This window comes from Mycobacterium sherrisii (assembly GCF_002102355.1).
Lineage (GTDB): Bacteria > Actinomycetota > Actinomycetes > Mycobacteriales > Mycobacteriaceae > Mycobacterium > Mycobacterium sherrisii.
In genome coordinates this window covers 56611-114281 of record NZ_LQPT01000051.1, presented here as the reverse complement: position 1 = coordinate 114281, position 57671 = coordinate 56611, and the positions used below count along the sequence as shown (strand labels likewise).

At 68.4% G+C, this 57671-nt stretch carries 52 protein-coding genes (2 of these 52 only partly in view); 22 read left to right on the top strand and 30 right to left on the bottom strand.

Going from position 1 to position 57671, the window contains the following annotated elements; all coding sequences use genetic code 11:
- From htrA to sigE, 3 genes are all read right to left on the bottom strand, one after another.
- Positions 1-841, bottom strand: partial view of a serine protease HtrA gene (htrA, locus tag AWC25_RS09190; RefSeq protein ID WP_069399224.1) — the 5' portion only. 686 nt of this gene lie to the left of the window's left edge; the window shows 841 of its 1527 coding nt (coding positions 1-841); it begins with the start codon at positions 839-841; its stop codon lies beyond the left edge, outside the window.
- 157 nt (positions 842-998) lie between these two features.
- Positions 999-1397, bottom strand: a complete 399-nt coding sequence (gene rseA / locus AWC25_RS09185; protein ID WP_069399307.1) for an anti-sigma E factor RseA — start codon at positions 1395-1397, stop codon at positions 999-1001.
- Between the two features lie 118 nt (positions 1398-1515).
- Positions 1516-2283, bottom strand: a complete 768-nt coding sequence (gene sigE, locus AWC25_RS09180) for an RNA polymerase sigma factor SigE (protein WP_069399223.1) — start codon at positions 2281-2283, stop codon at positions 1516-1518.
- A 189-nt stretch (positions 2284-2472) separates the two neighbouring features.
- Here sigE and AWC25_RS09175 point away from each other — a divergent pair, with 189 nt between their 5' ends.
- The 5 genes from AWC25_RS09175 (at position 2473) to AWC25_RS09155 (ending at position 7085) form a co-directional block, all read left to right on the top strand.
- Entirely contained in the window at positions 2473-3141 is a 669-nt protein-coding gene (locus AWC25_RS09175) for an O-methyltransferase (protein ID WP_085166670.1), read from the top strand.
- A 93-nt stretch (positions 3142-3234) separates the two neighbouring features.
- Entirely contained in the window at positions 3235-3873 is a 639-nt protein-coding gene (locus AWC25_RS09170; RefSeq protein WP_085166667.1) for a TetR/AcrR family transcriptional regulator, read from the top strand.
- Positions 3863-4783 carry an ABC transporter ATP-binding protein gene (locus tag AWC25_RS09165; protein ID WP_085166666.1) on the top strand — a complete coding sequence of 307 codons (921 nt, stop codon included), beginning with the start codon at positions 3863-3865 and terminating at the stop codon, positions 4781-4783. The genes AWC25_RS09170 and AWC25_RS09165 overlap by 11 nt, the downstream gene beginning before the upstream one ends.
- Positions 4783-6414: an ABC transporter permease gene (locus AWC25_RS09160; RefSeq protein WP_211281032.1), complete on the top strand. Its 1632-nt coding sequence runs from the start codon at positions 4783-4785 to the stop codon at positions 6412-6414. The genes AWC25_RS09165 and AWC25_RS09160 overlap by 1 nt, the downstream gene beginning before the upstream one ends.
- Positions 6411-7085, top strand: coding sequence for a methyltransferase family protein (locus AWC25_RS09155; protein WP_069399219.1), 675 nt, complete (start codon positions 6411-6413; stop codon positions 7083-7085). Before AWC25_RS09160 ends, AWC25_RS09155 begins: the two co-directional genes overlap by 4 nt.
- Before the next feature lie 6 nt (positions 7086-7091).
- On the opposite strand, the gene glgC is transcribed toward AWC25_RS09155, so the two are convergent.
- Positions 7092-8306, bottom strand: coding sequence for a glucose-1-phosphate adenylyltransferase (gene glgC / locus AWC25_RS09150; protein WP_069399218.1), 1215 nt, complete (start codon positions 8304-8306; stop codon positions 7092-7094).
- Between the two features lie 219 nt (positions 8307-8525).
- On the opposite strand from glgC, the gene glgA reads away from it, so the two are divergent.
- A complete protein-coding gene (gene glgA, locus AWC25_RS09145; RefSeq protein WP_069399217.1) occupies positions 8526-9689 on the top strand; it encodes a glycogen synthase in 1164 nt (387 codons plus the stop codon).
- A 24-nt stretch (positions 9690-9713) separates the two neighbouring features.
- Here glgA and AWC25_RS09140 read toward each other — a convergent pair whose 3' ends face one another.
- The 7 genes from AWC25_RS09140 to AWC25_RS09110 form a co-directional block, all read right to left on the bottom strand.
- Positions 9714-9881, bottom strand: coding sequence for a DUF3117 domain-containing protein (locus tag AWC25_RS09140; protein WP_003406247.1), 168 nt, complete (start codon positions 9879-9881; stop codon positions 9714-9716).
- Positions 9882-10093: 212 nt separating this feature from the next.
- Positions 10094-10672 carry a DNA-3-methyladenine glycosylase I gene (locus tag AWC25_RS09135; RefSeq protein WP_069399216.1) on the bottom strand — a complete coding sequence of 193 codons (579 nt, stop codon included), beginning with the start codon at positions 10670-10672 and terminating at the stop codon, positions 10094-10096.
- Complete coding sequence (locus AWC25_RS09130; RefSeq protein WP_085166664.1) at positions 10669-11022, bottom strand: DivIVA domain-containing protein; 354 nt, start codon at positions 11020-11022, stop codon at positions 10669-10671. The genes AWC25_RS09135 and AWC25_RS09130 overlap by 4 nt, the downstream gene beginning before the upstream one ends.
- Before the next feature lie 50 nt (positions 11023-11072).
- Positions 11073-12068 (bottom strand): glucosyl-3-phosphoglycerate synthase, encoded by a 996-nt coding sequence (locus AWC25_RS09125; RefSeq protein WP_069399214.1) that lies wholly within the window; start codon positions 12066-12068, stop codon positions 11073-11075.
- The gene (folP, locus tag AWC25_RS09120; protein WP_142278754.1) at positions 12065-12889 is read right to left on the bottom strand and encodes a dihydropteroate synthase; all 825 of its coding nucleotides are present in this window, start codon (positions 12887-12889) and stop codon (positions 12065-12067) included. Before folP ends, AWC25_RS09125 begins: the two co-directional genes overlap by 4 nt.
- A gap of 185 nt (positions 12890-13074) precedes the next feature.
- Positions 13075-14859, bottom strand: a complete 1785-nt coding sequence (fadD6, locus tag AWC25_RS09115) for a long-chain-acyl-CoA synthetase FadD6 (RefSeq protein ID WP_085166663.1) — start codon at positions 14857-14859, stop codon at positions 13075-13077.
- Between the two features lie 33 nt (positions 14860-14892).
- Positions 14893-15456 (bottom strand): TIGR00730 family Rossman fold protein, encoded by a 564-nt coding sequence (locus tag AWC25_RS09110; RefSeq protein ID WP_069399212.1) that lies wholly within the window; start codon positions 15454-15456, stop codon positions 14893-14895.
- A gap of 99 nt (positions 15457-15555) precedes the next feature.
- Here AWC25_RS09110 and AWC25_RS09105 point away from each other — a divergent pair, with 99 nt between their 5' ends.
- Positions 15556-17697, top strand: a complete 2142-nt coding sequence (locus AWC25_RS09105) for an AAA family ATPase (RefSeq protein WP_085166662.1) — start codon at positions 15556-15558, stop codon at positions 17695-17697.
- Here the strand turns inward: AWC25_RS09105 and dapE are convergent.
- Positions 17682-18758, bottom strand: coding sequence for a succinyl-diaminopimelate desuccinylase (gene dapE, locus AWC25_RS09100; RefSeq protein ID WP_069399210.1), 1077 nt, complete (start codon positions 18756-18758; stop codon positions 17682-17684). The two genes, AWC25_RS09105 and dapE, sit on opposite strands and share 16 nt — an antisense overlap.
- Before the next feature lie 38 nt (positions 18759-18796).
- On the opposite strand from dapE, the gene dapD reads away from it, so the two are divergent.
- Entirely contained in the window at positions 18797-19750 is a 954-nt protein-coding gene (gene dapD, locus AWC25_RS09095; protein WP_142278751.1) for a 2,3,4,5-tetrahydropyridine-2,6-dicarboxylate N-succinyltransferase, read from the top strand.
- Between the two features lies 1 nt (position 19751).
- On the opposite strand, the gene AWC25_RS09090 is transcribed toward dapD, so the two are convergent.
- The 4 genes from AWC25_RS09090 to AWC25_RS09075 form a co-directional block, all read right to left on the bottom strand.
- Positions 19752-21008, bottom strand: a complete 1257-nt coding sequence (locus AWC25_RS09090) for an MFS transporter (RefSeq protein WP_069399304.1) — start codon at positions 21006-21008, stop codon at positions 19752-19754.
- 226 nt (positions 21009-21234) lie between these two features.
- Entirely contained in the window at positions 21235-22665 is a 1431-nt protein-coding gene (locus AWC25_RS09085) for an acyl-CoA synthetase (protein ID WP_069399303.1), read from the bottom strand.
- Positions 22666-22702: 37 nt separating this feature from the next.
- Positions 22703-23611, bottom strand: a complete 909-nt coding sequence (locus AWC25_RS09080) for an alpha/beta fold hydrolase (protein WP_085166661.1) — start codon at positions 23609-23611, stop codon at positions 22703-22705.
- Positions 23612-23821: 210 nt separating this feature from the next.
- The gene (locus tag AWC25_RS09075) at positions 23822-25291 is read right to left on the bottom strand and encodes an aldehyde dehydrogenase family protein (protein WP_085166660.1); all 1470 of its coding nucleotides are present in this window, start codon (positions 25289-25291) and stop codon (positions 23822-23824) included.
- A 221-nt stretch (positions 25292-25512) separates the two neighbouring features.
- On the opposite strand from AWC25_RS09075, the gene AWC25_RS09070 reads away from it, so the two are divergent.
- The 6 genes from AWC25_RS09070 (at position 25513) to AWC25_RS09045 (ending at position 30319) form a co-directional block, all read left to right on the top strand.
- Positions 25513-26715 (top strand): cytochrome P450, encoded by a 1203-nt coding sequence (locus tag AWC25_RS09070; protein WP_069399206.1) that lies wholly within the window; start codon positions 25513-25515, stop codon positions 26713-26715.
- A 134-nt stretch (positions 26716-26849) separates the two neighbouring features.
- Complete coding sequence (locus AWC25_RS09065; protein ID WP_069399205.1) at positions 26850-27398, top strand: FAS1-like dehydratase domain-containing protein; 549 nt, start codon at positions 26850-26852, stop codon at positions 27396-27398.
- Positions 27398-27808: a Zn-ribbon domain-containing OB-fold protein gene (locus tag AWC25_RS09060; protein ID WP_069399204.1), complete on the top strand. Its 411-nt coding sequence runs from the start codon at positions 27398-27400 to the stop codon at positions 27806-27808. Before AWC25_RS09065 ends, AWC25_RS09060 begins: the two co-directional genes overlap by 1 nt.
- Before the next feature lie 109 nt (positions 27809-27917).
- Entirely contained in the window at positions 27918-28370 is a 453-nt protein-coding gene (locus AWC25_RS09055; RefSeq protein WP_069399203.1) for a MaoC family dehydratase, read from the top strand.
- Positions 28367-29533 (top strand): lipid-transfer protein, encoded by a 1167-nt coding sequence (locus tag AWC25_RS09050; protein WP_069399202.1) that lies wholly within the window; start codon positions 28367-28369, stop codon positions 29531-29533. Before AWC25_RS09055 ends, AWC25_RS09050 begins: the two co-directional genes overlap by 4 nt.
- Before the next feature lie 174 nt (positions 29534-29707).
- Positions 29708-30319 (top strand): TetR/AcrR family transcriptional regulator, encoded by a 612-nt coding sequence (locus tag AWC25_RS09045; protein ID WP_069399201.1) that lies wholly within the window; start codon positions 29708-29710, stop codon positions 30317-30319.
- A gap of 75 nt (positions 30320-30394) precedes the next feature.
- Here the strand turns inward: AWC25_RS09045 and AWC25_RS09040 are convergent, their stop codons facing one another.
- Entirely contained in the window at positions 30395-31363 is a 969-nt protein-coding gene (locus AWC25_RS09040; RefSeq protein WP_085166659.1) for a proline dehydrogenase family protein, read from the bottom strand.
- Positions 31363-32994, bottom strand: a complete 1632-nt coding sequence (gene pruA / locus AWC25_RS09035) for an L-glutamate gamma-semialdehyde dehydrogenase (protein ID WP_069399302.1) — start codon at positions 32992-32994, stop codon at positions 31363-31365. Before pruA ends, AWC25_RS09040 begins: the two co-directional genes overlap by 1 nt.
- 84 nt (positions 32995-33078) lie before the next feature.
- Here pruA and AWC25_RS09030 point away from each other — a divergent pair, with 84 nt between their 5' ends.
- From AWC25_RS09030 to AWC25_RS09005, 6 genes are all read left to right on the top strand, one after another.
- Entirely contained in the window at positions 33079-34683 is a 1605-nt protein-coding gene (locus AWC25_RS09030) for a PucR family transcriptional regulator (protein ID WP_142278750.1), read from the top strand.
- Between the two features lie 238 nt (positions 34684-34921).
- Positions 34922-35725, top strand: coding sequence for a trehalose 2-sulfotransferase (gene stf0, locus AWC25_RS09025; protein WP_069401372.1), 804 nt, complete (start codon positions 34922-34924; stop codon positions 35723-35725).
- A gap of 48 nt (positions 35726-35773) precedes the next feature.
- On the top strand, positions 35774-36688 hold the full coding sequence (gene cysD, locus AWC25_RS09020) for a sulfate adenylyltransferase subunit CysD (RefSeq protein WP_069401371.1): 915 nt from the start codon (positions 35774-35776) through the stop codon (positions 36686-36688).
- Positions 36688-38604: an adenylyl-sulfate kinase gene (cysC, locus tag AWC25_RS09015; RefSeq protein WP_085166658.1), complete on the top strand. Its 1917-nt coding sequence runs from the start codon at positions 36688-36690 to the stop codon at positions 38602-38604. Before cysD ends, cysC begins: the two co-directional genes overlap by 1 nt.
- Positions 38605-38780: 176 nt before the next feature.
- On the top strand, positions 38781-39899 hold the full coding sequence (locus AWC25_RS09010) for a YeiH family protein (protein ID WP_069401369.1): 1119 nt from the start codon (positions 38781-38783) through the stop codon (positions 39897-39899).
- 55 nt (positions 39900-39954) lie between these two features.
- On the top strand, positions 39955-40653 hold the full coding sequence (locus AWC25_RS09005; RefSeq protein WP_069401368.1) for a GAP family protein: 699 nt from the start codon (positions 39955-39957) through the stop codon (positions 40651-40653).
- Between the two features lie 12 nt (positions 40654-40665).
- On the opposite strand, the gene AWC25_RS09000 is transcribed toward AWC25_RS09005, so the two are convergent.
- From AWC25_RS09000 to fdxA, 4 genes are all read right to left on the bottom strand, one after another.
- Positions 40666-41919 carry an alpha/beta hydrolase gene (locus AWC25_RS09000; RefSeq protein ID WP_244899480.1) on the bottom strand — a complete coding sequence of 418 codons (1254 nt, stop codon included), beginning with the start codon at positions 41917-41919 and terminating at the stop codon, positions 40666-40668.
- Between the two features lie 79 nt (positions 41920-41998).
- Positions 41999-44359 (bottom strand): APC family permease, encoded by a 2361-nt coding sequence (locus AWC25_RS08995; RefSeq protein WP_069401366.1) that lies wholly within the window; start codon positions 44357-44359, stop codon positions 41999-42001.
- 90 nt (positions 44360-44449) lie between these two features.
- Entirely contained in the window at positions 44450-45550 is a 1101-nt protein-coding gene (gene dapC, locus AWC25_RS08990) for a succinyldiaminopimelate transaminase (protein ID WP_069401365.1), read from the bottom strand.
- A 43-nt stretch (positions 45551-45593) separates the two neighbouring features.
- Positions 45594-45920 (bottom strand): ferredoxin, encoded by a 327-nt coding sequence (gene fdxA / locus AWC25_RS08985; RefSeq protein WP_044507554.1) that lies wholly within the window; start codon positions 45918-45920, stop codon positions 45594-45596.
- Positions 45921-46361: 441 nt separating this feature from the next.
- Between fdxA and AWC25_RS08980 the strand changes: the two genes are divergently transcribed.
- Positions 46362-46694, top strand: a complete 333-nt coding sequence (locus tag AWC25_RS08980) for a hemophore-related protein (protein WP_044512203.1) — start codon at positions 46362-46364, stop codon at positions 46692-46694.
- Positions 46695-46814: 120 nt separating this feature from the next.
- Here AWC25_RS08980 and AWC25_RS08975 read toward each other — a convergent pair whose 3' ends face one another.
- The 3 genes from AWC25_RS08975 to mshB all read right to left on the bottom strand — a co-directional run bounded on the left by AWC25_RS08975 (position 46815) and on the right by mshB (position 51035).
- Positions 46815-49469 (bottom strand): bifunctional FO biosynthesis protein CofGH, encoded by a 2655-nt coding sequence (locus AWC25_RS08975; protein WP_084229423.1) that lies wholly within the window; start codon positions 49467-49469, stop codon positions 46815-46817.
- Between the two features lie 97 nt (positions 49470-49566).
- The gene (locus AWC25_RS08970; protein ID WP_069401364.1) at positions 49567-50025 is read right to left on the bottom strand and encodes a hypothetical protein; all 459 of its coding nucleotides are present in this window, start codon (positions 50023-50025) and stop codon (positions 49567-49569) included.
- A 92-nt stretch (positions 50026-50117) separates the two neighbouring features.
- Positions 50118-51035 carry an N-acetyl-1-D-myo-inositol-2-amino-2-deoxy-alpha-D-glucopyranoside deacetylase gene (gene mshB, locus AWC25_RS08965; RefSeq protein ID WP_069401363.1) on the bottom strand — a complete coding sequence of 306 codons (918 nt, stop codon included), beginning with the start codon at positions 51033-51035 and terminating at the stop codon, positions 50118-50120.
- A 96-nt stretch (positions 51036-51131) separates the two neighbouring features.
- Here mshB and AWC25_RS08960 point away from each other — a divergent pair, with 96 nt between their 5' ends.
- Positions 51132-51758, top strand: a complete 627-nt coding sequence (locus AWC25_RS08960; protein ID WP_069401362.1) for a TetR/AcrR family transcriptional regulator — start codon at positions 51132-51134, stop codon at positions 51756-51758.
- Here AWC25_RS08960 and AWC25_RS08955 read toward each other — a convergent pair.
- The 5 genes from AWC25_RS08955 to narH form a co-directional block, all read right to left on the bottom strand.
- Entirely contained in the window at positions 51755-53656 is a 1902-nt protein-coding gene (locus AWC25_RS08955; RefSeq protein ID WP_085166656.1) for an ABC transporter family substrate-binding protein, read from the bottom strand. The genes AWC25_RS08960 and AWC25_RS08955 overlap by 4 nt on opposite strands.
- A gap of 61 nt (positions 53657-53717) precedes the next feature.
- On the bottom strand, positions 53718-55604 hold the full coding sequence (gene typA, locus AWC25_RS08950) for a translational GTPase TypA (protein WP_085166655.1): 1887 nt from the start codon (positions 55602-55604) through the stop codon (positions 53718-53720).
- Positions 55605-55673: 69 nt separating this feature from the next.
- Positions 55674-56402 (bottom strand): respiratory nitrate reductase subunit gamma, encoded by a 729-nt coding sequence (narI, locus tag AWC25_RS08945; protein WP_069401359.1) that lies wholly within the window; start codon positions 56400-56402, stop codon positions 55674-55676.
- Between the two features lie 11 nt (positions 56403-56413).
- Positions 56414-57073: a nitrate reductase molybdenum cofactor assembly chaperone gene (gene narJ, locus AWC25_RS08940; RefSeq protein ID WP_069401358.1), complete on the bottom strand. Its 660-nt coding sequence runs from the start codon at positions 57071-57073 to the stop codon at positions 56414-56416.
- Positions 57070-57671 carry the 3' portion of a nitrate reductase subunit beta gene (gene narH, locus AWC25_RS08935; RefSeq protein WP_085166654.1) on the bottom strand. 1063 nt of this gene lie beyond the right edge of the window, so 602 of the gene's 1665 nt are visible here — the last part of the coding sequence; the start codon falls outside the window, past its right edge; it ends in the stop codon at positions 57070-57072. Before narH ends, narJ begins: the two co-directional genes overlap by 4 nt.

Sequence of the window (57671 nt, the reverse complement as noted above, 5' to 3'; positions counted from 1 at the left end):
GCCCGACCAGGTTCGCGGGCACTTCCTTGCCGTCGTTGAAGACCACGGTCGTCTTGAACTGGCTCGGGTTGTTGGCGGCCTCGGAGATGACGTGGTTGTTGGTGACGATGTAGCCGCGGCCGTCGACGACGACGCCGGAACCCTGCATGCCCTCCTGGTCACTCTTGGATTCGATGGTCACCACGGAGTTGGCCGTCGCCGCCGCCACCTTGGCGAAGCGCCCCGCCGGCGGTTCGGCGTTGCCGTTGGTCGACAGCGTCACCTTCGAGGTGGTGAAGGCGTCGACGACCTCGGCGGTCTTGCGGCCGATCAGCCCGCCGACGGCGCCGATCACCAAGGCGATGACGAGCAGCACCGCCAGCGCGAGGTAGGACACCTTCCGCCCGAACAGGACGTCGCGCACGCCGAGCTTGCCGGTGAACGCCGCAGCCGTCTGCAGCCCGGCCGGTTCCACCGCCGGAGTCCCCAGCGCCGCCGCGGCGCCGGGATCGCGCCAGGGATCGTCAAACTCGTCCTGATCGAATCCGTTCTGCTCGGCGGCCAGCGCGCCCGCGTCGACGGGATGGCGCTGCAACGACTCGCTGCCGCCGTCGGGTCGGCTGAACGCCTCCTCCAGCACCGGGTCGCGGCGTTCGTCGTGCGTAACGAACTCGGCTTGCTCACGGTACTTCTGGGGGCGGACCCGCTCGGCGACGAAAGAACCCTGGACTCCGGAGGGACGCCCGAACGCCTGACGCGCGGCCGCGTCGACCGGTGGCCGGGAGACGGGGCGCGGCGCCAGGCGTTTGCCTCCGTTGCTGCCGCTATCTTGCCCCTGGTCGGGGCCTTGGTCGGAGGTCACGTTACCCCTTTGGATCCTCTGCTTGAGTGCTCAAGACAGGCCGCGCGCACGGTCCGTTTCCGGGGCCAGCAACAGGCACGGCGCTGTTCGTGTCCACCCTAGTATCCACGGTTGCCGATCGGTCGCCTTGCAGCCACGAGCCGGGATGGCCGGGCCGCTATCGGCGCTTACGCTGGTCGCGCGCGTCGCGGTCGAAGAAACGCTCAGGGGTCTGCGAGGGCGTGTCGTCGGGCGGGTAGTGCGGGATCTGCGAGAGCATGCCCAGCAGCGTGCTCGGGATGCGGATGGGGTGGGAGTCTTCGCGCAGCGCGGCGCGGGCCCGGCTTTGGTCCTCGACCTCGGCCGCGCACTGCGGGCACAGCGAGAGATGATGGGCGGCCCGCAGGTGTGCGCTCATGCGCAGTTCGCCGTCGACAAACGCCGCGATCGCCTCGATCGAAAGGTGTTCGGTCGAGCCGAATTGCCGGGGAGCGCCCACCGGCGCGTCGCTCTGGGAGGCGAACTGAGCGGGAAGCCAGGAGAACGCACGGCGGAACACATGTCCCCGGTCGGCCATCACCAGCTCCTCTCGCTGCCACGTACCCCTCGAATGTAGCGCGAGAAGGTGCTGCGCACCTGCGTGCGTGCGGCGAAATCGCATGATCATGGGGTCGACAGGCGCACCGAGAACCGGCTCACGCCGATTTCGCGTGAGTCTCCGGCGCCGAGTGCGCGGCCAGATAGTCGCGCAGGGCTTGGCGGCCGCGGTGGATGCGGCTGCGCACGGTGCCCAGCTTGACACCCAGGGTGGCACCGATTTCCTCGTAGGACAGGCCCTCGATGTCGCACAGCACCACCGCGGCACGGAACTCCGGCGGCAGCGAGTCCAGGGCGGCCTGCAGATCCGGTCCGAGCCGGGCGTCGTGGTAGATCTCCTCGGGATTCGGCTCGTCGGCCGGCACCCGGTCGTAGTCCTCCGGCAGCGCCTCCATCCGGATCCGGGCCCGGCGGCGCACCATGTCGAGGAACAGGTTGGTGGTGATGCGGTGCAGCCAGCCCTCGAAGGTGCCGGGCTGGTAGTTCTGGACCGACCGGAACACCCGGATAAACGTCTCCTGCGTCAAATCCTCGGCGTCCTGCTGGTTGCCCGAGAGTCGGTAGGCCAGCCGGTACACCCGGTCGGCGTGCTGGCGCACCAACTCGTCCCAGGACGGCATCGTCGTCTTGTCGCCGGTCGCGTCGAACACCGCGGTGCCCTGCAATCCGCCGACGGGCTCCACCCATTCGTCAGCAGCGAACTCCTGCGGATGTGACATGGTGCTGGGGCTCAGCAAAGTGGTGTTGATCGAATCCTCCGAACAAATTGAGTTGTCAGCCATCGAGTCGGCCATCGACAATTCGTCGTTTGCGGCAACACGTGGCTGCCCGTCTGTATTCCCCACCCAACGCCCTCCACGTTCCATACCGATACCGTCGCCTACCGGCGTATGCGCGATATAGGAGCAATCTGAGGTTTGACTGAGAAACCTTTTCGTTACGTCCTGTCAGCAGCGGATACCCATCGGGACGTGACTTACGCCGCGTCCAGCGCGCCGGGCGTGTCGGGAACCGTCTGGGTCGGGCACGCCTCGGCCATGGCATACGCTGCGGGCATGGACGGCAGCGACGAAGAAACTCCCGGCCAGACGGCCCCCAGTCGAGCCGAATTGCTCTTTGCGCATGCGGAGGGCTCGATCTCCGAGGACGCGATCCTGGCCGCCGCCCGCGAACGCTCCGTCGACATCGGCGCCGGGGCGGTGACGCCCGCGGTCGGCGCGCTGCTGAGCATGCTGACCAAGCTGTCCGGCGGCAAGGCGGTCGCCGAGGTGGGCACCGGCGCCGGGGTCAGCGGCCTGTGGTTGTTGTCCGGGATGAGCGGCGACGGCGTGCTGACCACGATCGACCTCGAGCCGGAATATCTGCGGCTGGCCAAGCAGGCCTTCTCCGAGGCCGGCATCGGCCCGTCGCGCACCCGGTTGATCAGCGGCCGCGCCCAGGAGGTGCTCACCCGTCTGGCCGACGAGTCCTATGACCTGGTGTTCATCGACGCCGACCCGCTCGACCAGCCCGATTACGTCGTCGAGGGCGTACGCCTGCTGCGCTCCGGCGGGGTGATCGTGGTGCACGGCTGCGCCCTCGGCGGGCGTGCGGGTGACCCGACGGCCCGCGACGCCGAGGTGCTCGCGGTGCGCGAGGCCGCGCGCCTGATCGCCGAGGACGAGCGGTTGACGCCCGCGCTGGTCCCCCTGGGCGAAGGCGTGCTGGCCGCCGTCCGCGACTAACCGCCAGCCAGCGGGACGCGCCCGCATTCTTTACGGATTCTTTGCGGCGATTCCCCTTGACCGACGACTGAACGCACGTTTAGTGTCCTGAACATGCGTTCAGCCGATCTGACCACCGCCGCCCGGATCCGCGACGCGGCCATCGAGCAGTTCGGCCAGCACGGCTTCGGCGTCGGCCTGCGGACCATCGCCGAGGCGGCCGGCGTCAGCGCGGCGTTGGTCATTCATCACTTCGGCTCCAAAGCGGGCCTGCGCAAGGCCTGCGAGGACTACATCGCCGAAGAGATCTACAGCGCCAAGGCGCAGGCGATGCGCTCCAACGACCCGGCCACCTGGTTCGCGCAGATGGCCGAAATCGAGGACTACGCACCGCTGATGGCGTACCTGGTCCGCAGCATGCAGACCGGTGGCGAGCTGGCAAACATGCTGTGGCGCAGGATGATCGACAACGTCTACGAATATCTGGAAGAGGGTGTGCGCGCCGGGACGATCAAGCCCAGCCGCGATCCGCACGCCCGGGCAAAATACTTGGGCATCACCGGTGGTGGAAGCTTGCTGCTCTACATCCAAATGCACCCAACGCCAACGGAGCTGCGTGCCGTCCTGCGCGACTACGCCCAAGAGATGGTGCTGCCCGCCCTCGAGATCTACACCGAGGGCCTGATGACGGACCGCACCATGTACGAGGCATTCCTGACCGCCGATGTTCAAGGAGATTCGCATGAGAGCTGACAATGCCGCGCCCATCGAGATCCGCGGCCTCACCAAGAGCTTCGGGGCGGTGCGCGCACTGGACGGCCTCGACCTGACCGTGCGCCAAGGTGAGGTGCACGGCTTCCTCGGCCCCAACGGTGCCGGTAAGTCCACCACCATCCGCATCCTACTGGGCCTGGTGCGCGCCGACCGGGGCACCGTTGCGCTGCTGGGCGGCGACCCGTGGACCGACGCGGTGGCGCTGCACCGTCAGATCGCTTACGTACCAGGCGATGTCACGCTATGGCCGTCGCTGACCGGCGGCGAGACCATCGAGCTGCTGGCCCGCATGCGCGGCGGCATCGACGGCGCACGCCGACGGGAGCTCATCGAGCGTTTCGACCTGGACCCGACCAAGAAGGCCCGCACCTACTCCAAGGGCAACCGGCAAAAGGTGTCGCTGATTTCTGCCTTCTCCTCGAACGCCCGCCTGCTGCTGCTGGACGAGCCCAGCAGCGGGTTGGACCCGTTGATGGAGAACGTGTTTCAGCAATGCGTAGCCGAAGCGCGCGACCGCGGCGTGACGGTGCTGTTGTCCAGCCACATCCTGGCCGAAACCGAAGCGTTGTGCCAGCGGGTGACCATCATCCGTGCCGGCAAGACCATAGAATCCGGGACGCTGGACTCGATGCGACACCTCAGCCGTACTTTCATCATAGCCGAAATGACCGGCGACCCGGGTGATCTCACGCGAATCAAGGGTGTCGAAGATATCAGCTTCGACGGCAACACGCTGCGCGCGCAGGTCGACAGCGAGAGCCTGGGCGAACTCATCCGGGTGCTCGGCGATGCCGGGGTGCGCAGCCTGGTCAGCCAGCCCCCCACACTCGAAGAACTCTTCTTGCGTCACTACGACACCGGGCGCAGCGGCAATAAGGTTTCGGCATGATGACCACCACCACTCTTGAACACCCGAAATACCAATCACCACAAGGGTTTTCGAACTTCTCAGGCACTGCTGGCATGCTGCGGCTGTATCTGCGCCGCGACCGCGTCTCGCTGCCGTTATGGATTCTGCTGCTTTCGCTGCCGTTGGCGACGGTGTACGTCGGCAGCATCGAGAAGGTCTATCCCACCCAGGCCGCCCGCGCCGGATTCGCGGCATCGATCATGGCCAGCCCCGCCCAGCGCGCGCTGTACGGGCAGATCTACAACGACAGCCTGGGCGCGGTGGGTGTGTGGAAGGCCGGCATGTTTCACGTGCTGATCGCGGTGGCCGTCATTTTGACCGTGATTCGGCACACCCGCGCCGACGAGGAGAGCGGCCGGACCGAGCTGGTGGACTCGACCGGCGTCGGTCGCTACGCGAGCCTGACCGCGGCGCTGATCCTGACGTTCGGCGCGTGCCTGGCCACCGGGGCGCTGGGCGCGGCCGGTCTGCTGAGCACCGACGTGCCGGCCGGCGGATCGCTGGCCTTCGGTGCGGCGCTGGCCTGTTCGGGCCTGGTGTTCACCGCAGTGGCCGCGGTGACCGCGCAGCTGTCGGCCAGCGCCCGCTTCGCCCGCGGCGCCGCCTTCACCGTGCTGGGTGCCGCGTTCACGCTGCGCGCCATGGGCGACGCCGGCTCTGGCACGCTGTCGTGGCTCTCACCGCTGGGATGGTCACTGCAGGTGCGGCCCTACGCGGGAGATCACTGGTGGGTGTTGTTGCTGCACCTGGTCACCGCGACGGTCCTGACCCTGGTGGCGTACCGACTGCTCGCGGGCCGCGACGTCGGCGCCGGCCTCATCGCCGAGCGGACCGGCCCGGCCACCGCCGCCCCCGGGTTGCGCAACGTGTTCGGGCTGGCGTGGCGCCTGGACCGCGGCGCGCTGCTGCTGTGGACGGTGGGGTTGTGCCTGTACGGCCTGGTGATGGGCAGCGTGGCGCACGGTATCGGCGACGAGATCGGCAGCGGAATGGCCCGCGACATCGTCGCGCGGATGGGCGGCACCGCCGCGCTGGAGGAAGCGTTTCTGGCGGTGGCGTTCGCGATGATGGGCATGGTGGCCGCCGCGTTCGCCGTCTCGCTGACCCTGCGCCTGCACCAAGAGGAGTCCAGCCTGCGCGCCGAGACCACCCTGGCCGGCGCCGTCTCTCGGATCCGTTGGGTCGCAAGCCATCTGGTTGCCGCCCTGCTCGGCTCCGCGGTGGCGATGTTGATCGCCGGGGCGGTGGGAGGTCTGGTTTACGGCATGGCCGCCGGTGCCGTCGGAGCCAAGGTGGCGGTGGTGGTCGGCACCGCCGCGGTCCAGCTGCCGGCCGTCTGGGTGGGCGCGGCGCTCACCGCCGCGTTGTGGGGACTGGCGCCACGCTTCGCGCCCGTGGCGTGGGGTGTGCTGATCGGGTTCATCGCGCTGTACCTGATCGGTTCGCTGGCGGGCTTTTCGCAATGGATCCTCGATCTCGATCCGTTCGCGCACGTGCCCCGCGTCGGCGCGAGCTTCACCGCCGTGCCGCTGCTGTGGCTCACGGCCGTCGACGCCGCCCTGATCACGATGGGCGCCATCGCATTCCGGCGACGGGACCTGCGATCATGAACACCGCTATCCGGGCCGCGTCGTCGTCGGTGTTTGGCCTGGCCATCCTGGGGCTGCTGCTGTTCCTGCCGGCCGGGACGCTGGACTATTGGCAGGCATGGGTTTTCATCGCCACCGCCGCCGTGACGACGATCCCGCCGACGATCTACCTGTATCGCATCAATCCGGCCGCGCTGGAGCGCCGGATGCACGCCGGCCCCGGGGCGGAAGGGCGAACAGTGCAGAAGATCCTGATCACCGGCGCGTTCGCGGCCTTCACCGCCTTGCTGGTGTTCAGCGCCTACGACCAACGCAGGGGCTGGTCGCGGGTGCCGGGGTGGGTCTCGCTGCTCGGCGACGGGTTGGTCGCGATCGGGTTCGGTATCGCGATGGTGGTGATCGCCCAGAACGCCTACGCCGCAGCGACGGTCACGGTGGAAGCGGGCCAGACGCTGGTATCCAGCGGCCTCTATAAGCATGTGCGGCACCCGATGTACGTCGGCAACTTCGTCATGATGGTCGGCATCCCGCTGGCGCTGGGCTCCTACTGGGGGCTGCTGTTCGTGATCCCCGCCCAGGCGGTGATCGTCATCCGCATCCTCGACGAAGAGACGCTGCTGACCGAGCAACTGCCCGGCTACCGCGAATACATGCAGCGGGTGCGCTACCGGCTACTGCCCTACGTCTGGTAGCCGCGGCTAGACCCAGACACCCTTGCCCACCGCGACCACGCCGCCGGCGCTGATCGCGAAACGCTCCCGGTCCTTCTCCAGGTCCACCCCGACCATCTCGCCGGGCCCGATGACGACGTTCTTGTCCAGGATCGCGTGGCGCACCACCGCGCCCCGGCCCACCCGGGCGCCGGGCATGATCACGCTGCCCTCCACGATCGCGCCGTCGTCGACCACCACGTTCGACGAGAGCACCGAATTGCGCACCGAGGCCGCCGAGATGATGCTGCCGGCACCGACCACGGACTCCTGGGCGGAGCCGCCGTTGACGAACTTCGCCGGCGCCAGGTTCTCCGTCGCCCCGCGAATCGGCCAACGCCGGTTGTACAGATTGAACACCGGGTGCACCGACACCAGATCCATGTGCGCGTCGTAAAAGGCGTCCAGGGTCCCGACGTCACGCCAATAGGCGCGGTCCCGGTCGGTGGCACCGGGCACCTCGTTGTCACTGAAGTCGTAGACCGCGGCCATCCCGTCAGCCACCAACCGCGGGATGATATCGCCGCCCATGTCGTGATCGGAGTGATCGTCGTCGGCGTCGGCGCGAATGGCGTCGATGAGCACCTTGGTGGTGAAGATGTAGTTGCCCATCGAAACGAAAGTCGTCTCCGGGTCGTCCGGGGTGCCCGGCGGCTCCAGCGGCTTCTCGACGAAGTTGCGGATCCGGCCGGACTCGTCGGAATCGATGCAGCCGAATGCGGTGGCGTCGGCGCGTGGCACCCGGATCCCGGCCACCGTCGCCCCGGCGCCGCTGTCGATGTGGAACTGGACCATCTGCTCGGGATCCATCCGGTACACGTGGTCGGCACCGAAAACCACTATGTAGTCCGGGTCTTCGTCGTAGATCAGGTTCAGCGACTGGTAGATCGCGTCCGCGGAGCCGGTGTACCAGCGCGGGCCGAGCCGTTGCTGGGCCGGCACCGGGGTGATGTACTCGCCGGCCAGACCGGACAGCCGCCAGTTCTGCGAAATATGACGGTCCAGCGAATGCGACTTGTATTGCGTGAGAACGCAGATCCGCAAGTACCGGGCGTTGACGAGATTGGACAACACGAAGTCGATCAGGCGGTAAGCACCGCCGAAGGGAACTGCGGGCTTGGCCCGGTCCGCGGTCAGCGGATATAGCCGCTTACCCTCACCGCCGGCCAGGACGATCCCCAGCACGTGTGGTGCTTCCCTCATGGCTCCAAACCTATCGGCCGTCGCGAACCGCTGCCAGGGGCAATCCGCCCGGCGGCCGTTCTGACGGGCTGTCCGTCAACGTATTTGGCAAACTCGGCGCGCCGCCTCTCACCGTAATCGGTGATGGTGGCAGACGCGCGGTTAGCGGCACGCGAGTTGTCCGGCCGCTTTCTCCATCCGATTCGCGGTCGGCGGCGTCTGCGAACTACGGTGCGGAGTATGCGGGTGGCGATGATGACGCGGGAGTACCCACCGGACGTCTACGGCGGAGCCGGCGTACACGTGACGGAGCTGGTCGCCCAACTGCGCCGGTTGTGCACGGTCGACGTGCACTGCATGGGTGAGCCCCGGCCGGGCGCGATCGCGCATCAGCCCGACCCGCGCCTGCGCAATGCCAACGCCGCGTTGGCAACGCTGTCGGCGGATCTGGTGATGGCCGACGCCGCATCTCAAGCAACGGTGGTGCATTCGCATACCTGGTACACCGGGATGGCCGGACATCTGACCGCGCAGCTCTACGACATCCCGCACGTGCTGACCGCGCACTCGCTGGAACCGCTGCGGCCCTGGAAGGCCGAGCAGCTCGGCGGCGGCTACCGGGTGTCGACGTGGGTGGAGCGCACCGCGGTGCTGGCCGCCGACGCCGTCATCGCGGTGAGCGCCGGCATGCGCGAGGACGTGCTGCGCGTCTACCCCACCCTCGATCCCAGCCTGGTGCACGTCATCCGCAACGGGGTGGACACCGACGTGTGGTATCCGGCCGGGCCCGCCGACACCGGGTCGGTGCTGGCCGAGCTCGGCGTCGACCCCAATCGGCCGGTGGTGGCGTTCGTCGGGCGAATCACTCGGCAGAAGGGGGTCGGCCACCTGGTGGCCGCCGCGCATCAGTTCAGCCCGGAGGTGCAACTCGTGTTGTGCGCGGGCGCTCCCGATACCCCGGAGATCGCCGAGGAGGTCCGCTCCGCCGTGGCCGAGCTGGCCAGCGTGCGCACCGGCGCGTTCTGGATCCGGGAGATGCTCCCGATCGCGGAGCTGCGCGAAATACTCTCGGCCGCAACGGTTTTCGTGTGTTCGTCGGTCTACGAGCCGTTGGGAATCGTGAATTTAGAGGCGATGGCATGCGGAACCGCGGTGGTGGCTTCCGACGTCGGCGGGATACCGGAGGTCGTCGTGGCGGGCAGCACCGGCTCGCTGGTGCATTACGACGCCGACGACCCGGCCGGGTACCGGGCGGGATTGGCCCGAGCGGTCAATGAACTCGTCGCGGACCCTGCGAAGGCCGACCGCTACGGGCGCGCCGGACGCCAGCGGTGCATCGAGGAATTCTCCTGGGCACAGGTCGCCGAACAGACGCTGGAGACCTACCGGAAAGTGTCGGCGTAGCTTCGCACCCGCGGGTGCTGGGACTTAGCTGGTGACACCCTTGAGTTCGTCGCCCAGGGCGGCGGCTTCGTCGGGTGTCAGCTCGACGACGAGACGACCACCACCTTCAAGTGGTACCCGCATTACGATGCCGCGCCCCTCCTTAGTCGCTTCCAGAGGACCGTCTCCGGTCCGGGGCTTCATCGCCGCCATCGAGTGCTCCCTCCAGATTCGAGATGACCCGTCCTCGCGAGCTTGGTCGGCGGCGAGCTAGCCCCGCCAGCGGATTTCCAGCCATACCCGACATTGAACTGCCAAATCACCCCCCCATTGTTCCCTATTAGTGTCACTAAATGCACAAGACCCGTCCCTACGGCCCGCCACGGGTCGCGGGCGCGGCCGGCGAGGCGCGCTGACGCAGGCCCTTACCGTGGTGCGGGGACCCAGCAATCGCGGACATGGTCGTCCACCATCCCGGTCGCCTGCATCAGCGCGTAGGCGGTGGTGGGGCCGACGAAGCGGAATCCGCGCCGCTTGAGTTCCTTGGCCATGGCCTTGGATTCGGCAGTGGCCGAGGGGATTTCCGAACCGTCGACCGGGCGGGACCGCGGCGGGGGCGCAAACGACCACAGCAGCTCAGACAGGTCGTCGGGCGAGCCCAGCTGCTCGGCCGCGCGCGCATTGGCGATGGTCGCGTCGATCTTGGCCCGATTGCGCACGATGCCCGGGTCGGCCAGCAGCCGCTGCGCGTCTGTCTCGCTGAACCGGGCCACCTTGTCGATCTCGAAACCGCAGAACGCGCGGCGGAAGTTTTCCCGTTTGCGCAGGATCGTCAGCCAGGACAGGCCGCTCTGGAAGGCCTCCAGGCTCATCCGCTCGAACAGCGCCACCCCGCCCCGCAAGGGCCGGCCCCACTCCTGGTCGTGGTAGTCGCGGTACAGCTCGAAATCGGGTCCGGGCCGTCCCACCGCCCAGCCGCAGCGAATCAGCCCGTCCTCACTCACGCCGGAGCCTCACTCCCGGCGTCCTCGTCTGGTGCTTGGCCGCCGGCGTCGTGCGCCTCCCCAGAGGCGGCACTGACGGCGGCGAGCTGGCCGCGCAGCGCCTCTAGCTCGCGGGCCAGGCGGTCCAGCACCCAGTCCACCTCGCTGGTCTTGTAGCCGCGCAGCACCTGGGTGAACTTGACCGCGTCGACGTCGCTGCCGGTCACGCCGTAGGCCGGCAGCACGGTCGCCGTGGTGCCGCGGGGCAGCGGCGGTAACTGTTCGCCGCGTCCGAACAGCAGGCTCGCCGCGCCGAACAGCACGACCGCGACCAGCACCAACACCACGAGGTAGAGCAAGACAAACGCCACGGCATCGATAGTGCCCTATACCACCGACAGATGGGTCTCTAGAGGGGTCGCTAACGGGGTCTGAGCACTTTCATCGGTGGTCGGTCCGCGAGCGACACCGGCGAGGTCCGCTGCGTGTAGCTCGGGCCGTCGGAGCCGTCGGGCCCCGCGGCGAAGAACTGCGTCAGCCCCACCCCGGAGTCCGCGATGCCACACCGGGAGAGCAGCGTCGCGATGACCTGGCGGCTCATCGCGCCCAGCTCGACCAGCGGCCGATTGCGATGCGCTCGCACACCGAGGTTGACCTGGGCGATCGCGTCCAGGCCCAACCGGTCGAAGGTGTCGATCAGCAGACCGATCTCCACCCCGTAGCCGGGCGCGAACGGCAGTGCGCTCAGCAGCTCCCGGCTGGCAGCGTATTCCCCGCCCAACGGCTGCAGCACGCAGCCGAGCTCCGGGCGCAGCGCGGCCAGCAACGGCCGGGCCACCAGCTCGGTGACCCGGCCGCCGCCGCTGGCCGCCTCGCCGCCGGCGCCGCCCGTCGCGCCGGCGTTCAGGGGCCGCCGATAGAAGCTTTTGACCAGGTGAATGCCGTCTCCGGTGAGCAGCGGACCGAGCAGCCACGGCACGAACATCGGATGCGGGTTGATCAGGTCGGAGTCGACGAAGACGACGATGTCGCCGCTGGTGGCGGCCAACGAGCGCCACAGCGCCTCGCCCTTGCCGGGGCGGGGCGGCACCTCGGGTAGCGCCCGCTCGCGGCTGACGACCCGGGCACCGGCCGCCACCGCGCGGATCTCGGTCTCGTCCGTCGACCCGGAGTCCAGCACGATCAGCTCGTCGACCAGGCCTTCGAGCAGCGGCGAAATGCTGGCGACCACCGAGGCGATGGTGTCTTCCTCGTTGAGGGCGGGCAGCACCACCGAGACCGTCCGGCCGCCCTTCGCGGCCTCCAGCTCGGGCACGGTCCACGTGGGCCGGATCCAACTGCGGCTGCTCAGCCATTGCCGGGCGGCGGCGACCTCGGTGCCGGTCAGCTCGCCGGCGAACAGGTCCGATGCGGTCATGCCAGCCCCCTCACCGTCCGGGCCGGCGGACGGGACCCCTGAATCGAGGCGACCATTTCCAGCACGCGCCGGGTCGCGGCGACTTCGTGCACCCGGAATACGCGCACCCCGGCGGCGGCCGCCAGCGCGGTGGCGGCCAGCGTCCCCTCGAGCCGTTCGGTCAGTTCCACACCCAGAGTCTCCCCGACGAAGTCCTTGTTGCTCAAAGCCATCAGCACGGGCCACCCGGTATCGACAAGCTCGTCCACGTGCCGCAACAACGTCAGCCCGTGGAAGGTGTTCTTGCCGAAATCGTGCGCCGGGTCGATCAGCACCCGATCGGGGGCCACCCCGGCCGCTACGGCGCGTTCGGCGGCACCGGTGAGCGCACGGATCGCGTCGTCGACCACACCGCGGGTGGTCGTACCGTAGCTCACCCGGAACGGCCGCGTGCGCGGCTGGGCGCCGCCGGTGTGCGAACACACCAGCCCCGCGCCCAGCTCGGCCGCCACCTGCGGCAAAGCCGGGTCGATACCGGCCCAGGTGTCGTTGATCAGGTCCGCTCCGGCCGCGCAGGCCAGCCTGGCAACCTCGGAGCGCCAGGTATCGACGCTGATCAGCTGGTCGGGGTAGGTGCCGCGCAGCCATTCGATGAACGGCACCAGCCGGGCGATCTCCGTGTCGGCGTCGACGTTTTGGCCCGGGCCGGCCTTGACGCCTCCGACGTCGATGATGTCGGCGCCGTCCTGCACGGCGCGGTGGGCGGCGGCCCGAGCCGCCTCGTCGCCGAACGTCGCGCCCTTGTCGTAGAACGAGTCGGGCGTGCGATTGATGATCGCCATGACCAGTGCGCGATCCGCCGCGACCGGCCGGCCGCACAGAGTTGTCTGCACCCGTCCATAGTGCCGGGTCACCGCGGCGGCCGCGGCCCGGGGACGTCGACGAGTGTCACGCCCGGGCGGGTCGCAGCGGCGTGTCGCCGCCGGCGCACACCCAACGCCGCCAGCGCGCACCCAACGCCGCCGACTCAGCCTCGCGGCCGCTTACCCGCCGCGACCTCGCTGGGATAGTCGTCGTAGTACGGCACGTAGCCCTCGTCGCGGCCGGCCAGCACGTACAACGGGTCTTTCACGTCGGGGCCGTAGGCCTGCTCACGCAATTCCACCTTTCGGCTCTTGAAGGTGGTGGTGTGCTCCAACGTCTTGACCACCCGCACGAACAGCGGCAGTGCGTAGCCGGGCAGCTGGTCATAGACCGCGCGGGCCAGCGACTTGCCGTCGAACTGCGCGCCCTCGCGCAACTGCACCGCCGCCATGCCGGCACGACCGCCCGTGTGGGGCACCTCGACCCCGAACACTGTGCATTCCTCCACCGACTTGTCGGACGCCACCGCCGCCTCAACCTGGGTGGTGGCGACGTTCTCGCCCTTCCAGCGGAAGGTGTCGCCGAGCCGGTCGACGAACGCGGCGTGCCGCATGCCCTGCGGGCTCATCACGTCGCCGGAGTTGAAGTAGCAGTCGCCCTCACGAAAAGCGTTGCGCACCAATTTCTTTTCGCTCGCCGACTTGTCGGTGTAGCCGTCGAACGGCTGCAGCCGGTTGACCGGGCTAAGCAGCAAACCGGGCTTGCCGGGCGGCACCCGCCGCACGCGGCCGTTGTCGTCGCGCACCGGATCTCCGGTGTCGGGGTCGTACTCCACGTACACCAGCGGCATCGGCGCGATGCCCGTCGACCCGGGCACGTTGAAGATGTTGATGAACGCCGTGTTGCCCTCGCTGGACGCATAGAACTCACACACCCGTGCGATGCCAAACCGCTCGGTGAAGTCCCGCCAGATCTCCGGGCGCAGGCCGTTGCCGGCGATCACCCGCACCTGGTGTTGGCGGTCGGTGTCCTTGGGCGGCTGGTTGAGCAGATACCGGCAGACCTCGCCGATGTAGATGAACGCGGTGGCGCGGCTTTGAATCACCTCGTCCCAAAACCGGGACGCCGAAAACGACTTGCCCAGCGCCAGGGTCGCCCCGGAGTTGATCACCGACGACAGCGCGACCGTCAGCGCGTTGTTGTGATACAGCGGCAGGCAGCTGTACAGGGTATCGGCGCTCTTCAGGCGCAGCCCCAGCCCGCCGAACGCGCCCAGTGCCTTGAGCCAGCGCTGGTGCGTCATCACGCTGGCCTTCGGGAAGCCGGTGGTGCCCGACGTGAAGATGTAGAAGGCGGTGTCGCGGGCCTGGACGGCGGCCACCGAATCCGGGTTGGTGGCGGGCGCGCCGACCGCGAAGCGCTCCAGGTCTTCGATGGTCAGCGTCGCGGCGGTGGCCGTGGAGCCGGACTCGGTGACGGCGCTGACCAAGTCGGTCTCGGCGATCAACACCTTGGCGTCGAGCAGACCCAGGCTGTGCGCCAGCACCTCGCCGCGCTGGTGGTAGTTGAGCATGCCGGCCACCGCGCCGCATTTGACCGCGGCCAGCATCGCCAGCACGGTGTTGGGCGAATTGCGCAGCATGATCGCGACGACGTCGCCGTGGCCGACGCCGCGGGCGGCCAGGACCGCGGCGTACCGGTTGGCGGCGGCGTTGGCGTCGCGATAGGTCAACTGCTGGTCACCCAGCCGCAGGAACACCCGGTCACCGAAGCGGGCCGCGCGGTCCTGGAACACGCTGCCGATCGACTTGCGGGAGTTGGGCTGGGCGAGCAACCCGGTTACCGCGCCGCGCACGATGACCGGCAGGTCGGCCAGCACGCCGGGTAGCCCGGACGCAAGATCGGTCAGGCCGACGGGTTGGCGTGTTCCCCCACCGTGATCGGACATTGCTTCCTCGATTCCCCTCGACGCATGCCGACCTCAGAGGGGGGCGCACGCCTCGATTGCGGCACTTACCTTATCGACCAGCACCAGCCGGTCCATTGCTGCCTGCGAGATGTAGCCGCTGTCGAGCAGCCCGCCCAGCCACAGCCACAGCCCCTCGTAATGCCCCCACGGGTCGAGCAGCACCACGGGTTTGTCGTGCATGCCCAGATAGCCCGTCGTCCACGCGTCGAACAGCTCGTCGAGGGTGCCGATGCCGCCGGGCAACACGATGAACGCATCGCTGCGGTCTTCCATGATCTGTTTGCGGTCGCGCATGGTGTCGGTGACGATCAACTCGTCGGCCATCCTGTCGGCCAGCTCGCGGCGCACCAGCTGTTCGGGGATGACGCCGACGGTCCGGCCGCCGCGGGCCCGCGCCGCGCTCGCCACCGCTCCCATCGCCGAAACGTGGCCACCCCCCCACACCAGCGTCCAGCCGCGCTCGGCGATCGCCTCGCCGAGTTCGCCAGCCACGTCAAGCAATTCGGGATGCGTCGGCCCGGAGGCGCAGTACACACATACCGACCATTCGCCTGGTGCATCGCCTTCGGGGCGCATAACCGCCAAGGTAGACCAAACCCGGCCCGGCCGTGCACCGACGAGCCGGACATGCTGGCTCCTGGTCGGCCGGACGGCATCCCGCCATAAAATTCGGCGATGCCGATTCGATGGAACGTCCCCCAGCACGCGTCCACGTTGGAACAGCTGCAGGCCGCCGTGGCCGTCGGGGCGCGCGGCGGCGCGGTGGTGCTGGGGCCCGACGGGGTCGGCAAGTCGACGTTGGCACGCCTGGCCGCCGAGCATTGTTCCGACACCAACCCGTCGACGTTCATCCGCTGGGTCACCGGCACGCCGACCGAGCGGGTGGTTCCGTTCGGCGCGTTCAGCCATCTGGTGGAGATCGCCGATATCGGCAAACCGGCCGCGTTGTTGCGCGCGGCCCGCGCGTCGTTGAGCCGTGACCGCCAAGGCGATCTGCTGCTGATCGTCGACGATGCCCACGATTTGGACGTCCTGTCGGCCACGCTCGTCTATCAGTTGGCGTTGGCCGGCACCGCCCGGATGATCGTCACCGCCCGCGCGGAGGCCGCACCCGAGGCCATCGCGGCGCTGTGGACCGACGGCCTGCTGGACCGCATCGACGTCGACGCGCCCGGCGCGGCCACCAGCATCGTCGAGGTCGACACGTTCATCGCCGAGTTGCCGGCCGCGGCGCGAGCAGTGCTCGACTTCCTGGCCGTCGAGGAGCCGCTGTCGCTGGCCGATCTCACCGCGCTGGCCGGAGACGGCGCCGTCGCCGAGGCGCAGGACTGGGGCGCGGCCGAAACCCGGGTGCGCGACGAACACTCCGACGAACCGGTGGTCTACACCGCTCATCCGTTGTTCTCCGAGCGCACCCGGGCGGCGCTGGGCGCCGACGGTGCCCGGCAGCGACGCACCGAAGTGGTCCGGCTGCGGTCCCAACATCCGCCGCAGCATCTCAGCGACCGGCTCCGGCTGGCATCCCTGGCGCTGGACAGCGATGCCCCGCAACCGGTGGCCGAGGTCATCGACGCGGCGCAGCAGGCCCTGCGGCTGGGCGATCTGACCCTGGGCGAGCGACTCGCCCGCTCCGCGCTGGATCGTTCCTCGCAGGCATTGGGGGCCCGGCTGCCGCTGGCGAATTCCCTGGCGTTCCAGGGCCGTGGCCTCGAGGCCGAGGCGCTGCTCGCGGCGGTCGACCCCGCGGTGCTGTCCGAGACCGACCTGATGGCCTGGACACTGCTGCGGGCCGCCAACCAGTTCTTCATGCTCAGCGAACCGGAGCGGGCCACCGCGTTTTTGCAGACCATCCGCAACCGGGTGCCCGATGTCGGGCCGCGGCTCACCCTCGACGCGCTCAGCGCCACCTTCGCGATGAACGCGGGCAATATCGAGCGGGCCGTCGAGATCGCGCACACGGTGCTGGCCGCACCCGCCGCCGACGATCAGGCGGTGGCCTGGGCGGCCAGTGCGGCCACGTTGTGTTCGGCGCGGCAGGGCCGGTTCGCCGACGTCGAGTCGCTGGCCCGGCGGGCCCAGGGCGCCGAGCATCCGGGGTTGCTGCGGTTCACCGTCGGCCTGGGCCAGACCACCACCTTGTTGATGACCGGTCGTCTCGACACCGCGATCGAATTGGCCCAGCAGTTCACCGATTTCGCCGAGCTGCAGCAACCAGGGCGGGCGATCGGCGAAGTGCTACTGGCGAACATGTTGCTCGCGGCGGGCCGGTTCAGCGACGCCGCCGCGCTACTCGGGCCGGCGGCGGCCGCCTTGGAGCGCACCGGCTATTCCTGGGGCCCGCTCTCGCTGATGCTGCTGGCCACCGCGCTGGCCCAGCAGGGCGACATCGCGGGCTCGGCAAAAGCGTTGAGCAGGGCGGAATCTCGCCACGGGACCAAGTCGGCGTTGTTCGGCCCGGAGTTGGGTGTGGCCCGGGCCTGGCGGCTGGCCGCCGTACGGGACACGCACGGCGCGGTGGCGGCGGCCCGCGAGGCGGCCCGGATGGCCGAACGCCGCGGGCAGTCCGCCGTGGCACTGCGGGTCTGGCACGAGGCGGTCCGGCTCGGCGACATTCGCGCGGCCGATCCGCTGGCTCGCCTGTGCAGTGAAATCGACTGCCCGACAGGGCAACTCGCCCTCGCTCACGCGCAAGCTCTGGCCGCCGGCGACGAGGCGGCACTGCGCCGGGTGGCTGACGAGCTGACCGCGGCCGGTATGCACCCGGCGGCCGCCGATGCCGCCGCGCAGGCCCAGCGGCGCGCTCAGCCGCTCAAGTAGGGCCGCAGCATCGCCACGGCGGCGGTGATCGCCGCCGCCGGCACCCGCTCGTCACGCCGGTGCGCCAGATTGGGGTCGCCGGGGCCGAAGTTGACCGCCGGGACGCCCAACGCCGCGAACCGGGCCACGTCCGTCCAGCCGTATTTGGCCCGCACGTTGCCACCGGCGGCGTCGACCAGGGCCTTGGCCGCCGGCTGCGACAGACCGGGCAACGCGCCCGCGGCGCAGTCGGTCTGTTCGATGAGCACGTCGATGCCGGCGAAGACGTCGCGCACATGTTGCAGCGCCTCGGCCGGCGACCGGTCCGGGGCGAAGCGGTAGTTGACGGTGACCGAGGCGGCGTCGGGGATCACGTTGCCGGCCACCCCGCCGTCGACACGCACGGCCGACAATCCTTCGCGGTACTCGCAACCGTCGATGTCGACGGTGCGTGCCCGATACTCGGCCAGCCGGGCCAGCACCTCGCCAAGTTTGTGAATTGCGTTGTCCCCCAACCAGGACCGTGCCGAGTGAGCACGAATCCCATTGGCGCTGACCACTACTCGCAACGTTCCCTGGCAGCCAGCTTCGATGTGGCCCGCGGTGGGTTCGCCCAGGATCGCGACGTCGGCGGACAACCACTGCGGCAGTTCGCGCTCGATACGGCCCAGACCGTTTGCGGCCGCTTCGATTTCCTCGCAGTCGTAGAGCACCAACGTCAGGTCGTATGCCGGGTCGGTCACCGTGGCGGCCAAATGCAAAAACACCGCGTCGCCGGATTTCATGTCGGCGGCGCCGCAGCCGTACAACACGTCGCCGTCGGTGTCGGTCGAGCGACGGCTGGGCAGGTTGTCGGCTGCCGGGACGGTGTCCAGATGCCCGGCCAGCAGCACCCGGGTCGGCAAATTGCGCCGGGTACGGGCCAACACGGCGTCGCCGTTGCGGATGATCTCGAACCCGGAGGTCTGCGCCCGAAGCGCGGCCTCGACCTCGTCGGCGATGCGCTTTTCGTGTCTCGACTCGCTGGGGATGTCGACCAGCGCGGCGGTCAACTCGATCGGATCCCCATGCAAGTCCAGCACGCAGCCAGCCTAATCGCCGGTACGTCCAATGCCGTAACCTGACCGCCGTGACTGGAGCTGCAGGCATCGGACTGGCGACGCTCGCCTCCGACGGATCGATCCTCGACACCTGGTTCCCCGCACCGGAACTCACCGAGTCGGACACCAGCGGCACCTCGCGACTGGCGTTGTCCGACGTTCCGCCGGAGCTGGCCGCACTGGTCGGGCGGGACGACGACCGCAACATCGAGACGGTGGCCGTGCGCACCGTCATCGGCTCCCTGGACGATGCCGCCACCGACGCCCACGATGCCTACCTGCGGCTGCATTTGCTGTCGCACCGCCTGGTCGCGCCGCACGGGCTCAACGCCGGCGGGTTGTTCGGGGTATTGACCAACGTGGTGTGGACCAATCGCGGACCGTGCGCCATCGACGGGTTCGAGGCGGTGCGCGCCCGGCTGCGGCGCACCGCTCCGGTGACCGTCTACGGCGTCGACAAGTTCCCGCGGATGGTCGACTACGTGCTGCCCAGCGGGGTCCGCATCGCCGACGCCGACCGGGTGCGGCTGGGCGCTCACCTGGCGGCGGGCACCACCGTGATGCACGAAGGATTCGTCAACTACAACGCCGGCACCCTGGGCGCGTCGATGGTGGAGGGCCGGATCTCCGCCGGTGTGGTGGTCGGCGACGGCTCCGACATCGGCGGCGGCGCCTCGATCATGGGCACCCTGTCCGGCGGTGGCACCGAGGTGATATCGATCGGCAAGCGGTGCCTACTCGGGGCCAACGCGGGCCTGGGCATCTCGCTGGGCGACGACTGCGTCGTCGAAGCCGGCCTCTACGTCACGGCGGGCACCAAGGTCCGCACCCCCGAAGGCAAGACGATGAAGGCGGTTGAGTTCTCCGGGGGCAACAACCTGTTGTTCCGCCGCAACTCGGTCAGCGGGGCGGTGGAAGTGGTCGCGCGCGGCGGTCAGGGCATCGCCCTCAACGAGGACCTGCACGCCAACTGATCTACAGCTTGGTTCCGTGCGTCTCGGGCAGTAGGTACGTGCAGACCACCCCGGTCAGCGTCAGCGCCGCGAGCATGACGCCGATCGACCAGCTGCCGTAGGTCGCCAGCAGCGTCCCCGCGATCAGCGGCGGCAACGCCCCACCGAGCACCCCGGCCAGGTTGATGGCCAACGCCGAGCCGCTGTAGCGGTACCGGGTCGCGAAGAGCTCGGGGATGAACGCCCCGGTGGGCCCGCTGCCAATGCCGGCGACGGCGAAGATGCCGGTGATGGCGACCGCATACAGCACGGGACTTCCGGTGTCGATCAGCGGAATCACCACGAACGACCAGGGCACGCAGGCCGACCAGCCGATCAACATGATCCGGCGGCGCCCGAAGCGGTCGCACAGGCTGGCCGACACGATCACCGACGTCAGACTCACCAGGCCGCTCAGGACACCGATCGACCAGATGAAGCTGCGGCTATAGCCCAGGTGCGAGTGGGCGTACATGGCCAGATACGTGTTGCCCAGGTAGCAGAACGCCATCCCGCCCAGCACGCTGCCCGCGGCCAGGAAGATTTCCCGACGTTGCAGCCGCAGCACCTCAGTGAGCGGGGCCTTGGGCACCAGGTCGCGGGCCCGCTCCGCGGCGAACACCGGCGTCTCGTCGATGTTGAGCCGCACATACAACGCCAACGCGATCAACACGCCGCTGATCAAAAACGGCACCCGCCAACCCCACTGCAAGAACGCGGGACTGTATTCGCCGATCGTGACGCTGACGCCCAGAAAGGTCAGGCTGCTCATGACGCCGGCCACCCCGCCGCCGAGCAGGGTGAACATGCCGTACCGGCCCCGTCGGCCGCCCGGCGCGTACTCGGCGCTCAGCAGGGCCGATCCGGCCCATTCGCCGCCGACCGCGAACCCCTGCAGCAGCCGCAGCGCCATCAAGATCAGCGGCGCGGCCATGCCGATGGACGCGGTGCTGGGCACCAGACCCACGCCCACGGTCGCCGCGGCCATCAGCAGCAGCGTGAAGATCAGCGTCTTCTTGCGGCCCAGCCGGTCGCCGAAATACCCGAAGACGGCCGCGCCCACCGGGCGGGACAGGAACGCGGTGGCGAATGTTCCCAGCGAGGCGATCATGGCCACGCCCGGGGTCAGGGTCGGGAAGAACACGGCGGGAAACACCAGCGCAGCCGCGGTGCCGTAGATCAAGAAGTCGTAGAACTCGATCGCCGAGCCCACCAGACACGAGACCGCCACCCGCGCCATGGGTGCGCCGCGCGGCTCCTCGGCGAGGGTAGCCGCAGCAGTCGCGGTGCGATTCGACTCGTAGGTGTCCATCACACGAAACTAAGCGACGCCGCGGACCCTCGCTTGCGCTAAATCCTGGCAATGTCCTGCACGCCGGTTGAAGTGCCAGATCACCGACCGAGTTGTGACGTGTTGGACACCGAATCGGTACACGGGGTTTGCGCCCCGGCTACCGGCAAGCCGCTCAGCCTTCGGTCAGCAGCTGCTTCTTGACGACCTTGCCCATCGCGTTGCGCGGCAACGAATCCACCAGCCGCACCTCGCGCGGCCGTTTGTGTATCGAAAGGTCTTGGGCGACATAGTTGATCAGCTCGTCGGTGTCGAGGTCGGACGAGCCGACGATATAAGCGACGATGCGCTGGCCCAGGTCGTCGTCGGGAACGCCGACGACGGCGGCCTCCTGCACGCCCGGGTGCCCGAGCAACGAGGTCTCGATCTCGCCGGCGCCGATGCGGTATCCGCCGGACTTGATCAGGTCGACCGACTCGCGGCCCACGATGCGATGCATGCCGCCGTCGTCGATGACCGCGACGTCGCCGGTGCGGTACCAGCCGTCGGCGTCCAAGACCTCGGCGGTGGCGTCGGGCCGGTTGAGGTACCCGTCGAACAGTGTCGCACCGCGAACCTGAAGCTTCCCAACGGTTTCGCCGTCGTGGGGAACCGGGTCGCCGGCGTCGTCGAGCAACCGGGTCTGCACCCCGGACAGCGGGAAGCCGACCCAGCCCGGCCGGCGTTCACCATCGGCGCGGGTGGACACCGTGATCAACGATTCCGACGCGCCGTAGCGTTCGATGGGCCGGTGCCCGGTCAGCGCTTCGAGCCGGTCGAAAACCGGTACCGGCAACGCCGCGCTTCCGGACACCAGCAACCGGGCCGGCCGCAATGCCTCGGCGGCGGCCTGATCGCCCACCACCCGCGACCACACCGTCGGCACCGCGAAGAACAACGTGCCACCGGACTCCGTGCGGGCCTGGGCGTAGCCGGCCGGGGTCGGCCGGCCGGTGTGCACGAAGCGGTTGCCGATCCGCAACGACCCGAGCAGGCCGAGCACCAGACCGTGGATGTGGAACAGCGGCAACCCGTGCACCAACACGTCGTCGCGGGTCCACTGCCAGGCTTCGGCCAGCGCATCCAGGTCGGCGGCGATCGCCCGGCGGCTCACCAGGACGCCCTTGGGCAGGCCCGTGGTGCCGGACGTGTAGATGATCATCGCGGTGGACTCGGGCGCCGGCTCGGGGTAGCGGTGCCAGGAGCGGGCGTGCAGGCGCACCGGGATGTGGGGCAGGCCTTCGTCGGCCGAGTCTTGCGGCGGCTCGGGTCCGAGCCACACCTTCGCCCCGGAATCGGTGAGCATGTGCCGGCGTTCGGCCGCGCCCACGTCGGAGGGCACCGGCACGAACGGAACCCCGGCGAGCAGGCAGCCGGTGACCGCGAGCACGGTCGCGACCGAGGGTGTGGCCAGGATTGCGACACGTTCGGCACCCGCGACCCGCTCGGCTACCGAGGTCGCACCACCGAGCAGATCACTGCGGCTCAAGGTGGTGCCGTCGATCTTGATCGCGTCCGGGATGTCGGTGGCGTTGACAGCGGTGGGGTTGAGGGATTCCAGCAGCACGGTGAGCACGTTACCGACTCGCGTCGAACAGCGGCTGTCAGCCCCGTTCGTCCCAGATCTTCATCAGCGCGGCCAGGATTTCTTCGCCGCGGCCCAGCCCCGCCAGATGACTTTCCCCAGGTAGAACGAATAATTCGGCGTCGGGTAGGCGCGCTACCACGTGCTGGCCGTGGGCGAATGGGACGATGTGGTCCTTGTCGCCGTGCCACCAGCGGACCGGGACCTTGACCTCGTCGAGCCCGAATCCCCAGTTCCGGGTGAACAAGACCACGTCGTTGAACGGGGCCGCGAGCTGTTTGCGGCTGCCGTTGAGCAGGTCGTCGAGAAACATGGCGCCGAACTCGGGCCGGGTCAGCAGGCGCCGATCGGCTTCGGGCGAGATGGCGGCGTAGAGGTACAGCGCGGGACTCGCGACCGGACGGATGGCCCGGACCACCAGGCTCGCTCCGATGCGCAGCGGGTCACCGCCGAGTTGCAGCAGCGGCGCCACCCGCCTGCCCAGGTTCATCAGCCCGCTGGTGATGCCTTCGTCGCCGACGAAGGGCGCGACGCCGCCGAGCACCCCGGCGGCCACGACGCGGTCGGAGAGTACCGCCGCGGCGGCGAGCGCGTACGGACCGCCGCCGGACAGGCCGATGACGGCCATCCGGTCGATGCCGAGCGTGTCGGCGATGGTGCGCAGGTCATCGGCGAAAGCCCGGATGTTCTCGTAGCGGTGCGGGGTCGACGAGCCGATCCCGGGCCGGTCCAGGCCGATCAGCCGGATGGCACGTTCCTCGGCGTAGACGCGGGCCTCGGTGGGAATCTGCCGTCGGGCACCCGGCGTGCCGTGCAGCCAGAACACCGCCCGCCCCTGCGGGTCGCCGAATTCGGCGAACCCGATCTGGCGGTCTTCGCCGACCGCGACGTTTCCTTCTAGCTTGGGACGGGCGATCTCGAAGACCATCTCAGCAGCTTGGCATGTGACGTGCCGATGACGAAATGCGCACAAACCTCGACGTCATTCGGTTCGCAGGCACCCGTTCGTCGGCGCCGATGCCCAGGCCCCGCAGCGCACGACCGCGTCGGTGTGCGGCCCGAGGGCGGGTGGCGGGGTCTGTGCGCTGGCTGGCGATTTCGGCTGCAGGTACTGGGTGGAGCCCGGCGAGGGGTCCCGTCACGCGGGCATCCCGATGGCCTTTGGCTCCATGTACTGGTGCAGCCCACCGATGCCGCCGCCCTCGCGGCCGAACCCGCTGAGTTTGAAGCCGCCGAACGGCGCGTCGCCGGGCCCGATGCCGTTGACCGCGATCTGGCCGGTCCGGATTCGGCGGGCCACGCCGAGGGCGCGGTTCACGTCGCCGCCCCACACCGCGCCGGACAGGCCGTATTGGGAATTGTTCGCGATCGCGACCGCATCGTCGTCGTCGCGGTAGCGCAACACGGTCAGCACCGGTCCGAACACTTCCTCCTGCGCGATCGCCGAATCCGGTTGTACCTCAGTCAGAATCGTCGGCTCGAAATAGAAGCCGACGTCGCGACCGGCGGGCCGCCGGCCGCCGGTAGCCAGTGCCGCGCCGTCCTCGAGCGCCCGGGACACGTGAGCTTCGACGCGATCGCGTTGCTCGGCACTGATCAGGGGGCCCATCTGCACGTCCGGATCGGTGGGGTCGCCGACCTTGATCTCGCGGGCCAGCGCCACCAGTCGGTCGACGACGTCGTCGTGCTTGGACGCCGGCAGCAGCAGCCGGCTCTGCAGGATGCACGCCTGCCCGGCATGCAGCGAGCAGCAGTCGAAGAGCAGCTTCACCAACATCTCGTCGGTGATTTCGGCGTCGTCGAGGATGATGCTGGCCGACTTGCCGCCACACTCCAGCAGGATGCGCTTCATCGTGGCGCCCGCGGCGGACATGACCTGGCAGCCGACCGCCGAACTGCCGGTGAAGCTCACCATGTCGACGCGCGAATCGGTGGTGAGCAGCTTGGCCGCCGCTACTGCCGAGGGCGTGACCACGTTGACGACACCCGGTGGTATATCGGTGAATTCGTCGATGATCCGCGCCAGGGCCAACCCGGCCAGCGGCGTCAGCGGGGAGGGTTTCAGGACGACGGTATTGCCCGCGGCCAGCGCGTTGTTCAGCTTCATCACGTTGAGGCAGTGCGGGAAATTCCACGGCGTCAGGATCGACACCACCCCCAGCGGCTCGTGGCGCAGCAGCGTAGTGCCGGCCCCGATGCCGGTGACCGGTTGATCGGTGAGCTGCGTGCTCAGTTGGGCCGCACGCATGGACATGTAGGCGGCGCCGTCGATTTGCATGACGCGTTCGTTGGCGGTGCAGCCCCATTCCAGCTGGGAGAGTGCGAAGAACTCGTCGGCGTGCTGCAGCAGTGCCTCACCGAGCTGATCGAGGCAGCCCGCGCGTTCCTGCGGGCTCATCGACGCCCACGGGCCGGCATCGAAGGCGCGCCGCGCCGCCACGATCGCCTCGCCAACCTGCGCGACGCTCGCGTCGGGCGCGGTCGCGAACGCGTGCTCGGTGGCCGGGGAGATGTCGTCGTAGCGACCGTCCCGCGGTTGCACCCAACTGCCGTCGATGTAGAGCTGGTAGGTGTCGACGAGAGTCCTCGGAGTTTGTAGCCCGGTCATCTGCTTCCTCACCGACGTCGGTCATCTGCCCACCCAGTGTTCACCGCGCCACCCTGTGACGTCAATCACTAATGCCGCGAATGCGGCCGTAAATGGGCCGATCCACGCGTATTGACACGGCAGCCGACCGCGGGGTAGACACAACGTCGCAAGACATATCGCGGCTATATGTCCGATTCGGGGCGGATGATGGTCTTGCCGATCGCTAGGGAGGCGTTGCCGTGCTGACCCATCCACCGCTGCGTTCGCCGAGTTACCCGCTGCACTCCCCCGACTTCTATGCCGGCGATCCCTACCCGGCGTACCGAGAGCTGCGCGCCACCGCACCGGTGTGCTGGAACGACGTCACCAACTTCTGGGCATTGCTGAAATACGAGGACATCCGCTTCGTGTCGAGCAACCCCGCCCTGTTCACCTCGACCCGCGGCATCACCATCCCCGATCCGCAGATGCCGAATCCGGTGCAGCAGGGCAGCCTCATCTTCACCGACCCGCCCCGGCACCGGCAGCTGCGCAAGCTGATCAATTCCGGGTTCACCCGGCGCCGAGTTTTGGTGCTAGAGCCGAAGATTCGCCACATCGTGCGCGGGATACTCGACGGCATCGAGCCCGGCTCCGTGCACGAGTTCGCCGAACAAATCGCCGCTCCCTTGCCCACCCGGTTGATCGCCGAACTGATCGGTGCACCGCCCGACGATTGGGAGCAATTTCGGGCCTGGTCGGACGCCGCGACCGGAACGGCCGATCCGGAGATCGAACTCGACCCGGTGGTCGCGGCGGGACAGCTCTACGACTATTTCCAGCAGCTGATCGCCGCGCGGCGCGCCGAGGCGCGCGACGATCTGCTGTCGGTGTTGGCGGGGGCGGAGATCGAGCAACAACGTCTGACCGACGAAGATTTGCTCAACTTCGCGTTCCTGCTACTGGTCGCCGGTAATGAAACCACTCGGAACCTGATCACGCTGGGCACCCTGGCGCTGATCACCCATCCCGACCAGTGCCGCCTGCTGGTCGAGGACCCGGCGCGGATTCCGGCCGCGGTGGAAGAGATGCTGCGGTGGAGCAGCCCGGTGGTGCACATGGCTCGCACCGCCACAGCCGATGTCGAGATCCGGGGCCGGCGCATCGCGGCCGGCGATGTGGTGGTGATGCTGTACGGGTCGGCCAACCGCGACGAGGACATATTCGGTTCGGATGCAGAGGAATTCAAGGTCACGCGGCACCCCAACCCGCACATCGCGTTCGGGTGCGGCGAGCATTCGTGCATCGGTGCCCAATTGGCGCGACTGGAGGCGGCGGTGATGTTCGACGAACTGCTGCACCGCTTTGCGCACCTGGAGCTGGCGGGCGAGGTGGACCGCATGCGCGCGACGATGGTGCCGGGCGTCAAACGCATGCCGGTGCGACTCGGGACGGGTGACTAAGGGGTGCATCTCGAGTACACCGAAGAGCAGCAGCGGACGCGCGCCGATTCCGCCGGTGACCCTCGACACGGTCGGCCCGACGTTGATGCCAGGGCGCCCCGACAAGACCACGACAAGGCAGGAGGATCCAGCCAGTGACCGACCCAGATACCGAGTTTCACGCGAAGCTGCGCGGGCTCGTCGGCCAGCCGACCGGGGGCAGCGAAAAGCCAAGCATTGCACCGGATCCGGTGAATCAGCCGATGATCCGGCATTGGGCCCACGCACTCGACGACATGAACCCCGTCTACCTGGATCCGGAGTTCGCGGCCGCGTCCCGGTTCGGTGGCATCGTGTCACCCCCGGTGATGCTGCAGACCTGGACGATGCCGGCCCCGAAGCTAGAGGGCATCGCAGAGCGCGGCGGCGCGCCGATGGAGATCACCAACAACCCGACGGCATTCCTCGACGACGCCGGCTACACCAGCACGGTGGCGACCAACTCGGAGTTCGAGATCGAACGGTATCCGCGGCTCGATGACGTGATCAGCGCGACGTCGGTGTTCGAGGAGGTTTCCGAGGAGAAGAAGACGGCGCTGGGCACCGGGTTCTTCTTGACCTGGCTCATCACCTACACCGATCAGCACGGTGCGGTGCTCGGGCGCCAGCGATTCCGGGTACTGCGCTTCAGGCCGGCGAACTGATGGCGATCCGACTGGCCCCGGCGGTCACCCCGGACACCGAATTGTTCTGGAGCGGGTTGCGCGACCACAAGCTGCTGATTCAGCGGTGCCAGGGCTGCGGGGTGCTGCGTAACCCGCCGCGACCCATGTGCCCGCACTGCCGCTCGCTGAACTGGGAGGCCATCGAATCCTGCGGCCGCGGAACAGTTTACAGCTACGTGATACCCCACGAGCCCAAGTTCCCGTTTTTCGAGTACCCCTATATCGTGGTGCTCGTCGAGCTCGACGAGGGCGTGCGGCTCGTGTCGAACCTGTGTGAGATCGACCCCGCGGACGTCACCGTCGGGATGCCGGTCGAGGTCTTCTTCCAGACCTTCGACGGTGCCGGCGGCGACGCTCTCGTGCTGCACCAATTCCGGTCGGGCTCATAGGTACTCGTCGTGGACTTCACCGTCACCGAAGCACAACTCCCCTGCACCGCCATTTCCTGTGGGCAGCTGGCGGGTATCGGCAGCACCTACCGCTGAAGAAGGAGGACCCATGACGACGGCACATCGCATCACCACACTGAGCTGGGCCGAGGTCAACGTCGGCGACGAGGTCACCGCGCTCGAAATTCCAATCACCACAACGTTGATCGTGGCCGGGGCGATCGCCTCGCGCGACTTCATGCCGGTCCATCACGACCGCGACTACGCCAACAAGCAGGGCTCACCCAACTTGTTCATGAACATCTTGACCACCAACGGGTACTGCGTTCGGTTCCTCACCGACTGGGCCGGGCCCGAGGCAATGGTCAAGAAGCTGTCGATCCGGCTCGGCGTGCCCTGCTTTCCCGACGATCCGCTACGCTTCACCGGCAACGTGACCGGCAAGAGCGAGGGCACCGGCGGTGAGAACTTCGTCGAGGTGACGTTCCGGGGTTCCAACAGTCTCGGCGATCACGTCTCGGGCACCGCGGTGCTCAGCCTGCTCGACAGGGCCGCCTCGTGAGCCGCCTGTCTGGCAGCTGCGCCATCGTCGGCATCGGCCAGACCGAGTTCTCCAAGGAGTCCGGGCGCAGCGAACTGCAATTGGCATGCGAGGCGGTCAGCGCCGCGCTCGATGACGCGGGCTTGGCGCCTGGCGACGTCGACGGCATGGTCACCTTCACGATGGACTCCAGCGACGAGATCGACATCGCCCGCAACGTGGGCATCGGCGACCTGAGCTTCTTTTCCCGCGTGCATCACGGCGGCGGTGCTGCGGCCGGCACCGTGGTGCACGCGGCCATGGCCGTCGCGACCGGTGTCGCCGACGTGGTGGTGTGCTGGCGGGCCTTCAACGAGCGTTCCGGGTTCCGGTTCGGCGGCAGCGGACGCAGCATGACCGAGACGCCGGTGTTCATGGCGCACTATGCGCCGTTCGGATTGCTCACTCCCGCAGCGTGGGTCGCGATGCACGCCCAGCGGTACATGTCGACCTACGGCGTCAGCAACTCCGATTTCGGTCGCATCGCCGTGGTCGACCGCAAACACGCCGCCACCAACCCCGACGCGTGGTTCTATCAGCGGCCGATCACCCTACAGGACCACCAGAACTCGCGGTGGATCGTCGAACCCGTTCTGCGACTGCTGGATTGCTGCCAGGAGAGCGACGGCGGGGTGGCGCTGGTGGTGACCAGCGCCCGGCGTGCCCGCGATCTGCGGCAGCCGCCGGCGATCATCACCGCGGCGGCGCAGGGCGCCGCGGCCAACGGCGAGATGATGACCAGTTACTACCGCGACGACATCACCGGGCTGCCGGAGATGGGCGTGGTTGCCGCTCGGCTGTGGCGCGACTCGGGCCTCAAGCCGCAGGACATTCAAACCGCGTTCATCTACGACCATTTCACGCCGTTCGTGTTCACCCAGCTCGAAGAGCTCGGGTTCTGCGGGCGGGGCGAGGCGAAGGACTTCGCCACCGTCGAGCGGCTGTCGCTGGGCGGGGAGTTCCCGATCAACACCAACGGCGGGTTGCTGGGCGAGGCGTACATCCACGGCATGAACGGCATCACCGAGGGCGTGCGCCAGATCCGCGGCACGTCGTACAACCAGGTCGACAACGTCGAGCACGTCCTGGTCACCTCGGGCACCGGCGTGCCGACCAGCGGGCTGATCCTCGCGCCGGCGGACTAGACGAGCCGAGGGGAACCGTCATGCCGAAACTCGCACTGCTGGCCGACCCCGGCACGCCGGCGACCGGTTTGGGGTTCGGCCCTTGATGCCGCCCACACCGTTTCGCCGTATCGACATCGTCGAGGCAGTTGCCTGCGCGGGCGCCCGGCTGGTGGCCCGGGGAACATTGCTGCCATGACCGCTCAGGCCGCCGCGCTGACCGACACCCGCGAGCTGATCGTCGAATCCGCGTTCGCGTGTTTCGGCAGGCATGGTTTGCACAAGGCCACGATCGTCGACATCGCCAAGCGGGCCGGGGTGTCGCGCAGCACCATCTACGAGTACTTCAGCGACAAGGCCGCCATCATCGAGGCCTGCGCCGAGTATGCCTCGCAACGGTTCTATCGCGAGATGACCAAGGCGATGGACCGCGGCGGTAGTCTCGAGGAAAAGCTGTGCTCGGCAGCGGTATTCGTGACGCAGGCGCGTCGGGTCATCTCCTCGGAGAAGTATTTCGACGAAGACGCGATCAGCCTGCTGCTGACCAAGGACGCCGCGGTGTTGCTGCGCGAATGTGTGGACTTTCTGTCGCCGTACCTGTCGGCCGCCAAGCTGACCGGGGAGGTCCGTAAGGATCTCGACGTCGGCGCGGCCGGTGAGTGGTTCGCGCGAATCTTGTTCTCGCTGTTCAGCACGCCGTCATCGAACCTGGATATGGACGATCCGGACGTCGTCGCGGAGTTTGTCCGCGCGCACGCGGTGCGCGGCTTCGCCGCCTCGAGTGTGAATCCACGGCGCCGAGTGTGAATCCTCGGCGGGTACGTTCGGCGTGTCGGCGCCCAGCGGTCGCATCGAAAGCCGGGGATGCACACTCGCTGTGGATCAGTGGCCGCGCTGGGCGAGTGCCCGCAAGAAGAAGGTGAGGTTGGCGGGCCGTTCGGCGAGCCGGCGCATGAAGTACCCGTACCATTGCGTGCCGAACGGCAGGTAGACCCGCATCTGGTTGCCGAGCCCGGCCAACCGGCGCTGCTCGTCGTCACGGATGCCATACAGCATCTGATATTCGAAATCTGCTGTGCTGCACCCTGATTCGCGCGCTACCGCGGGCACGGCGCCGATGATTACGGGGTCGTGGGAGGCCACCATCGGGTATCCGGACCCGGCCATCAGCTCCCGCAGGCAAGCCAGGTAGGACTCGGTGACCTCGTGCGCCCCACGGTAGGCCACCGACGCCGGCTCGTCGTAAGCGCCCTTGCAAAGCCGGATCCGGGCCCCCGACGCCGCGAATTCCCGGCAGTCGCCCAGGGTGCGCCGCAGGTAGGCCTGCAAAACCGTGCCCAGCCAAGGGAAGTCGGCGCGCAAGTCGCGCACGATGGACAGGGTCGAATCGGTCGTGGTGTGGTTCTCGGCGTCCACCGTCACCCACATCCCGACCCGCCCGGCCGCAGCGCAGATCGTCCACGCGTTGTCCCGCGCGATCTTGTCGCCGTCGCGGGGCAGCGACTGCCCGATGGCCGACAACTTCACCGAGACCTCCAGCGGGCGGACCGCCCCGCCGCCGGGCCCATCCGTGCCGGCCAATCGATCGATCAACTCCAGATACGTCCGCACGGCCGCCGCGGCGTCGTCGGCGCTCTCGACATCCTCGCCGAGATAGTCGACGCTGACGTATCGGCCCGAACCACGAAGGGCAGCAACAGTTTCCAGAGCAGAGTCGATGGTCTCGCCGGGGACGAACCGGTGCACTACCTGCCGGGTGAGCGACAGTCCCTCGGCGGCGCGGCGCAACCCGTCGCGCCGACTCGCGGCGATGATGGCCGGCCGCAGCGTGTGGGCGAAGACGCCGGCCATCAGTCCGACCCCATGTGCGGGTAGGTGTAGTGGGTGGCCGGGACGAACGTCTCCTTGATGGTCCGGGCCGACGTCCAGCGCAACAGATTCAGCATCGACCCGGCCTTGTCGTTGGTGCCCGACCGGCGCGCGCCCCCGAACGGCTGGCGGCCGACGACGGCCCCGGTCGGCTTGTCGTTGATGTAGAAGTTTCCGGCCGCGAACCGCAACCGCTCCTGCGCGGTGAGCACGGCCCGACGGTCGTCGGCGATCACCGCACCGGTCAGCGCGTAGGGCGACCCCGTGTCGATCACGTCGAGGATGCGTTCGTAGTGGTCGTCGGGATAGATGTGCACCGACAACAGCGGCCCGAAGTACTCGGTCGAGAATGCCTCGTCGGTCGGATCGTCGGACAGCAGCACGGTCGGCCGAACGAAATAGCCGACGCTGTCGTCGTATTCACCGCCGACCGCGATCGTGATCCCGGCCGCGCCCTTGGCCCGCTCGATGGCGTTGACGTTCTTGGTGAATGCCCGGCGGTCGATCAGCGCGCCCCCGTAGTTGGTCAGGTCGGCGACGTCACCGTAGCGCAGTTGAGCCGCCGCGCCCAGGAAGTCGTCACCCATCTGTTGCCACACCGAATGCGGGATGAACGCCCGGGATGCGGCCGAGCATTTCTGGCCCTGGTAGTCGAAGGCGCCGCGAATCAGCGCGGTGCACAACACATCCGGGCGTGCCGAGGCGTGGGCGACCACGAAGTCTTTGCCGCCGGTCTCACCGACCAGGCGCGGATAGCTGTGGTAACGGGCGATATTGGCGCCCACCTGCTGCCAGAGGTGACCGAAGGTGGCCGTCGATCCGGTGAAGTGGATGCCGGCCAGTCGCGGGTCGGCCAGCACCACCTCGGACACCGCGAACCCGTCGCCGGTGACCAGGTTGATCACGCCGGGCGGCAGGCCGGCGGCCTCGAGCAGCTGCATGGTCAGATACGCCGACAGCGTCTGGGTGATCGACGGCTTCCACACCACGGTGTTGCCCATCAGCGCCGGCGCCGTCGGCAGATTTCCGGCGATCGAGGTGAAGTTGAACGGCGTGACCGCGTACACGAAGCCGTCCAGCGGGCGGTACTCGCTGCGGTTCCACTCCCCCGGGGCGCTGATCGGCTGCTGGGCCAAGATCTGGCGGGCGAATGCCACGTTGAAGCGCCAGAAGTCGACCTGCTCGCAGGGCGAGTCGATCTCGGCCTGGTAGACGGATTTGGACTGGCCCAGCATCGTCGCGGCCGCGATCCGCTCCCGCCACGGGCCGGCCAACAGGTCGGCGGCGCGCAGGAACACCGCGGCGCGCTCGTCGAACGGCAGCGCCGCCCAGTCGTGTTTGGCGGCCATCGCCGCCTCGACCGCCGCGGCCGCGTCGGCGTGCCCGGCGTTGGTCAGGGTGCCCAGCGTCGCGGCATGCCGGTGCGGCTGGACAACGTCGATGCGCGCGCCGTCGCCCATGCGGTGTCGACCGCCGATCACGTGCGGCAGGTCGATCGGATGGTCGGCCAGCGCGGCGAGCTCGGTGCGCAGCCGGGACCGTTCCGGAGAGTGGGGGGCGTAGTCGTGGACCGGCTCGTTGGCCGGGATGGGGGGCTGGCTGATCGCGTCCATGGTGTTCAGGATCCTCGCGCCGACCACCCCGTCCGTTGGCCTATCGGCCAAACTGTCGACGCTTTACTAGTAGAATCGGACAACATGCGGGTGCCTGGGGTCGGGCTGGGCCAATTGTTGCTGGCGTTGGATGCGACGCTGGTCAGCCTGGTCCCCGACGGTCGCGCCCCGCGCGGCCTGGACCTGCCGGTGCGCTCCGCGGCGTTGATCGATTCCGACGACGTTCGGCTCGGCCTGGCCGCGGCGGCGGGCTCGGCCGACGTCTTTTTCTTGCTGGGCGTCGGCGACGGCGAGGCGCTGCGGTGGATCGACAAGCAGGCGCGGGACCGGGTACCGGTGGCCATCTTCGTCAAGAAGCCGGCCGAGGCGTTGGTGGCCCGGGCGGCCGCTGTCGGGACGGCGGTGGTGGCGGTGGAGCCGCAGGCCCGGTGGGAGCGGCTCTACCAGTTGGTCAATCACGTCCTGGACCACCACGGCGACCGCTCCGACCCGACGGAGGATTCCGGCACCGACTTGTTCGGCCTGGCGCAGTCGCTGGCCGACCGCATTCACGGCATGGTCAGCATCGAGAACGCGCAGTCGCACGTGCTTGCCTACTCGGCCTCCAACGACGAGGCCGACGAGCTGCGCCGGCTGTCCATCCTGGGCCGGGCCGGACCGCCGGAGCATCTGAAGTGGATCAACCAATGGGGCATCTTTGACGCGTTGCGGGCCGGTGGCGAGGTGGTACGCATCGACGAGCGCCCGGAACTCGGGTTGCGCCCGCGCCTGGCGATCGGGGTCCACCGCCCGCCAGCCGGCGCGCGCCCAGCGCCGGAGTTCGCCGGCACCATCTGGGTGCAGCAGGGATCGCAGCCGTTGGCCGACGACGCCGACGAGATCCTGCGCGGCGCAGCGGTCCTGGCCGCCCGCATCATGTCCCGGCTCGCGGCCCGGCCGTCCACACATGCGCGGCGGATTCAACAACTCCTCGGGTTGGTCGACGGCGATCCCGCCGAGGTGGTCGCGATCGCCCGCGAACTGGGTCTGCCCGCCGACCGCACCGCCACGCTGATCGGCTTCGACACCACCGGTGCCGAGCCCGGGCATGCCCGACTCGCCGATGTGATGGCATTGAGCGCCAGCGCTTTTCGCCCGGATGCACAGGTGGCCGCGCAAGCCTCACGCGTCTATGTGTTGCTGCCGCAGACCTCGACGACCCGATCGGTCGCGTCATGGGTGCGCGGCACGATCGGCGCGCTGCGCACCGAGCTCGGTGTCGAGCTGCGGGCGGTGATCGCCGCGCCGGTCGCTGGCCTGACGGGTGTCGCGGCCGCGCGCGCCGAGGTCGATCGTGTGCTGGACAGCGCTGCGCGCCATCCGGTTTCGATCGGCCGGGTGACCTCGCTGGCCGAGGCGCGAACCACCGTCCTGCTCGACGAAATCGTCGGCCTGATCGGCTCGGACGAACGGTTGGTCGATCCGCGGATACGCGAGCTGCGGGCGCGGGATCCGGTGCTGGCCGAGACACTGCGGGCATACCTGGACAGCTTCGGCGACGCGGGCCTGGCTGCCGCATGGTTGCACGTGCATCCCAACACGGTTCGCTACCGGGTGCGCCGGATCGAGAAATTGCTGTCCGTTTCGCTGGCCGATCCCGAAGTGCGGCTGCTGTTCTCGCTGGGATTACGGGTGCCCGACGACGTCTAGGCGTCAGTTCCCTCGGCATCCCGGGGTTTGACCGCAATGGCAAAGGGGCACCCGGCGGTACGCAGGGTGGCGACCTGCGCGAGCAAATACCGGATGAGGAGCGACCTATGTTTTGCAGGATTGGCATCGGTGTCCGCGCGGCGGCGCCGGGTCGCTGAGCGCAGCAAACCTCCTTTGGAATCAACGTGAACGTAATTGCTCGTGTTGCAGCACATTTCCGGCCGGTTAGTCTGCGGTAGTGACACACCATCCCTCGTCGTATCTGGTGCTGGCGTCCCAGCGCAGCGGCAGCACGCTGCTCGTCGAATCGCTGCGGGCAACCGGCGTCGCCGGCGAGCCGCAGGAGTTCTTCCAATACCTGCCCAGCACCAGCCAGGCCCCGCAGCCCCGGGAGTGGTTCGCCGGGGTCGAGGACGAGTCGATCCTGCGGCTGCTCGACCCCCTGGACGCGGGAAAGCCCGACCTGGCGCCCGCCGAAATCTGGCGCGACTACATCCGCACCGTCGGCCGGACGCCGAACGGCGTCTGGGGCGGCAAATTGATGTGGAATCAGACGCCGCTGCTGTTGCATCGCGCCAGCGAACTGCCGAACCGTTCGGGCGCGGGACTGCTGGCCGCCATCCGCGACGTCGTCGGCGAGGAGCCGTTGTTCGTCCACATCCACCGGCCCGATGTCGTCTCGCAGGCGGTGTCGTTCTGGCGTGCGGTGCAGACCCGGGTCTGGCGGGGCAGGCCCGACCCGGCCCGCGACGCGCGCGCCACCTACCACGCCGGCGCCATTGCGCACGTGGTCACGATGCTGCGCGAGCAGGAGAAGGGCTGGCAGACCTGGTTCGCCGAGGAAGACGTCAAGCCGATGGAAGTCCCGTATCCGGTGCTGTGGCGCAACCTGACCGAGGTGGTCGGCACCATCCTGGAGACGCTGGGACTCGATCCACGGCTCGCACCGCAGCCGATGTTGGAGCGTCAAGCCGACAAGCGCTCCGACGAATGGGTGGACCGGTACCGGGCGGACGCCGAGAAACAGGGATTACCGACATGACCCCGCCGGTGACGATGCAGAGCGCAGCGATGAGGAGGAACGGCGGCAATGACCCCGACTGAGGCGCGCCGCGTCGACGAATTGCGGCTGCTGGAAGCCGAAGCGGTGCACATCATCCGCGAGGTCGTTGCCGAGCTGGAACGACCCGTCCTGCTGTTTTCCGCGGGCAAGGACTCGATCGTGCTGCTTCGCTTGGCCGAGAAGGCATTTCGCCCGCTGCCCCTGCCGTTCCCGGTGATGCACGTGGACACCGGCCACAACTTCGACGAGGTCATCGAGTTCCGCGACCGCCGAGTCACCGGTGCGGGGCACAAGTTGATCGTCGCGTCGGTACAGGAGTCGATCGACAACGGCCGGGTTCCCGACCCCGGCCCCAATGCCTCACGCAACCGGGCCCAGACCCGCACCCTGCTCGACGCGCTCGAGGCCGGCGGCTTCGACGCCGCGTTCGGCGGTGCGCGCCGCGACGAGGAACGGGCCCGCGCCAAGGAACGCATCCTGAGCTTCCGCGACGAGTTCGGCCAGTGGGATCCCCGCGCACAGCGCCCCGAGCCTTGGTCGCTGTACAACGGCCGCATCAAGAAGGGCGAACAGGTCCGGGTGTTCCCGCTGAGCAACTGGACCGAGCTGGACGTGTGGCGTTACATCGAGCTGGAAGACCTTGAAATACCGTCGATTTACTACGCACACGAGCGCGAGGTGTTCGAGCGCGACGGCATCCTGCTGGCCGTCTCGCAGTACGCCGGCCCGCAGGACGGTGAAACGTCGGCGACGCAGTGGGTGCGCTACCGCACCGTCGGCGACCTCACCATCACCGGGGCGGTGCGGTCCCGCGCCACCGACATCGCGGGCGTGATCCGCGAGATCTCGGCGGCCACGGTGTCCGAGCGCGGCGAAACCCGAGCGGACGACCGGACCTCGGCAGCGGCGATGGAGGACCGCAAGCGAGAGGGGTACTTCTGATGACCAGCACCGAGCAGGCCGACCAAAACACGTTGCCGCCCAAGGGTTTGACCCGCCAGCTGTTGCGCATCGCCACCGCCGGCTCCGTCGACGACGGGAAGAGCACCCTGATCGGGAGGTTGCTGCACGACACCGACAGCCTGCCGTTGGACCACCTGGAGGCGGTCACCGACGAAGAGGGCGTCGCCGACCTGGCCGCGTTGTCCGACGGGCTGCGCGCCGAACGTGAGCAGGGCATCACCATCGACGTCGCGTACCGGTTCTTCTCCACGCAAACCCGAAGCTACATCCTGGCCGACACCCCCGGCCACGAGCGCTACACCCGCAACATGTTCACCGGCGCCTCCAACGCGCACGTGGCCATCCTGCTGGTGGACGCCCGCGCCGGGGTGTTGCGGCAGACCCGCCGCCACGCCCGCATCGCAAAGCTGTTGGGTATCAAGCACTTTGTCGCGGCGGTCAACAAGATCGATCTGATCGACTTCGACGAGACGAAATTCGCCGAGGTGCAACAGCAGCTGCAGACGTTGGCGGCCCGGCTGGGCGAGGTCGACATCACGGTGATTCCGCTGGCGGCCAAGCTGGGCGACAACGTCGTGCATCGCTCCGAGCGCACGCCGTGGTACGACGGACCCACGCTGCTGGACTACCTCGAAGGTGTCGAGCTGGCCGCCCCGCAGGCCGAGCCGGCGCGGCTGCGACTGCCGGTGCAATGGGTGTCTCGGCCCACCGCCGACGCACGCCGCCGCTACACCGGGCGGCTGGCCGCGGGCACGCTGTCCGTCGGGGATCCGGTGATCTCGCTGCCCTCGGGCACCCGCTCGACGGTGACGGCGCTGGACACCCTCGACGACGAACGCACCACCGCTGTTGCGCCACTGTCGGTTTCGATCGAACTGGCCGACGACATCGACGTCGGCCGGGGCGACGTGCTGGTCAGCGGAACCGACGACGCCGTCCTGCCGGTGCTGGCCCGCGAACTCGACGCGACGGCGTGCTGGTTCGTCGACGCCCCACTGCGGGCCGGCGATCGACTGGCGCTCAAACAAACCACCAATACCGTGCGGGCCACCGTGCAGGAGCTGCACACCCGGCTGGACCCCGAAACGCTCGAAGAATTGGATCAGCCGGTTGAACTGGCGCTCAACGACATCGGCACCCTCACCCTGCGCACCAGCAGCGTCGTCATCGCCGACAGCTACACCGACAATCGCGACAGCGGCGCCTTCATTTTGATCGACGAGACGACCAACGACACCGTCGGCGCCGGAACCATCATCGAGGCCCGCGAGGTCAAGCCGGGCAGCCACGCCCGCACCGACATTCGCTGGCATCCGTCGGCACTGGACCGGGCGCACCGCTGGCAGGCCACCGGGCAGCCGGGCGCCACGATCTGGTTCACCGGTCTGCCCGCATCGGGCAAGTCGACGGTCGCGGTCGCCGTCGAGCGCGCACTCGTCGAGTCCGGCCGGGTGGCCTACCTGCTCGACGGCGACAACTTGCGCCACGGCCTGTCCGACGATTTGGGCTTCTCCCCCGGTGACCGCACCGAAAACATCAGGCGCGTCGGCCATTTGACTCGTCTGCTGGCCGATGCCGGCGTGGTCGCGTTGGCGTCGCTGGTCTCGCCGCTGAAGTCGGACCGCGAGATCGCCCGCGAACTCAACGACGCCGCCAAGCTGCCCTTCATCGAGGTGCATGTGGCGACGTCGTTGGCAGAGTGCGAACGGCGCGACCCGAAGGGCCTCTACGCCCGGGCCCGCAGCGGCGAGCTCAAGGGACTCACCGGCGTCGACGCGCCCTACGAGCCTCCCGACAACGCCGACCTGGTGATCGACACCACCGAGGCCGACATCGACGACCTCGTCGCGCAGGTCATCGAGCTGCTCAATCAACGCAGCCCGCGGCCCAGCTAGACTCATCACGATCCAATCACTTGGCGGCCGGCCCCGTGCGGGCAACCATGCGTGCGTGAGTGATTGGCGCGAGCGAGTCGGCTCGGTATCGGTGGACTGGTGGGCGACGTTGGTTGCCGGGGCGATCACGGCGCTGGCGGTGGCCGACGCGCTGCCGAAGATTCCGTGGTGACGGCGTGAGCACCACCGAAGCCGAACCCGACGAGTCGCTGGACGAACCGGCATTCTCCAGCCGGCGGCCGCTGGATTACCTGCCCGGCATCGTGCTGCTGATCGCCGTCGGGCTGCTCGGCAAATACGCCCAGATCTGGTGGAACGCGCTGGCCAAGCATGAACACTGGCGGCTGCCCGACATCGAATACGTGTTGTGGGCCATCGTGATTGGGCTGCTCATCACCAACACCGTCGGACTGCACCGAATTTTCCGTCCGGGTGTGCAGACCTACGAGTTCTGGCTCAAGGTCGGCATCGTGGTCCTGGGCGCGCGGTTCGTGCTGGGCGACATCGCCAAACTCGGCGCCATCAGCCTGGTTCAGATCCTGGTGGATATGACCATCGCGGGGACCGTGATCATCGTCGTGGCGCGGGCATTTGGGCTGTCCGGGAAACTGGGTTCGCTGCTGGCCATCGGCACCTCGATCTGCGGGGTGTCGGCGATCGTGGCCGCCAAGGGCGCGATCCGGGCGCGCAACTCCGACGTCAGTTACGCGATCGCGGCCATCCTGGCGCTGGGCGCCGTGTCGTTGTTCGTGTTGCCGCCGTTGGGACACGTCATCGGGCTCACCGATCACGAATTCGGTCTGTGGGCGGGCCTGTCGGTGGACAACACCGCCGAGACGACCGCCACCGGTTACCTGTATTCCGATCAGGCCGGCAAGATTGCGGTCCTGGTGAAGTCGACCCGCAACGCGCTGATCGGGTTCGTCGTGCTCGGCTTCGCGCTGTACTGGGCCGCGCGCGGGCAGGCTGACGAGATCGCCGCCGGCGCAACCGCCAAGGCCGCCTTCATCTGGCAAAAGTTTCCCAAGTTCGTGCTGGGCTTTCTTGCGGTGTCGGCCATCGCGACGGCGGGCTGGCTGACCAAGGGCCAAACCGCCAATCTGGCGAACGTGTCCAAATGGGCGTTCCTGCTCACCTTCGCTGGCGTCGGCCTCAACACCGACTTCCGCCAAATCGCGCGCACCGGATGGCGTCCGCTCGTCGTTGCCGTCATCGGCCTGGCCGTGGTCGCGACGGTCTCCCTGGGCATCGTGTTGCTGACATCGCGCGTATTCCATTGGGGCGTAACCTCCTAGCCACCTAGGGCGGGGGCGGCCGCCGGCAGGCCGGCCGGTAACGTGGACGCCCGGTATGTGGATCACCCTGCTGCTCATGGCCGTTGCCATGAGCGTCGAGCCGTTCCGGATCGGCATGACGGTGTTGATGCTCCACCGTCCCAGGCCGGTGCTGCAGCTGTCGGCATTCCTGTGCGGCGGATTCGCGATGGGTATGACCGTGGGACTGGCCGTGGTGTTCGGCCTGCAGCGTCGGCTGCTCGATTCGTCGCAGCTCACCGTGCCCAGGCTGCAGATCCTCATCGGTGCGATGGCGCTACTGGTCGCGATCCTGCTGAGCGCGCAGGTCTGGTGGCGGTCCCGACTCGGCGGCGGGGCCGAGGCGCGCCGGGCGGCGGATTGCCCCGACCCGCGCGAGCACCACGGTTTGGGCCGCTTTTCCCGGCGGCTGCTGCACGGGCGGTCGCTGTGGGTGGCGGGCGCGGCCGGTCTCGGGATCGCGCTGCCGTCCGTCGATTACCTGGCCGCGCTGGCCGCGATCGTCGCGTCGGGGACTGCGGCCATGACGCGGCTCGGCGCGTTACTGATGTTCCATGTGGTGGCGTTCGCGCTGGTGGAACTCCCGCTACTGGCCTATCTGCTGGCGCCCCGCAGAACCCGCGCCGGCATGGTCACACTGCAGGTCTGGATCCGGTCGCGCCGGCGCGTCGAGGTGGCCGCAGCGCTGGCCGCGGCCGGGTGTCTGCTGGTCGTTATCGGAACGCGCGGCCTGTGACGCGTTGCCGCGTCATCGGCCGGTCCCGGTCGCCGCGGCCGTCGTCGCCGTCTGTTGCAGCGGCCCGCGGCGCACATACATTTCGGCCAGGAACTGTTCGACCGCGACCGCGGCATGCGCCGCGCGGGCGGACCCGAAGATGTCGAATGCATGCTGCGCCCAGGGCAATTCGGCATACACGACCGGCTGTTGGCTGACCTCGCGCAGCCGCGCGACGAAACTACGGGCCTGCGCGACCGGAACCAGCGTGTCGTTGGTTCCGTGCAGCAGGAAAAACGGCGGGGCGTCCGGGCGGACGTAGGTGATCGGCGACGCCGCACGAAACGGTTCGGCGATGTCGGTGCGGCTGACCTTGAACACGTTCTTGGCGACCATGGCCGCCATCAACGGGTGTACCGCGGAGCCGGTGGCGTTGAAGTCGTACACGCCGTAGAACGGCACCGCGACGTCCACCCGGGTATCGGCGTCTTCGAAGCCCGGCTGGAACCGCGGATCGTTGGGGGTCAGCGCGGCCAGCGCGGTCAGGTGCCCGCCGGCCGAACCTCCGGTGATCGCAAGCCAATCCGGGTCACCGCCGTACTCGGCGATGTGCTCCTTCGTCCACGCGATCGCACGTTTGACGTCGACGATCTGGTCCGGCCAGGTGGAACGGGGGCTGAGCCGGTAGTTGATCGCGACACAGATCCAGCCCAGTTCGGCCAGGTGGCTCATTAGCGGATGTGCTTGTCCGCGTTTGTTTCCCACCATCCAGGCGCCGCCGGGGACCTGGAGCAGCACCGGCGCCCGGCCGTTGCGGTCGAGGTCGGGCCGGCGCCAGATGTCGAGATGGTTGCGCGAACCGCACTCCCCGTAACTGATGTCGCCGTCGTGGGCGTAGTCGCGGTAGACGCGCAACATGCGCGCCACGCCGGGCTTTTTCGCCGTCGCCCCGCCGGGCGCCGGGCGCTTCCACAAATCACCCGATTCGCGCCGCCGCTCGGCGCCCAAGCCGGCGTCCAGCGCCGCCGTCAGCGGCTCGTTGGCCCGGCGCCCGAAATGCCGCAGACCCAGCAGGCCCAGCCAGGACAGCGCCGACAGCAGCCAGGTGAATTTCAGGGTCCGCGCGGGCAACCGGCGCGACAGCGCGGCCAGCGTGGAGAATTGGACGGCGAGCGACTGCATCGGTAACTCCGAGGCGACCACACCGTAGGCGAACGAAAAAGCCGTGCCGTATCCGCCTTTGCCCAACGGCCGATACCCGTTTGCGGTGAAGGCCAGACCCACCATGGACGCCAGCACGGCTCCCAGTCGCTTCACTGCTGTCCTCCCCATGGCATGCCGGTACAACCGGTCTCCACGTTAACGGTCACCTTTTGCTGCCCTCTGCCGGGCCGGGTCTGCCGGCCCGGGCCGGGTCTTCGACGATGTGGTACATCGGGTCGACCATCGTCATCGGCCGGTTGCCGCCCTGCTTGGGTTTGCCGGTGATGCGCAACAGCTGACCGGGCTGGATGTCGGCCCCGCCGTGGCCGGCCCGGAAGATCAGGTTGATCTCGCCGCTGTGGTCGCCGACGAGGACGGTGCGCAGGGTGCGCCGGCCCTGGGTGGTGTCCTCCACTTCGTTGACGCGTCCTTCGAATGTGGCGCGCCGTCCCGGCAGCAGGCCCGCCACGGTGAGCACCGACCGCGACGGGTCGGGATGCTCGTAGGCGTGGACGTCCCGGTCCTCGCCGCGGGTCACCCATTCGCCGAACCGCTCGAGCTCGCGAATGATGCGCTGTTCGAACCGCTCCGGGTAGGCCTCTTCGATACGGGTTTGAACGTCGTAGGGGACGATCGTGGCCGCCGCATCGGGAATCATGCTGACCGCCCGGGCGATCTTGTCCGCGGTGCGGTCGTGCAGCAGCCGGCCCACCAACGGGTTATAGGTGCGCCGGGGCAGCAGCGCGGTCACATTGGCGTCGCGATGCTCGTCACGCGCTTTGGCGATGAACAGCTGCGCGGCCCGGATGATGCGCCGGTCCGGACAGTCCACCACGCGCAGCCGGGTGTCGAGTTCGAAGTGATCCCACCGCTTGCGGATCTGCGCGGCCAGCGCCGCGTCGACCATGAAATGCACCGCGATCATCTCGTCGGCCCGCAATCCCTTGCCGTAGCGCAGCGCTTCGATGACGGCGAGATCGACCGAGTTGACGAACACAAAAACCTTGTGCCGCGCATACTTCACCAAATCGGGGCGGTCGGTGCGGAACATCTCCAGAATCGCTGCCTCGGCCCGATATTCGCGGTTCAGCCGGATCAGCAGGAAGACCAGAATCGGGAAGACCACCACGACCAGCCACGCACCCTCGGTGAACTTGGCGACCGCGAAGATGCCGACCACGATGGTGGACAGGATTCCCGCCGACAGGTTGATCACCAGTCGGCCCCGCCAGCCGGCCTCGCGATGCGTCACATGGTGTTTGGTCATGCCGTAACCGGCCATGGAGAAGCCGGTGAACACCCCGATCGCGTAGAACGGAACCAGCGCGTTGACCGAGCCTCCGGTGGCCAGCAGCAGGATCACCGACAACGCGGTGAGCGTGATGATCCCGTTCGAAAACACCAGGCGGTGACCGCGTTTCATCAACTGCCTGGGCAGAAACCGGTCTTCGGCGACGAAGCTCGCCAGCGCCGGGAATCCGTTGAAACTGGTGTTCGCGCCGGTGAACAGGATCGCCGCCGTCGCCGTCTGCACCAGGATGTAGAAGATGTTGCCGACGGCCCCGCCGCCGAACACCGCTCGCGCTATCTGCGACAGCACCGAGGGATATTCGCTCTTGTACGGCATCGCATGGGTCTCATACGCCAGGTAGGCAACCCCGGCCAGCAACAGTCCGAGGACGGTCGCCATTGCGGTCAGGACGCGTCGAGCGTTGCGGCCCTGCGGTTTCCGGAATACGTCGACGGTGTTGGAGATCGCCTCGACCCCGGTCAGCGACGACCCCCCGTTGGCGAACGAGCGCAGCAGCGTCAAGACCGTCGCGCCCATCACCAGACCGTCGGCCTTGTGCACCGGCACCGTGCCGGGCATGTGCGCCGGGTCGTAGACGGGCAGCTCACCGGAGAGGGCGCGCACGACGCCGACGATGATCGTCAGACCGACCATGACGATGAAGAAATAGGTGGCCAACGCGAACGGCAGGCCCGCTTCCTTGAGGCCGCGCAGATTCAGAAAGCAGATGACCAGCACCACGCCGACCGTGATCTGCAGACTGTGCGGCCCCAGCGACGGGATCGCTGACACCACGGCCACCGTGCCGGCCGCCGACTGCACGGCGACCGTGACCACGTAGTCGATCAACAGCGCCGCGGCGGCGACCTGGGCGATGCGCGGCCCGAAATTCTCCCGGGCCACGATGTAGGACCCGCCGGCCCGGGTGTAGGTCATCACGACCTGCCGGTACGAGGCGGCGACCAGCACCAGGATCAGCAGGATCACGCCGGTGATCGGCAGCAGCAGCGCAAAGGCCGCCAGGCCCGCCGCGGGCAGCAGTTCGATCAGGATCTGCTCGGGGCCGTAGGCGGTCGACGAAATCGCGTCGGGTGAAAGGGCGCCCAGCGCAACGGGATTCGACAGCCTCTCGGCCCGCAAGTTCTCGGTGATCAGCGGCTTGCCCAGGAAGATGCGCTTGACGACGTCCTCGATGGACAGTGGAAGGCGCAGCTTGCTGGCCGAAGTTGTCACGACATCGTTCCTTGCCCCGAGCGGTTTGTGATGCTTCGATGCATTCTGCCGCGTGCGCGGGGCGGCGGCGGATCGATGTCGATTTCTCGGTCAGGATGCCGGCGAGGCGGTGAGCCGCTGCGCCGCGGCATCGATGCGTTCGTCGGTAGCGGTCAACGCCACCCGTACGTGCTGGGCGCCGCGCGGGCCGTAGAACTCGCCCGGTGCCACCAAGATGCCCCGGTCCGCCAGCCACCCGACGGTGTCGCGGGACGGCTCGCCGCGGGTGGCCCACAGGTACAGTCCCGCCTCGGAATGGTCGATGGACAAGCCCGCCGCGCGCAGCGCCGGTGCCAGCACCGCCCGCCGTCGCGCATAGCATTCGCGCTGCACCTTTTCGTGGTCGTCGTCGTCTAGCGCCGCGACCATGGCGGCCTGCACCGGCGTCGGCACGATCATGCCGGCGTGTTTGCGCACGGCCAGCAGCTCGGCGACCAGGGCGGGATCGCCGCACACAAAGGCGGCCCGATATCCCGCCAGCGACGAGCTTTTCGACAACGAATGAATGGCGAGCAATCCGGTGTGGTCACCATCGCAGACGTCGGGATGCAACACCGACAACGGCTCGGCCTCCCACCCCAGCCCGAGGTAGCACTCGTCGGACGCCACCACCACGCGACGTTCGCGCGCCCATCCGACGACCTTGCGCAGATGATCGACGCCCAGCACCCGTCCGGTCGGGTTGCTCGGCGAGTTCAGGTAGACCAGCGCCGGGGACTGGGGCCCCAGCTGGGTGAGCGAGTCGGCGCGCAGCACCTGCGCCCGGGCCAGCAGGGCACCGACGTCGTAGGTCGGATACGCCAGCTCCGGCACGACGACCACGTCGGCGGGCCCGAGGCCCAGCAGCGTCGGGAGCCAAGCGATCAGTTCCTTGGAGCCGATCACCGGCAGTACGGCGGACTCGAGAACCCCGGTGATGCCGAAGCGGCGACGCAGCGCCGCGACCGCCGATTCACGCAGCTCGGGCGTGCCGGCGGTGGCGGGATAGCCGGGGGCGTGGGCGGCGGCGGCCAGCGCGTCCTGGATGATGGGCGCGACAGGATCCACCGGGGTGCCGATGGACAGATCGACGACGCCATCAGGATGTCTTGCGGCCGCGGCTTTGGCGTCGGCCAAGGTGTCCCAGGGAAATTCCGGCAGGACACCCGACACGGCAGTCCGGCCCCCCGTGGGCTCCTGCTGCACTGGTCCCCCTCTAGTCTCCTTCGCCCTGCGGCGGCAGATCCTTGACCGCTTGCGGGTCATTCTCGGTCATCCCGACCTTGGCCGCACCTCCCGGCGAGCCCAGCTCGGCGAAGAAGTCGGCGTTGATCTGGGTGTACTGGCTCCACTGGTCGGGCACATCGTCTTCGTAATAGATAGCCTCGACCGGACACACTGGCTCGCAGGCGCCGCAGTCCACGCATTCGTCGGGGTGGATGTACAGCATCCGTGCGCCCTCATAAATGCAGTCGACCGGGCATTCTTCGATGCACGCCTTGTCCTTGATGTCGACGCAGGGTTCGGCGATCGTGTACGTCACGGACGTCTCCTCAACGTTTTGTCGATGTACTGCTCAGGTGGGCTGCTGGTTGCCTCGCCGCGGCGCCTCGGGCGGCCATAAGCAAAGCTTTCGGTTACTGATACTAGACGTTGCACATACACGTCAACCACCGGGCACGCCACGATTCGGCGGACTTTCGGTACGGGCAGTCTCGCAGCCATGCTCGTCGTCGTACCCGCTATCCGAAGCCGTCACTCGATCGCCGCGCGGCAGTTGCGCCGCCGCGTTTGCCGCTGTGACGAACATCACCGCTGCGGCAAGTCGTCGGCGGTCACGATTTCCGCCGGGTTTCCGAATGACGATGAAAGCGAAGAACGTCCGCGGCGGCTGGTAATCTCGTCCCAGACGGCAGCCGGTAGTGCAGATCACGTAGCCGTCGTTGGCGTTGCAATAACTTTCCGGGGAAGGTGTCCAAGCATGATGACGCTGTCGTTGAGCAAACTGGCAGCCGCGGTCGGCGGCGCGGCAGTGGCGCTGAGCGCCGCCGCGGGGGTCGCCTCGGCAGACCCCCTGGATCCGATCATCAACACGACCTGCAACTACGGCCAGGTGATCGCGGCGCTGAACGCGAATGACCCGGCGACTGCCCAGCAGTTGAACGAGTCACCGTTCGCGCAGAACTACATTCGCCAGTTCCTGGCGGCACCACCGCCCAAGCGCCAGCAGATGGCCGCCCAGATCCAGGGCATGCCGGCGGCGGCCAAGTACTTCAACACGATCCAGCAAGTCGCGGTCGTCTGTAACAACTACTGAGCCTCAATAGCCGCTGACCATTAGCCGTATTTTCCGGGCCGCCGCGGCGGCCCGGGTGGTCGCGGTCGCCGGTCCCGCGGGATGCCCGTCGGCGTGCTCAGCGCCCCGGGGCGCGGACGGTTACGCGGCGAGCGGACTGTAATCGGTGGTCCGCTGCCGCGCGGGGCGGCCGATGGCCTCGGCGATGGCAACCAGTTCGGCTACCGTTTTCGCCGAGCCGTGTTCGGAGCCGGCCATTCGTGAGATGGTCTCCTCCATCAACGTCCCACCCAGGTCGTTGGCGCCGCCGTTGAGCATCACCTGGGTGCGTTCGACACCGAGTTTGACCCAGCTGGTCTGGATCTGAGAAATGCGGCCGTGCAACATGATTCGGGCCAGTGCGTGCACGGCCCGGTTGTCGCGGTGGGTGGGCCCGGGCCGGGCGGCGCCGGCGAGATACAGCGGCGAGCTCTGATGCACGAAGGGTAGCGGCACGAACTCGGTGAATCCGCCTGTGCGATCTTGAATTTCGCGCAGCACGTTCAGGTGGCCCACCCAATGCCGCGGACTGTCGACGTGTCCGTACATCATTGTCGACGACGACCGCAGGCCCACCTCGTGCGCGGTGGTGACGATCTCGATCCACATCGAGGTGGGTAGTTTGCCCTTGGTCAGCACCCAGCGGACTTCGTCGTCGAGGATTTCGGCCGCGGTGCCCGGGATGGTCCCCAGACCGGCCTCGCGCAGGCTGATCAGCCATTCGCGAACCGAAAGGCCGCTCTTGGTCACCCCGTTGGCGATCTCCATCGGCGAGAACGCATGCACGTGCATCGCGGGCACGCGGGTTTTGACGGCGCGCACCAAGTCCGCGTATCCGGTGACCGGCAACTCGGGGTCGATCCCGCCTTGCATGCACACCTCGGTCGCGCCCTGCACGTGCGCCTCCCAGGCCCGGTCGGCGACCTCCCGGGCGGACAACGAGTACGCGTCGGCGTCGCCCTTGCGCTGCGCGAACGCGCAGAACCGGCATCCCGTGTAGCAGATGTTGGTGAAGTTGATGTTGCGGTTCACCACGAACGTCACATCGTCACCGACCGCGTCCCGGCGCAGCGAATCTGCCAGCGCGGCAACGGCTTCCAGTGCGGGTCCGTCGGCAGTGGCCAGCGCCAGGTATTCGTCGTCGCTGCAGCCGGCCGGGTCGCGTTCGGCCGAGCGCAGCGCGGCCAGCACGTCAGTGTCGATGCGTTCCGGCGCGGCGCTGTCCCTGGCGGCCAGCTCGTGCACCCGGGCGCGAATGGACTCCCAGTTGCCGAATGCACTGTCGAGATCGCTGCGCGCCTCGGAGTTGCGGCCCTCGGTGTCGATCGCGGCGTTCAGGTCCACCCGACCCGACGACTCCGCGTCGTCCGGCTCCTGCCAGGGCAGGCCGGTGGGGTTGACGTCGCGCGCCAGGCCCGTCACCGGATCGGCCAGTGCCACAACATGACCGCGCACCCGCGGATCGATCCACGCGGCGCCGGCCTGAATGTATTTGGGATGGGCAGTCAACCGCTGCACCAGATCGAAACCGGCTTCGGCGGTGACGGCGTCCAACTCATCCAAAGCCGGCCACGGCCGTTCCGGGTTGACGTGATCGGGCGTCAACGGTGAAACCCCGCCCCAGTCATCGACTCCCGCGGCCACCAGCGCCAGGCATTCCTCCCGCGAAACCAGGTTCGGCGGCGCCTGAATACGCATGCCCGGACCGAGCACCAGCCGGGCAACGGCGATGGTCGCCAGATAGTCCTCGATGCCGGCGTCGGGAACGGCGGCCATCGCGGTGTGCTGCTTGGCCCGAAAGTTCTGCACGATGACTTCTTGGACGTGCCCAAATTCCTTGTGCGACTTGCGGATCGCGTGCAGGGTGTCGGCACGTTCGGCCAGCGTCTCGCCGATACCGACCAACAGACCGGTGGTAAACGGAATCGACAACCGGCCGGCGTCGGTGAGCGCGCGCAGCCGCACAGCCGGGTCTTTGTCCGGACTGCCGTAGTGGGCAAGCCCTTTCGTCTCGAAGAGCCGTCGCGACGTCGTTTCGAGCATCATGCCCATCGACGGCGCCACCGGCTTGAGCAGCGACATCTCCGACCAGCTCATCACACCCGGATTCAGGTGCGGCAACAAGCCGGTCTCCTCCAGCACCCGGATCGACATCGCGCGCACGTAGGACAGGGTCGAGTCATAGCCGCGCTGGCTGAGCCATTCGCGCGCCTCCGGCCAGCGGTCCTCCGGCCTGTCGCCGAGCGTGAACAACGCTTCCTTGCAACCCAGTTCGCCGCCCCGACGGGCGATGTCGAGGATCTCGTCGGGCTCGAGGTACATGCCCGCCCCCTGGGCGCGCAACTTGCCCGGGACGGTGACGAAGGTGCAGTAATGGCAGTTGTCCCGGCACAGGTGGGTCACCGGGATGAACACCTTGCGTGAGTAGGCGATCGGCAACCGGCCGTTCGGCCCGCGCCGGCCTGCCGATTCCAGGCCGGCGTCGCGCACCCGGGCCGCGCTCGCGCACAAGTCGGCGAGGTCGTCGCCGCGTGCGGTCATCGCCACGGCCGCCTCGTCGATGTTGAGGGCGACGCCGTCGCGGGCCCGGCGCAGCACGCGCCGCAATGCAGAAGCGTTGACCTTGGGCACAGAGTCGCCGGCCTTCGGAAAGACGGGATTCGGCAGAACAGTGGGCTCCTCGCCTGGAGGCCTCGGTGTCACTGGCACCTTGGTGTAACTTCCCCGCGATCGAATTTCATCCGGATGTCCCAACATCTGCGTTTCGGCAACCATAGCGATGCTGTACGCAAACAGTAGCGCCGGTCGTCGCTTTCACCCCCGATGGGACGTGCCTTTGCACCTGTGCATGGACTCAGCGAACGCCGCGCTGCAGCAAGACCAGCACCGGCGGCGTCACGCCGAGCGCGATGAGCAGCAGTGCGCCGTAAGCCATCAGGCCCCGGCCACCCAGGATGATGTCGTCGGCGGGGCCACCCATGCTCAGCACCGCCACGGTCAGCAACCACGTCCACAGCGGCAAGGCGGCCCCCCGCGCCGTGCTGGTCCACCGCCCGGCGGCCCAGACCAAGGCGGCGTTGACCAGGCCACTGATCAGGCCGCTGATCGGGAAGGGAACGGTGCCGATATAGGAAGGCAGCAGGAGGGCCCCGGCGAGTGCTGACAACACCCCGTCGACCGCCAAGAGAGCCAACACCACGACACGAATGGCTGGGTCTGTCGTGCCGACGTCCTCGACGGGTGCGGTACGCGGCTTGGTTTCGGTCAGGTCGGGACGCTGTCGACGTTGGACAGAATGGAACCGATAACCCACTGCAGGCTGTCCAGCCGGTCCTGCCAGTGCTGCAGGTTCGGGTCCAGGTCGGGGTCCATAAGAAATCCTTCCGTGGCTGCCTGTTTGGCAGCCTACTCCGCACCCCACCCGTCGAAATCCAGTCCCGCGAGCAGGTCCGTTTCCCAGCCGCGGCCGTCGCGGGCCCCCGCGGAACCGGCCACCAGCACATAGTGTTCGTCGCCCAGAATCGGCAACGCCAGGTCGTTGGACAAGGCGAGGGCCCGTCTCGTCGGCCCGACCACGACCTGCGTGGCGTGCGCGGTCAGCGCTGCCACCTTGGCGGCCAACGCCTCCGGTGTCCCTGCTACGACGGCATCGATCTTCTCGTCGGGATAGCCGAAGTCGAATTCCTCCGGCGGCGGGATCGTCCATTGGGGCAGCAGATCGGCGGGCTCCAGAGCCCGCCAGCCGACCGTGAAAGCATCGGTGGCCAGCACCGTCCAGTAGAACTTCGGCACGGCCCACGGCCGCCCGGGGTAGTCGATGGATTCGGCCGCGGCGGCGACCGCTGCCGTGGTGATGGTGTGGGCGTGGATGTGGTCGGGGTGGCCGTATCCGCCGTTGGGGTCGTAGGTGACGACGACGTGCGGGCGTTGCTCCCGGATGATCGCGACCAGCGCGCCGACCGCCTCGTGCTCGTCGGCGTCGATGAACCGCCGACGACCACCGGACCGCTGCCGCGGCTCGGTGCCGGCCATGCCCGAGTCTCGAAAGCGCCCCGCCCCGCCCAGATAATGGGGGCCCTCGACGCCCAACGCCCGCAGGGCCGCGGTCAGTTCGCCGACCCGGTAGCCGCCCAGCTGGTCGGCGTGGTCGACCGCAAGCCCGGCCCAGCGGTCGCCGATCACCTCCCCCTCTTCGCCGAGCGTGCAGGTGACCACGCTGACCTGCGCCCCGCGGGCGGCGTAGTAGGCGATCGTGGCGCCGTTGCTCAGGCTTTCGTCGTCGGGGTGCGCATGCACGAACAACAGCCGCGGAGTCTCGGGCATGGACGCACTCTATCCGGCGCCGAAGCGGCGTCCCTTCGGTCACCGGGTGCGACGATTGCCGCACCAAGTAGGAACGGCGACGGCTACTATCGAGGAATGTCGCAAGCCACCCAGACAGTGTCGAGCGCGGTGCGGAGCCGCCGGCGAGGCGAGGTCCTCGAACGCGCGCTCTACGAGGCCACCCTGGCCGAGCTGACCGAGGTTGGCTACGGCGGGCTGACGATGGAAGGCATCGCGGCGCGCGCCCAGACCGGTAAGGCGGCGCTGTACCGACGCTGGTGCAGCAAACACGATCTGGTGCACGCCGCGCTGGTTTTCGCGCTGCCGTCGGTACCCGAGCCGCGGTCCAGCCGGTCTCCGCGCGAGGCTTTGCTCACGGTGTTCACCGCGCACCGCGACGTGCTGGCCGGCAAGACGGCGTTCCCCGGGCTGGACATCATCCACCAGCTGCTGCACGAACCCGAGATGCGCGCAATCTTCGCCGACGCGGTGGTCGGGCCGCGGCTGAAGCTGATCGATTCGATCCTGCAAGCCGCCGTCGAGGCCGGCGACGTCGATCCGGCCGCGCTGACCCCGCTGACCCCGCGCATCGGGCCCGCGCTGATCAACCAGCACTTCCTGCTCACCGGTGAACCGCCGAACCGCCGCGAGCTGGCGATGATCGTCGACACCATCATTCCGCCCCGCCAGCCCCAGCCGGCGACACCGGACGACGCGAGCTAAGGCCCGGTCTTCACCCACTGCCCGGCGTCGCCGACGATGCCGACCGGCACCGCACCGGACAGGCTGACGTTCTGCACGCTGGGCCCCGCGCCGACGATCGTGGTGTCCTGCAGGATCGGCAGCACGGTCGCCATGTTCCACAACCGCGGCTCCACCGCGGTGATCACCTCGTTGATGCTTTTTGTGCCGTTGAGCGCGGCGTCGATGTTGGACTGAATGCTGCGATCGCAGATCCCGGTCAGGTTCGACGGCGCCTGCACCAGCGCGCCGGGGTCGGGCGGCCGACTGGGCGGCGCAGCCGTGGGCGTGGCCGTGGGCGGCAGCGACGTGGCGGCCGACGGGGACGGCGCCGTCGAGCCGGCGGCGGTGGTGGTGGTCTGCGTGCTGGTGGTTGGGACGGTGGTGGCCTGCAGGGCGGGACAGCCGAACCGCGACGCCAGCAGCGTCGCCAGGTTGCCGCCGGCCCGATGCCAGCCGACGATCGCGTCGACCTGGTTGTTGGTCAGCGCGTCGCGGTACAGCGTGACGGGGTCCAGCGCGGACACCGACGCCGCGATGCCGACGTTACGCAGCTGGTCGGCGGCGGTGTTGGCGACCGCGACCGAGGTGGGGTCGTTCGACGCCACCCCGATGATCAGCGTCAACTGCTTGCCGTCCTTGCTGATGCGACCGCGGGTCACCTCCGGTGGCCCGCCGTTGGGGGTGCCGGGCTCGGGTGTCGGCGACGCCGACGCGCTGCTTTCGATCTGGTAGCCGGCCGCCGAGAACAACGCCAGCGCGGCCTGTTTGCTCATGGCCGGCGGCGCGGTCGGTTCGTAGCCGGGATCGCTCGGGGACCGGATCTGGGCCTGGTCCAGCGAGATGGTGTTGTCGCTGCCGGCGCCGACGGCCGCGAGCAGGTCGACGTCGAGCAGTCCCAGAATCCCCTTGCGCACCCCGGCATCGCTCAGCTTGGGCTGGTTGGCGCGCAGCGTAAGCTGCATGACCCGCGGTGTCATGATGCGGGCCGTGCGCACCTCGGGAATCGCCGACAGCTGAGCGAACGCCGCCGAGCCGCCGTGCACCTGGGCCACCTGGGTGTCGCCGTTGCGTACCGAGTCCGCCAGCGCCGCCGGCGCCCCGGCCCGCCGGAACAGGATGAGGGACGGCTTGGCGGGTGGTCCCCAATATCGGTCGTTGCGCGCGATCAGGATCTCGTCGCGCTGCGGGTCGATGTTCTCCACCCGGAATTGCCCGCCGGTGACCGTCAGCGACCGGACCAGACCGGCCGCGAACCCGCCCGGCACATCCTTGACGATGTGCGCCGGCAGCAGGTCGCTGAACAGCTCCTTCCACGCCGGATACGGCTGAGCGAAGGTGACGACGGCCTGCTTGCCGCCCTCCAGCGACTGCACGCCCGTGATCAGGTCGTAGCCCGCCGGATCCACCACCCCGGGCTGGGTGACCATCTGGTGCCACAGGTACCAGAAGTCGTCGGCGCCGATCGGTGCGTTGTCGGTCCACTGCGCCTCGGGCCGGATCTTGTAGGTCACCGTGAACGGGTTCTGGTTGGTCACCTCGGCGGACACCAGCAGCGTCGGGTCCATCTCCCACCGCGAGCCCGTCGGCGTGGTCGGGTCGGGCACCGGCCGGAACGCGCTAGGCAACACCAGGGCGCTGATCGCGGCGTTGACTGGCGACAGATCCGAGAGCAGATGCGGGTTGAAGCCGGCGCCGATCGAGTCGATGCCCATGATGATCTGCATGACCCGCTGCGGCGGCGGCGTGTTGTGCGGGGTATCGGTGCTCTGCGGCGCCGGCGGCGGGCTGACGGTGCACGCGGCCAGGGCCAGTCCTGCCACGGTGAGCAAAACGCCGGCCGCCAGAACGAGGTGGCGGGCCCGGTGCAGCACGACCATCAGGGTATCGACCGCCTGCCCGGCGGCTCGGTGGATCCTGCGGGCAATGGGCAACAAGGAGTTAGCCCCGGGCCTTGGCTCTCGCTTTGCTGCGGGCCCGGGCCGTGGCGTCCAGCTCCACCTTGCGGACCCGGACGATCTCCGGGGTCACCTCGACGCATTCGTCGGCGGCGCAGAACTCCATGGCGCCCTCCAGGTCGAGTTCCAGGGGCTTGGCGAGGGTCTCGATCACGTCGGCGGTCGAGGACCGCATGTTGGTCAGCTTCTTCTCGCGGGTGACGTTGATGTCGAGGTCCTCCGGGCGCGGGTTGATGCCGACGACCATCCCTTCGTAGGTGTCCTGGCCCGGCTGCACGAAGAACTGGCCGCGGTCGGCGAGCTGGATCATGGCGAACGGCGTGATGGTGCCGCTGCGGTCGGACACCAGCGAACCGGTGTGGCGGGCCCGGATCTCCCCCGCCCACGGCCGGTAACCGTCGAACACGGCGTTGGCGATGCCGGTGCCGCGGGTCAGGGTGAGGAAGTCGGTGCGGAAGCCGATCAGGCCGCGGCTGGGCACGATGAAATCCATCCGCACCCAGCCGGCGGCATGGTTGGCCATCTCCTCCATGCGGCCCTTGCGGCCGGCCATCAACTGGGTGATGGCGCCGACGAACTCCTCCGGGCAGTCGATGGTCATCGCCTCGAACGGCTCGTGCAGCTTGCCGTCGATGGTCTTGGTGACCACCTGCGGCTTGCCGACGGTGAGCTCGAAGCCCTCCCGTCGCATCTGTTCGACCAGCACGGCCAGGGCGAGCTCGCCGCGGCCCTGCACCTCCCAGGCGTCGGGCCGACCGATGTCGACCACCCGGATCGACACGTTGCCCACCAGTTCCTGGTCGAGCCGGTTGCGGACCATGCGCGCGGTCAGCTTGTGGCCGGACACCTTGCCCGCCAGCGGGGACGTGTTGGTGCCGACCGTGACGGAGATCGCGGGCTCGTCGACGGTGATGCGCGGCAGCGCGTGCGCGTGTTCCGGATCGGCCAGGGTGTCGCCGATCATGATCTCCGGAATCCCGGCGACCGCCACGATGTCCCCGGCCACCGCGACGTCGGTGGGGCGGCGGTCGACGCCTTCGGTCGCCAGCAGCTCCGTGATCTTGGCGCTGGTGATCACCGGGACACCGTCCACCTCACGCATCCACGCCACCTGCTGCCCCTTGCGCAGCTTGCCGTTGTAGATCCGGATCAGGGCGAGCCGGCCGAGGAACGCCGACGAGTCGAGGTTGGTCACCAGCGCCTGCAGCGGGGCCCCGGGGTCGCCGGACGGTGCGGGGATGTGCTCCATCAGCACGTCGAACAGCGGGTCGAGGTTGTCGCCGGCGGGGATCTCGCCGTCGGCGGGCTGCTCGGTGCTGGCGATTCCCGCCCGCCCGGACGCGTACAGCGTCGGCAGGCCCAGCGCGTGCTCGGCCGCCTTGGCGGCTTCGTCGTCGAGGTCGGATGCCACGTCGAGCAGCAGATCGTGGCTGGCGTCGACGACCTCGCCGATGCGCGCGTCCGGCCGATCGGTCTTGTTGACGACGAGGATCACCGGCAGGTGTGCCTGCAGCGCCTTGCGCAACACGAACCGGGTCTGCGGCAACGGCCCCTCCGAGGCGTCGACCAACAGCAGCACGCCGTCGACCATCGACAGCCCGCGCTCCACCTCGCCGCCGAAGTCGGCGTGGCCGGGGGTGTCGATGACGTTGATCACCGTCACCGTGCCGTCCGGGTGGTGGCGGTGCACGGCGGTGTTCTTGGCCAGGATCGTGATGCCCTTTTCGCGTTCCAGGTCGCCGCTGTCCATCACGCGTTCTTGCAGCTCACCGCGCTCGTGTAGGGCTCCGGACTGGCGGAGCATCGCGTCGACGAGGGTCGTCTTGCCGTGGTCGACGTGAGCAACGATGGCGACATTGCGGAATGGCACGTCGGTGATTGTGGCAGCGGCGGGCTCTGGTTGGCGAACTGGCAGCTCACCAGACGGCGCCGGCACTGCCTACCAGGCGCGCCGTGACGCCGACCCGACCAGCCGACGCCGGTCGGCCACGTCGCGACTGCGATAGACGATGTAGGGCCGGAACAGGTACCCGATCGGAGCGCTGAACGCGTGCACCAAGCGGGTGAACGGCCACAGTGCGAACAACGCCAGGGCGATGAAGACGTGGATCTGGTAGTAGACCGCCGCGTGGGCCATCAAATCGCCGCGCGGGTCGAGGATCCAGATCGAGCGGAACCACACCGACACTTTCCGCCGATAGTCGTGCAGCTCGCCGAAATGCGTGGCGCCGGCCACGGTGCAACACATGCCCGCCACCAGGGCGCAGGTCAGCACGGCGTACATCAGTTTGTCGTTTCGGGTGGTGGCCCGCAGTACCGGCGGGTGGGTGCGCCGCCGGTAAATCAGCAATCCGATTCCGGTGATGGCGGCGATGCCGGCCGGCACCCCGAGCAGCAGCGCCTGCAGGTGGTAGAGGTGATCGCTCACCCCCAACCATTCGGTCCAGGATTCCGGGACGAATAAACCGACGACGTGGCCCATGATCACCATCAGGCTGCCGAAGTGGAACAGCGGGCTGCCGATCGAGAGCAGCTTCGATTCGTAGATCTGCGACGAACGGGTGGTCCAGCCGAATTTGTCGTAGCGGTACCGCCACCAGCAGCCGACGGCGACGATCGCCAGCACGACGTAAGGCGCGTCGTCCCAGAAGATTTCGAGTAATTTCATATGCACGGACGTCAACCTCCCGGGCCACGCCTGGGCGGCACGGTCAATGTAAACGGCTGCAGCCCAACGGATTCCACGGGAGGGCCGGACTCGGCAAGCCGCTGGGCCCGGCGCGCCTGCCGGTCGTTGGGCTCCGGCAATGTCGTGCCGATCGCCGCGACGGTGTGCGCGTAGGGCGAGCCGGCAGCGGACAGCGCGCGCGCCACCACGTCGATCGGCACGCGATGCTCGGTCAGCAATCGCCGGCCGATCTCGGGGCTGACGGTAGCGGCGAATTCCAGCAGCACCGGCAGATGGTCCGGCGCCTCCGCGCACGGCGGCCGGGCCCCGGCGGCGCGGTAGGCGTCGGCGAACGACAGCATCTCCTTGCCGCGGTTGCGGGTGTCCCCCGCGGTCCAATAGGTCAGATACATCGTGGCGCGCCGTTGCATGTCGAACGTCTCGACGTAGCGGGCCGCCGCGGTCATCGGGTCCAGCGCACGCAGCGCCGTAAGCGTTCGGCGCAGCAACTCCGCGGCGGGTCCGCTCAGGTGCGCGAGCAGCTCCTCGACGGTGTCCAACCGGGCGGCATGGCCGTCGTCCGGATAGGCCAGCAGCAGCGATGCCGCCTGCCACACCAGCCGGTCTCCCATGGTGCCGCGACGTTCCCGGGCAATGCTCGGCAGTCTCATCGGTGTTGCCGATCTCGTTGCGGGAACAGGCCCGTCTGCGCGCTGTGGCCGTCCCAGTTCAGCAGGTTCACCGGGGAGCGACGGGTGTCGGTTTCGGCCGCCGCCTGGCCCTCCTGCCGGCGCCGCTGCGCGTGAAAGGTTTCCACGGCCACCGGTACCGGCGTCGTGCCGCCACCGCCGAACGGGCCGTGTTCATACATGCCCGGTCCGTCGTCGTAGGACAACGAGCAACCCAACCCCTCGGCCAGCCCGGCGGCCGGCGTATCGGCCGGGTATGCCGTCGGAATGACATAGCGCTCTTCGTATTTCGCGATCGCCAAGAGCCGGTACATGTCGTAGATCTGCTCTTCGGTCATGCCGACCGCCTCCGGGATGTGCGGTTGGGTCTCACGGCCGAGGTTGATGTCACGCATGTAGGACCGCATCGCGGCCAGCCGCCTGAGTACGCCCGCGACCGCGTCCGTGTCGCCCGCGGTAAAGAGTTCGGCCAGGTATTGGATCGGGATGCGCAGCGCCTCCAGCGCGCCGAACAGATTGCCCAGATCCTCGCCGTCGTGGCCGTCGCGGCTGACAGCGTCGACGACCGGTGACAGCGGCG

Coding starts and splice junctions, on each gene's coding strand:
- rseA (WP_069399307.1), bottom strand. CDS start 1,397: ATGGCCGACCGGGGACATGTGTTCCGCCGTGCGTTCTCCTGGCTTCCC.
- sigE (WP_069399223.1), bottom strand. CDS start 2,283: ATGGAACGTGGAGGGCGTTGGGTGGGGAATACAGACGGGCAGCCACGT.
- AWC25_RS09175 (WP_085166670.1), top strand. CDS start 2,473: ATGGACGGCAGCGACGAAGAAACTCCCGGCCAGACGGCCCCCAGTCGA.
- AWC25_RS09170 (WP_085166667.1), top strand. CDS start 3,235: ATGCGTTCAGCCGATCTGACCACCGCCGCCCGGATCCGCGACGCGGCC.
- AWC25_RS09165 (WP_085166666.1), top strand. CDS start 3,863: ATGAGAGCTGACAATGCCGCGCCCATCGAGATCCGCGGCCTCACCAAG.
- AWC25_RS09160 (WP_211281032.1), top strand. CDS start 4,783: ATGACCACCACCACTCTTGAACACCCGAAATACCAATCACCACAAGGG.
- AWC25_RS09155 (WP_069399219.1), top strand. CDS start 6,411: ATGAACACCGCTATCCGGGCCGCGTCGTCGTCGGTGTTTGGCCTGGCC.
- glgC (WP_069399218.1), bottom strand. CDS start 8,306: ATGAGGGAAGCACCACACGTGCTGGGGATCGTCCTGGCCGGCGGTGAG.
- glgA (WP_069399217.1), top strand. CDS start 8,526: ATGCGGGTGGCGATGATGACGCGGGAGTACCCACCGGACGTCTACGGC.
- AWC25_RS09140 (WP_003406247.1), bottom strand. CDS start 9,881: ATGGCGGCGATGAAGCCCCGGACCGGAGACGGTCCTCTGGAAGCGACT.
- AWC25_RS09125 (WP_069399214.1), bottom strand. CDS start 12,068: ATGACCGCATCGGACCTGTTCGCCGGCGAGCTGACCGGCACCGAGGTC.
- folP (WP_142278754.1), bottom strand. CDS start 12,889: ATGGCGATCATCAATCGCACGCCCGACTCGTTCTACGACAAGGGCGCG.
- fadD6 (WP_085166663.1), bottom strand. CDS start 14,859: ATGTCCGATCACGGTGGGGGAACACGCCAACCCGTCGGCCTGACCGAT.
- AWC25_RS09110 (WP_069399212.1), bottom strand. CDS start 15,456: ATGCGCCCCGAAGGCGATGCACCAGGCGAATGGTCGGTATGTGTGTAC.
- AWC25_RS09105 (WP_085166662.1), top strand. CDS start 15,556: ATGCCGATTCGATGGAACGTCCCCCAGCACGCGTCCACGTTGGAACAG.
- AWC25_RS09090 (WP_069399304.1), bottom strand. CDS start 21,008: ATGGCGCGGGTGGCGGTCTCGTGTCTGGTGGGCTCGGCGATCGAGTTC.
- AWC25_RS09080 (WP_085166661.1), bottom strand. CDS start 23,611: ATGGTCTTCGAGATCGCCCGTCCCAAGCTAGAAGGAAACGTCGCGGTC.
- AWC25_RS09075 (WP_085166660.1), bottom strand. CDS start 25,291: ATGACCGGGCTACAAACTCCGAGGACTCTCGTCGACACCTACCAGCTC.
- AWC25_RS09060 (WP_069399204.1), top strand. CDS start 27,398: ATGGCGATCCGACTGGCCCCGGCGGTCACCCCGGACACCGAATTGTTC.
- AWC25_RS09055 (WP_069399203.1), top strand. CDS start 27,918: ATGACGACGGCACATCGCATCACCACACTGAGCTGGGCCGAGGTCAAC.
- AWC25_RS09045 (WP_069399201.1), top strand. CDS start 29,708: ATGACCGCTCAGGCCGCCGCGCTGACCGACACCCGCGAGCTGATCGTC.
- AWC25_RS09040 (WP_085166659.1), bottom strand. CDS start 31,363: ATGGCCGGCGTCTTCGCCCACACGCTGCGGCCGGCCATCATCGCCGCG.
- pruA (WP_069399302.1), bottom strand. CDS start 32,994: ATGGACGCGATCAGCCAGCCCCCCATCCCGGCCAACGAGCCGGTCCAC.
- AWC25_RS09030 (WP_142278750.1), top strand. CDS start 33,079: ATGCGGGTGCCTGGGGTCGGGCTGGGCCAATTGTTGCTGGCGTTGGAT.
- cysD (WP_069401371.1), top strand. CDS start 35,774: ATGACCCCGACTGAGGCGCGCCGCGTCGACGAATTGCGGCTGCTGGAA.
- cysC (WP_085166658.1), top strand. CDS start 36,688: ATGACCAGCACCGAGCAGGCCGACCAAAACACGTTGCCGCCCAAGGGT.
- AWC25_RS09005 (WP_069401368.1), top strand. CDS start 39,955: ATGTGGATCACCCTGCTGCTCATGGCCGTTGCCATGAGCGTCGAGCCG.
- AWC25_RS09000 (WP_244899480.1), bottom strand. CDS start 41,919: ATGGTGGGTCTGGCCTTCACCGCAAACGGGTATCGGCCGTTGGGCAAA.
- AWC25_RS08980 (WP_044512203.1), top strand. CDS start 46,362: ATGACGCTGTCGTTGAGCAAACTGGCAGCCGCGGTCGGCGGCGCGGCA.
- AWC25_RS08975 (WP_084229423.1), bottom strand. CDS start 49,469: ATGTTGGGACATCCGGATGAAATTCGATCGCGGGGAAGTTACACCAAG.
- mshB (WP_069401363.1), bottom strand. CDS start 51,035: ATGCCCGAGACTCCGCGGCTGTTGTTCGTGCATGCGCACCCCGACGAC.
- AWC25_RS08960 (WP_069401362.1), top strand. CDS start 51,132: ATGTCGCAAGCCACCCAGACAGTGTCGAGCGCGGTGCGGAGCCGCCGG.
- AWC25_RS08955 (WP_085166656.1), bottom strand. CDS start 53,656: ATGGTCGTGCTGCACCGGGCCCGCCACCTCGTTCTGGCGGCCGGCGTT.
- narI (WP_069401359.1), bottom strand. CDS start 56,402: ATGAAATTACTCGAAATCTTCTGGGACGACGCGCCTTACGTCGTGCTG.
- narJ (WP_069401358.1), bottom strand. CDS start 57,073: ATGAGACTGCCGAGCATTGCCCGGGAACGTCGCGGCACCATGGGAGAC.